This window comes from Clostridium lundense DSM 17049 (assembly GCF_000619945.1).
GTDB lineage: Bacteria > Bacillota > Clostridia > Clostridiales > Clostridiaceae > Clostridium_AO > Clostridium_AO lundense.
The window spans coordinates 1-57,671 of sequence record NZ_JHVC01000019.1 but is presented as its reverse complement, the minus strand read 5'-3'; the positions used below and the strand labels follow the sequence as shown (position 1 = coordinate 57,671).

General features: G+C 28.4%; 55 protein-coding genes, 1 rRNA gene and 1 other annotated feature (1 of these 57 running past the window's edge). Of the genes, 12 read left to right on the top strand and 44 right to left on the bottom strand.

The window, feature by feature from the left end:
- Positions 1-51: the beginning of a helix-turn-helix domain-containing protein gene (locus T514_RS0118000; protein WP_027626031.1), read on the bottom strand. The gene continues 2,031 nt to the left of window position 1, outside the view; the window shows 51 of its 2,082 coding nt (coding positions 1-51); the start codon lies at positions 49-51; its stop codon lies beyond the left edge, outside the window.
- 184 nt (positions 52-235) lie between these two features.
- Here T514_RS0118000 and T514_RS0117995 point away from each other — a divergent pair, with 184 nt between their 5' ends.
- The gene (locus T514_RS0117995) at positions 236-1,141 is read left to right on the top strand and encodes a chemotaxis protein (protein ID WP_027626030.1); all 906 of its coding nucleotides are present in this window, start codon (positions 236-238) and stop codon (positions 1,139-1,141) included.
- A gap of 185 nt (positions 1,142-1,326) precedes the next feature.
- Here T514_RS0117995 and T514_RS0117990 read toward each other — a convergent pair whose 3' ends face one another.
- Both T514_RS0117990 and T514_RS0117985 read right to left on the bottom strand, forming a co-directional pair.
- Positions 1,327-1,536: a (2Fe-2S)-binding protein gene (locus T514_RS0117990; RefSeq protein ID WP_027626029.1), complete on the bottom strand. Its 210-nt coding sequence runs from the start codon at positions 1,534-1,536 to the stop codon at positions 1,327-1,329.
- A gap of 17 nt (positions 1,537-1,553) precedes the next feature.
- A complete protein-coding gene (locus T514_RS0117985; RefSeq protein ID WP_027626028.1) occupies positions 1,554-2,699 on the bottom strand; it encodes an AI-2E family transporter in 1,146 nt (381 codons plus the stop codon).
- Positions 2,700-2,998: 299 nt separating this feature from the next.
- Here T514_RS0117985 and T514_RS0117980 point away from each other — a divergent pair, with 299 nt between their 5' ends.
- A complete protein-coding gene (locus T514_RS0117980; RefSeq protein ID WP_027626027.1) occupies positions 2,999-4,321 on the top strand; it encodes an NCS2 family permease in 1,323 nt (440 codons plus the stop codon).
- A gap of 26 nt (positions 4,322-4,347) precedes the next feature.
- Here T514_RS0117980 and T514_RS0117975 read toward each other — a convergent pair whose 3' ends face one another.
- The 9 genes from T514_RS0117975 to T514_RS0117935 form a co-directional block, all read right to left on the bottom strand.
- Positions 4,348-5,160: an energy-coupling factor ABC transporter ATP-binding protein gene (locus T514_RS0117975; RefSeq protein WP_027626026.1), complete on the bottom strand. Its 813-nt coding sequence runs from the start codon at positions 5,158-5,160 to the stop codon at positions 4,348-4,350.
- Positions 5,150-5,998 carry an energy-coupling factor ABC transporter ATP-binding protein gene (locus T514_RS0117970; protein ID WP_027626025.1) on the bottom strand — a complete coding sequence of 283 codons (849 nt, stop codon included), beginning with the start codon at positions 5,996-5,998 and terminating at the stop codon, positions 5,150-5,152. Before T514_RS0117970 ends, T514_RS0117975 begins: the two co-directional genes overlap by 11 nt.
- Entirely contained in the window at positions 5,995-6,762 is a 768-nt protein-coding gene (locus T514_RS0117965; protein ID WP_027626024.1) for an energy-coupling factor transporter transmembrane component T family protein, read from the bottom strand. The genes T514_RS0117970 and T514_RS0117965 overlap by 4 nt, the downstream gene beginning before the upstream one ends.
- A gap of 66 nt (positions 6,763-6,828) precedes the next feature.
- Entirely contained in the window at positions 6,829-7,431 is a 603-nt protein-coding gene (locus T514_RS0117960; RefSeq protein ID WP_027626023.1) for a membrane protein, read from the bottom strand.
- A gap of 22 nt (positions 7,432-7,453) precedes the next feature.
- Positions 7,454-8,203, bottom strand: a complete 750-nt coding sequence (locus tag T514_RS0117955) for a nucleoside phosphorylase (protein ID WP_027626022.1) — start codon at positions 8,201-8,203, stop codon at positions 7,454-7,456.
- 16 nt (positions 8,204-8,219) lie between these two features.
- Positions 8,220-8,915 carry a Crp/Fnr family transcriptional regulator gene (locus T514_RS0117950; protein ID WP_027626021.1) on the bottom strand — a complete coding sequence of 232 codons (696 nt, stop codon included), beginning with the start codon at positions 8,913-8,915 and terminating at the stop codon, positions 8,220-8,222.
- A gap of 222 nt (positions 8,916-9,137) precedes the next feature.
- Positions 9,138-10,568, bottom strand: a complete 1,431-nt coding sequence (locus T514_RS0117945) for an MFS transporter (protein WP_027626020.1) — start codon at positions 10,566-10,568, stop codon at positions 9,138-9,140.
- Between the two features lie 142 nt (positions 10,569-10,710).
- A complete protein-coding gene (locus tag T514_RS0117940) occupies positions 10,711-11,175 on the bottom strand; it encodes a chemotaxis protein CheX (RefSeq protein WP_027626019.1) in 465 nt (154 codons plus the stop codon).
- Positions 11,166-12,029, bottom strand: coding sequence for a response regulator (locus T514_RS0117935; protein WP_027626018.1), 864 nt, complete (start codon positions 12,027-12,029; stop codon positions 11,166-11,168). Before T514_RS0117935 ends, T514_RS0117940 begins: the two co-directional genes overlap by 10 nt.
- Before the next feature lie 236 nt (positions 12,030-12,265).
- Between T514_RS0117935 and T514_RS0117930 the strand changes: the two genes are divergently transcribed.
- On the top strand, positions 12,266-13,060 hold the full coding sequence (locus T514_RS0117930) for a potassium channel family protein (protein ID WP_242850629.1): 795 nt from the start codon (positions 12,266-12,268) through the stop codon (positions 13,058-13,060).
- Positions 13,061-13,378: 318 nt separating this feature from the next.
- Here T514_RS0117930 and T514_RS0117925 read toward each other — a convergent pair whose 3' ends face one another.
- The 22 genes from T514_RS0117925 to T514_RS0117810 form a co-directional block, all read right to left on the bottom strand.
- The gene (locus T514_RS0117925) at positions 13,379-14,368 is read right to left on the bottom strand and encodes a YeiH family protein (RefSeq protein WP_027626016.1); all 990 of its coding nucleotides are present in this window, start codon (positions 14,366-14,368) and stop codon (positions 13,379-13,381) included.
- Between the two features lie 205 nt (positions 14,369-14,573).
- Positions 14,574-15,887 carry a sodium-dependent transporter gene (locus T514_RS0117920; protein WP_027626015.1) on the bottom strand — a complete coding sequence of 438 codons (1,314 nt, stop codon included), beginning with the start codon at positions 15,885-15,887 and terminating at the stop codon, positions 14,574-14,576.
- A 51-nt stretch (positions 15,888-15,938) separates the two neighbouring features.
- Positions 15,939-16,143: a binding site (T-box leader), on the bottom strand.
- 118 nt (positions 16,144-16,261) lie between these two features.
- Entirely contained in the window at positions 16,262-17,899 is a 1,638-nt protein-coding gene (locus T514_RS0117910) for a M20/M25/M40 family metallo-hydrolase (RefSeq protein WP_027626014.1), read from the bottom strand.
- A 99-nt stretch (positions 17,900-17,998) separates the two neighbouring features.
- On the bottom strand, positions 17,999-19,309 hold the full coding sequence (locus T514_RS0117905) for a TolB family protein (RefSeq protein WP_027626013.1): 1,311 nt from the start codon (positions 19,307-19,309) through the stop codon (positions 17,999-18,001).
- Positions 19,310-19,425: 116 nt separating this feature from the next.
- Positions 19,426-20,910: a HAMP domain-containing sensor histidine kinase gene (locus T514_RS0117900; RefSeq protein WP_027626012.1), complete on the bottom strand. Its 1,485-nt coding sequence runs from the start codon at positions 20,908-20,910 to the stop codon at positions 19,426-19,428.
- A 13-nt stretch (positions 20,911-20,923) separates the two neighbouring features.
- The gene (locus T514_RS0117895) at positions 20,924-21,616 is read right to left on the bottom strand and encodes a response regulator transcription factor (RefSeq protein WP_027626011.1); all 693 of its coding nucleotides are present in this window, start codon (positions 21,614-21,616) and stop codon (positions 20,924-20,926) included.
- A 168-nt stretch (positions 21,617-21,784) separates the two neighbouring features.
- On the bottom strand, positions 21,785-22,438 hold the full coding sequence (locus T514_RS0117890) for a TIGR00266 family protein (protein WP_027626010.1): 654 nt from the start codon (positions 22,436-22,438) through the stop codon (positions 21,785-21,787).
- Between the two features lie 129 nt (positions 22,439-22,567).
- The gene (locus tag T514_RS0117885) at positions 22,568-23,272 is read right to left on the bottom strand and encodes an ABC transporter ATP-binding protein (protein ID WP_027626009.1); all 705 of its coding nucleotides are present in this window, start codon (positions 23,270-23,272) and stop codon (positions 22,568-22,570) included.
- Positions 23,266-24,036: an ABC transporter ATP-binding protein gene (locus T514_RS0117880; RefSeq protein ID WP_027626008.1), complete on the bottom strand. Its 771-nt coding sequence runs from the start codon at positions 24,034-24,036 to the stop codon at positions 23,266-23,268. The genes T514_RS0117885 and T514_RS0117880 overlap by 7 nt, the downstream gene beginning before the upstream one ends.
- Entirely contained in the window at positions 24,017-24,970 is a 954-nt protein-coding gene (locus tag T514_RS0117875; protein ID WP_034869596.1) for a branched-chain amino acid ABC transporter permease, read from the bottom strand. The genes T514_RS0117880 and T514_RS0117875 overlap by 20 nt, the downstream gene beginning before the upstream one ends.
- Positions 24,971-24,982: 12 nt before the next feature.
- Positions 24,983-25,867, bottom strand: a complete 885-nt coding sequence (locus tag T514_RS0117870; protein WP_027626006.1) for a branched-chain amino acid ABC transporter permease — start codon at positions 25,865-25,867, stop codon at positions 24,983-24,985.
- 64 nt (positions 25,868-25,931) lie between these two features.
- Positions 25,932-27,110 (bottom strand): ABC transporter substrate-binding protein, encoded by a 1,179-nt coding sequence (locus T514_RS0117865; protein WP_027626005.1) that lies wholly within the window; start codon positions 27,108-27,110, stop codon positions 25,932-25,934.
- Positions 27,111-28,304: 1,194 nt separating this feature from the next.
- Positions 28,305-28,586 (bottom strand): DUF4491 family protein, encoded by a 282-nt coding sequence (locus T514_RS0117860; RefSeq protein ID WP_027626004.1) that lies wholly within the window; start codon positions 28,584-28,586, stop codon positions 28,305-28,307.
- 10 nt (positions 28,587-28,596) lie between these two features.
- Positions 28,597-30,972, bottom strand: coding sequence for a homocysteine S-methyltransferase family protein (locus T514_RS0117855; RefSeq protein ID WP_027626003.1), 2,376 nt, complete (start codon positions 30,970-30,972; stop codon positions 28,597-28,599).
- Complete coding sequence (locus T514_RS0117850; RefSeq protein ID WP_027626002.1) at positions 30,962-31,642, bottom strand: vitamin B12 dependent-methionine synthase activation domain-containing protein; 681 nt, start codon at positions 31,640-31,642, stop codon at positions 30,962-30,964. Before T514_RS0117850 ends, T514_RS0117855 begins: the two co-directional genes overlap by 11 nt.
- Positions 31,642-32,100, bottom strand: a complete 459-nt coding sequence (locus T514_RS0117845; RefSeq protein WP_027626001.1) for an S-ribosylhomocysteine lyase — start codon at positions 32,098-32,100, stop codon at positions 31,642-31,644. Before T514_RS0117845 ends, T514_RS0117850 begins: the two co-directional genes overlap by 1 nt.
- A 213-nt stretch (positions 32,101-32,313) precedes the next feature.
- The gene (locus T514_RS0117840) at positions 32,314-32,778 is read right to left on the bottom strand and encodes a YbaK/EbsC family protein (RefSeq protein WP_027626000.1); all 465 of its coding nucleotides are present in this window, start codon (positions 32,776-32,778) and stop codon (positions 32,314-32,316) included.
- A 40-nt stretch (positions 32,779-32,818) separates the two neighbouring features.
- Complete coding sequence (locus tag T514_RS0117835) at positions 32,819-33,781, bottom strand: alpha/beta hydrolase (protein ID WP_027625999.1); 963 nt, start codon at positions 33,779-33,781, stop codon at positions 32,819-32,821.
- Between the two features lie 170 nt (positions 33,782-33,951).
- Entirely contained in the window at positions 33,952-35,151 is a 1,200-nt protein-coding gene (locus T514_RS0117830; protein ID WP_027625998.1) for an ABC transporter permease, read from the bottom strand.
- 70 nt (positions 35,152-35,221) lie between these two features.
- On the bottom strand, positions 35,222-36,100 hold the full coding sequence (locus T514_RS0117820; RefSeq protein WP_027625997.1) for an ABC transporter ATP-binding protein: 879 nt from the start codon (positions 36,098-36,100) through the stop codon (positions 35,222-35,224).
- A gap of 165 nt (positions 36,101-36,265) precedes the next feature.
- Complete coding sequence (locus T514_RS0117815) at positions 36,266-37,699, bottom strand: DUF4179 domain-containing protein (protein ID WP_034869593.1); 1,434 nt, start codon at positions 37,697-37,699, stop codon at positions 36,266-36,268.
- The gene (locus tag T514_RS0117810; RefSeq protein WP_027625995.1) at positions 37,699-38,262 is read right to left on the bottom strand and encodes a sigma-70 family RNA polymerase sigma factor; all 564 of its coding nucleotides are present in this window, start codon (positions 38,260-38,262) and stop codon (positions 37,699-37,701) included. The genes T514_RS0117815 and T514_RS0117810 overlap by 1 nt, the downstream gene beginning before the upstream one ends.
- 113 nt (positions 38,263-38,375) lie before the next feature.
- Between T514_RS0117810 and T514_RS0117805 the strand changes: the two genes are divergently transcribed.
- Positions 38,376-39,653, top strand: coding sequence for an alkaline phosphatase family protein (locus tag T514_RS0117805; RefSeq protein WP_027625994.1), 1,278 nt, complete (start codon positions 38,376-38,378; stop codon positions 39,651-39,653).
- Between the two features lie 145 nt (positions 39,654-39,798).
- On the opposite strand, the gene T514_RS0117800 is transcribed toward T514_RS0117805, so the two are convergent.
- Positions 39,799-40,308, bottom strand: coding sequence for an MORN repeat-containing protein (locus T514_RS0117800; RefSeq protein WP_051542137.1), 510 nt, complete (start codon positions 40,306-40,308; stop codon positions 39,799-39,801).
- A gap of 183 nt (positions 40,309-40,491) precedes the next feature.
- On the opposite strand from T514_RS0117800, the gene T514_RS24925 reads away from it, so the two are divergent.
- Entirely contained in the window at positions 40,492-41,373 is an 882-nt protein-coding gene (locus T514_RS24925; RefSeq protein WP_051542136.1) for a glycerophosphodiester phosphodiesterase, read from the top strand.
- A 28-nt stretch (positions 41,374-41,401) separates the two neighbouring features.
- Here T514_RS24925 and T514_RS0117790 read toward each other — a convergent pair whose 3' ends face one another.
- The 3 genes from T514_RS0117790 to T514_RS0117780 form a co-directional block, all read right to left on the bottom strand.
- Positions 41,402-41,965, bottom strand: a complete 564-nt coding sequence (locus T514_RS0117790) for a DUF2284 domain-containing protein (RefSeq protein WP_027625992.1) — start codon at positions 41,963-41,965, stop codon at positions 41,402-41,404.
- Positions 41,966-42,017: 52 nt separating this feature from the next.
- Positions 42,018-42,893 carry an SDR family NAD(P)-dependent oxidoreductase gene (locus T514_RS0117785; RefSeq protein WP_084284719.1) on the bottom strand — a complete coding sequence of 292 codons (876 nt, stop codon included), beginning with the start codon at positions 42,891-42,893 and terminating at the stop codon, positions 42,018-42,020.
- Positions 42,894-42,983: 90 nt separating this feature from the next.
- Complete coding sequence (locus T514_RS0117780; RefSeq protein WP_027625990.1) at positions 42,984-44,681, bottom strand: methyl-accepting chemotaxis protein; 1,698 nt, start codon at positions 44,679-44,681, stop codon at positions 42,984-42,986.
- Positions 44,682-44,909: 228 nt separating this feature from the next.
- Between T514_RS0117780 and T514_RS0117775 the strand changes: the two genes are divergently transcribed.
- Positions 44,910-46,052, top strand: a complete 1,143-nt coding sequence (locus T514_RS0117775) for a DEAD/DEAH box helicase (RefSeq protein WP_027625989.1) — start codon at positions 44,910-44,912, stop codon at positions 46,050-46,052.
- Between the two features lie 368 nt (positions 46,053-46,420).
- Here T514_RS0117775 and T514_RS0117770 read toward each other — a convergent pair whose 3' ends face one another.
- The gene (locus T514_RS0117770; RefSeq protein ID WP_027625988.1) at positions 46,421-47,083 is read right to left on the bottom strand and encodes a DedA family protein; all 663 of its coding nucleotides are present in this window, start codon (positions 47,081-47,083) and stop codon (positions 46,421-46,423) included.
- 154 nt (positions 47,084-47,237) lie between these two features.
- Between T514_RS0117770 and T514_RS0117765 the strand changes: the two genes are divergently transcribed.
- Positions 47,238-47,600 carry a phage holin family protein gene (locus tag T514_RS0117765; RefSeq protein ID WP_027625987.1) on the top strand — a complete coding sequence of 121 codons (363 nt, stop codon included), beginning with the start codon at positions 47,238-47,240 and terminating at the stop codon, positions 47,598-47,600.
- Positions 47,601-47,634: 34 nt separating this feature from the next.
- Here T514_RS0117765 and T514_RS0117760 read toward each other — a convergent pair whose 3' ends face one another.
- The 3 genes from T514_RS0117760 to T514_RS0117750 all read right to left on the bottom strand — a co-directional run bounded on the left by T514_RS0117760 (position 47,635) and on the right by T514_RS0117750 (position 49,730).
- Positions 47,635-48,699 (bottom strand): HD-GYP domain-containing protein, encoded by a 1,065-nt coding sequence (locus T514_RS0117760; protein WP_027625986.1) that lies wholly within the window; start codon positions 48,697-48,699, stop codon positions 47,635-47,637.
- Positions 48,700-48,835: 136 nt separating this feature from the next.
- Entirely contained in the window at positions 48,836-49,297 is a 462-nt protein-coding gene (locus tag T514_RS0117755) for a DMT family transporter (RefSeq protein WP_027625985.1), read from the bottom strand.
- Positions 49,298-49,307: 10 nt separating this feature from the next.
- Complete coding sequence (locus T514_RS0117750; protein WP_027625984.1) at positions 49,308-49,730, bottom strand: DMT family transporter; 423 nt, start codon at positions 49,728-49,730, stop codon at positions 49,308-49,310.
- A gap of 155 nt (positions 49,731-49,885) precedes the next feature.
- Here T514_RS0117750 and T514_RS0117745 point away from each other — a divergent pair, with 155 nt between their 5' ends.
- The 3 genes from T514_RS0117745 to T514_RS0117735 all read left to right on the top strand — a co-directional run bounded on the left by T514_RS0117745 (position 49,886) and on the right by T514_RS0117735 (position 53,699).
- Positions 49,886-50,581 carry a cyclic nucleotide-binding domain-containing protein gene (locus T514_RS0117745; RefSeq protein ID WP_027625983.1) on the top strand — a complete coding sequence of 232 codons (696 nt, stop codon included), beginning with the start codon at positions 49,886-49,888 and terminating at the stop codon, positions 50,579-50,581.
- A 90-nt stretch (positions 50,582-50,671) separates the two neighbouring features.
- Positions 50,672-51,226 carry a ferritin-like domain-containing protein gene (locus T514_RS0117740; protein WP_027625982.1) on the top strand — a complete coding sequence of 185 codons (555 nt, stop codon included), beginning with the start codon at positions 50,672-50,674 and terminating at the stop codon, positions 51,224-51,226.
- Positions 51,227-51,392: 166 nt separating this feature from the next.
- A complete protein-coding gene (locus T514_RS0117735) occupies positions 51,393-53,699 on the top strand; it encodes a type IA DNA topoisomerase (RefSeq protein ID WP_027625981.1) in 2,307 nt (768 codons plus the stop codon).
- Positions 53,700-53,723: 24 nt separating this feature from the next.
- On the opposite strand, the gene T514_RS0117730 is transcribed toward T514_RS0117735, so the two are convergent.
- Entirely contained in the window at positions 53,724-55,235 is a 1,512-nt protein-coding gene (locus tag T514_RS0117730; RefSeq protein ID WP_034869588.1) for an N-acetylmuramoyl-L-alanine amidase, read from the bottom strand.
- 265 nt (positions 55,236-55,500) lie between these two features.
- Between T514_RS0117730 and T514_RS0117725 the strand changes: the two genes are divergently transcribed.
- The gene (locus T514_RS0117725) at positions 55,501-56,508 is read left to right on the top strand and encodes a TRM11 family SAM-dependent methyltransferase (protein ID WP_242850628.1); all 1,008 of its coding nucleotides are present in this window, start codon (positions 55,501-55,503) and stop codon (positions 56,506-56,508) included.
- 372 nt (positions 56,509-56,880) lie between these two features.
- The gene (locus T514_RS27650) at positions 56,881-57,255 is read left to right on the top strand and encodes a hypothetical protein (RefSeq protein ID WP_341350171.1); all 375 of its coding nucleotides are present in this window, start codon (positions 56,881-56,883) and stop codon (positions 57,253-57,255) included.
- 326 nt (positions 57,256-57,581) lie between these two features.
- Here the strand turns inward: T514_RS27650 and rrf are convergent.
- A 5S ribosomal RNA gene (rrf, locus tag T514_RS25875) occupies positions 57,582-57,671 on the bottom strand; the annotation flags it as partial.

Below are 57,671 nucleotides of genomic sequence, written 5' to 3'. Positions count from 1 at the left end.
CCGAATTTTTATAGGTAAGTTATCCGTATAGTCTATAAATTCTCTCCTCATAATTTTATTTCTCCTAAACAATCTTATTTTATTAGACAATTATACATATTATATTATACCATATATATATAATAAAATTGTAATACCATTAAAGTCCAAATTTTTTCATTCGAAATATTCAATAATCAATACTTTCGTAAACTAATTAACTTACTATAATAAAAATTCAAAAGGAAGTGTAATTATGAATAATGGGATATTATTAGAAACTGGTACAGGAGAAGTTGAAATACTAGAATTTATAGTAAACAATAAACATTATGCTATAAATGTAATAAAAGTAAAAGAAGTTCTAGATGCTGATAATTTAACTAGACTACCTCAAACACATCCTGCTATAGCTGGATTAATTCTTTGTAGAAATGAAATAATAACTTTATTAGATCTACAATATGTTCTAGAAAACAAAAAACAAGATTTAAGTATTTGCAAGACAATTATATGCGAATTCAACAAAATTAAAGTAGCTTTTAAAATTGATAATATTGTAGGAGTACATCGTATTAAATGGGATCAAATAACTAAGCCTGATGATTTATCAACAAATTCATTAGTTATCGGAAATATAATTTTAAATAACAAAATTCTATTACTCTTAGACTTTGAAAAAATAGTAACAGATATTAACCCAAGCACTGGTATTAGTGAAGATAGAATCGTAGAAATAGAATATAAAGATAGATCTCATATTAAAATTGTTTTAGCAGATGACTCTGCATTAATAAGAAAATTACTTCTAGATACTCTTCATAAAGCTGGATTTAAAAATCTAACAATGTTTAATGATGGTAAACAAGCTCTAGATTATTTAAATAACTTATTTGAAAATAAGAAAGAAAACTTTATGGACGATGTTCAGCTACTTATAACCGACATTGAAATGCCTCAAATGGATGGACATACTCTTACAAGAAAAGTAAAAGAACATCCTGTTTTAAAAAGACTTCCTGTTATAATATTCTCTTCTCTTATAACGGATAATCTAAGACATAAAGGTGATTCTGTAGGAGCAGATGCTCAGTTAAGCAAACCTGAAGTGGGAGATTTAGTTAATTTAATAGACAAATATATAGCTGAAAATAACTACTAAAATATAGAATACAAATCATGGATAAATAATATATAAAAAACTATAATTTAACTTTAATGCTATAAAACATAGTGGGTAGATTGCAGTTTAAATTAAATTGCAATCTACCCACTAATTATTTATCTACTCATTACCTACTTTACATCTGTTATTTTTCTTTTATACTTTAAAACTTTTTTAATTTTTCATATGTTCTCTTCTAATAATTTTTCTATTCTACACTTGCATCTTTTTCCACCGCATCCACCAGAACCTGATCCTGTAATCTTATTTATCTCCTCTACGGTTTTTGCACCTGCTTTAATTGTATCCTTTATTTTAGCTCTTGATATTGCTTTACATATACATACTTTTGTTAACTTATCTAATACATCTTTATTCAAATTCTGTTCCATGATTCACCTCTAAATTATTAACTAGAACTACATTCATTATCTATTTCTTCAAGGTTCTTCTCTTCCTTACTATTATGGTATTTATCTAAAAATTTATCTATATAAATTTTTATTACTGCCATAGTAGGTACTCCTAAAAGCATACCTATAGGTCCATAAATTCCTCCACCTAAAGTTACTGCAAAAATTATTAAAAATGGACTTAATCCAACCTTGTCTCCTATTAGTTTAGGATCTAGATACCATCCATCAAACTGTTGTAGTAAAAATAAAAATAGTAACACTACAAAAGCTTTTATTGGACTGAAGAATAAATTTATAATAAATCCTACTACCATACCAATAAAGGGACCAAAGTAAGGTATCATATTAGTTACTCCAACTACTAAAGCTATAATAACTAAATACGGAGATTTTATTATACTTAAACCTACAACTGCAATGGCAGCTATAATTAAAGAATCTATAGCCTTTGTTCCAATATATAATCCTATCATATAATGAATATTTTTAAAGAATCCTATAAATCTGTTGCCATTCTTTTCTTTTAATACTATATATATAGTTTCTTTAATTACTTCAATGAATTTTTCCTTATCAGAAAGTACATATATGGATATTATGAACCCAAATATCCATTTTACAAAGGAATTAGTAAAGGATAAAGTTTTATCTAATAGACCATTTAAAATAGTAGCTACAATATTACTCAACTTACCAACTATAAAATCTGGTTTAACATTTAAACTTCCTGTAGAATTTAAAATGTTTTGTATTCCTTCGTTACTAAGTAAATTATTAAACCAATTTTGTAAGATAACTGCAAATTGTGGAATATTCTTCAACATGTCCATAATATTAGAAGTTATCTTTGGTAATAGATACACAGAAAAAATGGTTATTAATACTATAATTAAAACATAAGTAATTAAAATACTAATTCCCCTTTTGAGTTTAAATCTTTTTTCAAAGAATGTCATAATAGGATTTAAAATATATGCTATTATAAGCGCATATATAAATGGTGATATTATTGATAACAGCTTTCCTAACCCTATAAATATAATTTTATAATTATCTATAACCTTAATAGATAAATAAGCTATAAGAATGGCAATAATTAAATCAAAGTATCTAAATCTTTTGTTTTTATAAAACTGCAAACTGTTCACTCCTCTTTTATCTAAAATATACCATAATACTTATTATATCTTATATCCAAAGAAAAATCTTTTAATACAATGTAAATTTTTTGTCTATATTTAATTTTAAAGCATACGAACATTTATTAAAACCAAATATGTGTATTTATCTGTACTAATACAGAGGATACATATAAAAAATTCTAATAACATTCGCAAATCATATTGACTTTAACGTTCGTATTTGCTAATATGTACAAGTGCTAAATTCACTAAAATATTCAAAGCAAAATATATAACAAACTGCAAAGGAGTATACTATGAAATCATCAGTTAATTCACAACAAAGTTTTTTAGAATCATATTTTAAACTAAATGAAAACAAAACTACAGTAAAAACTGAAATTTTAGCAGGAATTACTACCTTTATGACTATGTCATACATATTAGTAGTTAATCCTAGCATTCTATCAGATGCTGGAATGAATTTTGGTTCTGTATTTACAGCTACTGCATTAGCTGCAATAGTTTCAACTCTTTTAATGGGATTATATGCAAAATTACCTTTTGCTCAAGCACCAGGTATGGGACTTAATGCTTTTTTCGCTTATACCATGGTTATTGGTATGGGACATACTTGGCAATTTGCATTAACCACAGCATTTTTAGAAGGAATATTGTTTATTATACTTACAGCATTTAATGTTCGTGAAGCTATAATTGGATCTATACCAGACAATGTAAAAAAAGCTATTTCTGTGGGAATTGGACTTTTCATAGCTTTTATTGGACTTGAAAATGCCAAAATAGTATTACATCCTAAATCTGGGACTATACTAGCTTTAGGAAATATACTTGATCCTGTTCCATTACTTGCAATTATAGGTATTGTAATAACTGGTATTCTACTTGCAAGAAATATAAAAGGAGCTTTACTTATAGGCATTATTGTTACAACTATTATAGGAATTCCTATGGGAATCACAAAGCTTCCATCAGCTCTTGTAAGTGCACCACCAAGCATAAGTCCTATATTTTTAAAGTTTGAATGGAATCATATATTAAGTAAAGATATGTTTATAGCATTATTTACTTTATTGTTTATGGATATGTTTGATACTGTTGGAGCTTTGGTAGGAGTATCTACTAAAGCTGGAATGATAGATGAATTTGGAAATGTACCAAGAGCAAAACAGGCTTTACTTTCCGATGCTATAGGAACTACATTAGGTTCATGTTTTGGTACAAGTACTGTATGTACATTTTTAGAAAGTGCTTCAGGAGTAGCCGCTGGTGGTAAAACTGGTCTTACTGCTGTATCTACTGCAGTAATGTTTATACTGGCATTATTCTTATCACCATTATTTTTAATGATCCCAGCTGCAGCTACTGCACCATCATTAGTATTAGTAGGATTATTTATGATGTCCCCAATAAAAGAAATAGATTTTACAGATTTTACAGAAGCTATTCCAGCTTTTCTTACTATAATAATGATGCCTTTAGCTTATAGTATTTCCGATGGATTAATATTTGGTATTATTTCATATGTATTATTAAAGGTATTTACAAATAAAGCTAAAGAGGTATCCGTAGCAACCTATATAATAGCAGCGTTATTTATCCTTAAATTTTTCATATAAATAAAACCATAAAGGCAGGTAATTTTTTACCTGCCTTTAGTATTTTGTTTATAATCTATAAACTCTTTTACTGTTAAAAAAACTTCTTTGTATCCAAGTTTTTTACATAACTGAGTTACATGAGGTAATTCTAAATACGCCTTTTTTAATTCCTCATCATGTGAAAAAACTTCCCTAGTATCTCCATCAAAAAGAACTTTTCCTTGATTAAACACAAGGGTTCTCTCAAAATTTTCTGCTACAAAATCCATATCATGTATTATAGTTATTACAAGTTTACCTTTTCCCTTTAAATTATTTATTATTTCTTTAACTTTTTCTTTTCCTGTATAATCCTGAGCTATAGTTGGTTCATCAAAAATTATAACATCCGTATCCATTGCTATTATTGAAGCAATGCTAATCAACTTTCTCTCAGATAATGTAAGGTCATATGGATTTGCATCTATTTTATCTTTAAGTCCAACCATTTCTAAAGACTCAATTGAAATCTTCTTAGCTTTCTCATTATCTTGTCCTATATTTAAAGGTCCAAACATTACTTCATCTATTACCTTGTTTTTAAATATTTGATCATTAGGATTTTGAAACACAAGTCCTATATAAGATGCCAAATTAGCTACAGTACTTTCTTTTGTATCTATACCATTTACAATAATATTTCCCTTAGTTGGTTTTAATAATCCCTTAAGTAGCTTTACAAAAGTAGTTTTACCAGCTCCATTTTGTCCAATTATTGCAGTACTTCTATTATCAAATTCTAAATTTATTCCTTTTAATATTTCTTCTTGTGGGGTATATGAAAAATGTAAATCTTTTATTGCTATTTTACTCTCCATTATTGTTCACCACCAAATCATAAGCTTCATTTAGAGTAATTGGATAATATCCTGTATTAGGATTTTTAATATTGAGATTTCTACATATTTCTGTAAAAGCAGGTTCTTTTACTCCATACTTTCTCAAATCATCTCTTGAAAATATCTTTACTGGCTTATCAAAATTTACAATCTCACCATTATATAAAAGCATAACCCTATCAGAATACTGAGCTATCTTTTCTATTTTATGCTCAACCATTATAACTGTCATTCCTTCTTTACTTAAATCATATACAGCTTTAAAAACTTCCTCTGAACCTTGAGGATCTAATTGAGAGGTTGGCTCATCTAAAACTATTATATCCGGCTTCATTGCTATTATGCTTGCTATAGCCATTCTCTGCATTTGCCCTCCAGATAAATCAAATGGATTTCTATCCTTAAACTTGTATATGTTTAGTAATTTTAAAGAATAATCTATTCTTTCAATCATTTCTTCTCTTGACAATCCCATATTCTCAAGTCCAAAAGCAATTTCTTCATAAACTGTAAGTTTAGAACCTGTAACTTGTGTAAAAGGATTTTGGAACACTATGCCTACCTTTACTGATAGCTCACTTATTGATGTTTTACTCACTTCTAATCCATCTACTAAAACCCTTCCTCCATAAGCACCCTTAAAAAAATTTGGTACCAAACCCGTTAAGGCTTGACATAGGGTAGATTTTCCTGAACCATTTTCTCCTATTATCCCTATAAATTCTCCTTGTTCTACTTCAAAAGATAATCCCTTTAATGCCAGCTCTTCTGTCAATGGATATTTATATTTTAAATTTTCTACAATTATCTTTTTCATAAAACAACCCTCCATATAATAGATAAAATTATTGCTGCAAATAATACTATTCTTATAACTGTATTGAAATTACCATACTTCTGATCATTTAAAAAACTTTTCTTATTACTTGCGTTAAATCCTCTAACCTCTAAAGCCATTGATCTTTCCCTTGTGGCAATAAGAGAATTCATTACAACAGGTCCTATGAGTGGAAAGAAAGCTTTAATTCTTGTACTTAATTTTCCTTCTGTCTCCATTCCCCTAGACCTTTGAGCATCCATTATTGTTTCCATAGTAGATGTCATTTGTGGTATTATTTGAAGTACTGAACTCAAAACATAGCCTATTTTTGCTGACAATCCCTTTCTTACTAAAGCTTCTATTAAATCTGAAGGTTTAGTAGTTAAAACAAGTATGGCAAAAGCACTTAATATATTTATAACTCTTAAGCATATTAATAGTGCGTACATTAATCCTTCTTTGTAAAAAGTAACATTTCCTAAATTAAATAATGGAGTCTTATTTGATGAATTGAACAATCCTTGTATTATAATTATTGATAAAAGTATTATTAAACTAAAGTTTATTATTGGTATAACCTTCTTGAATACTTTACCAATAATTAGACAAACTATACTTGCAAACATACATATAGCCGCTGAAGTCTTAGTTGGTATTATTAATGTAACTGCAATCATTGTAATTATATAAAAAATTTTACTTATAGGATCAACTTTATGAATAAATGATTCCTTATCTTCATACAAACTTAATGCTTTCACCCTTTTCACCCTTTCAAATTTTAAAAATACATTTGTAATATTACAAATGTATTTTTACTAAACTAATTATAGTTTTTGAATTTCATCTTTATTGCTATACAAAATTGTAAGCTTACTTGGAAGGCCTTTAAATATACCATAACTTATTACAAGAGTAGCTACTTTATCTGGTAAATCAACCACTAATTCATCTAAAAAAGAAGCTATCCACACTGGAGATCCTTTTGCAATTAAAACTGCATATAATGCATCTCCCCATACATTGCCTGTTTGTCCTCCCCAAAAAGCTATATTAATTGGTGTTGAAACAACAGCAGCTATACAAGCAACAATCAATCCTGTAATTATTGCTTTTCCTATATTACTTATGAATCCTTTATACGCAAAAATACCCACAACAATTCCAATAGCAACACTTGTTAATCCATAAATGAACGAAATAGGATCCATAGTTAATCCATAAATAATATTGTTTATAGCTCCACTAATTGCTCCAACAATTGGCCCAGCCATCATACTTGCTAACATAGTTCCAATTGCATCCAGCCATAACGGAAGTTTTAGCACACCTGCAAATAACTTTCCGATGTAGTTAATTCCAACGGCTGCTGGTATAAGCACCAATGAAGCTGTAGAAAGTTTAAATGACCACATACTTTTTTTACTCATTATTACTCCTCCTTATATCTAATTATAATGTTTTCCCACTATTTAATTTTACAATTCCCTCCAATGCTGTCAATATTTCTTTTTTCTCTCCATCCATAGAATCGTTATCTCCATCTACATATTCATTTATACCACTTTCTAAATTTCCGTCACTTTCTACTACTACATTTAGTATAGAAGCTGTTTTAATATTTCTTAATCTTCCTATTACAAATAAAGCTGCACTTTCCATATCTGCCCCAAGAACATTCTTTGTTTTCCAATAATTATCTATATTTTCTTCTTCATCAGTATAAAAACTATCATGACTTCTTATAACACCATGATGATATACAAATTTTTGTTCTTTTGCACTTTCTATCAAACTTTGAACAACTTTAAAATCCGCAACAGCAGGATATTCAGTTTCTACATATGTTTTAGAAGTTCCCTCATCTCTTACAGCTGCAGTACCTATTATTAAATCTCCTAATTTAATATTATCTTGAAGTGCTCCACAACTACCTATTCGTATAATAGTATCTACTCCTATATTTTTTAGTTCTTCAACTGCAATTCCAGTAGAGGGACCACCTATTCCCGTAGAAGTAACTATCACTTTTACTCCCTTATAATATCCAACTACAGATTTAAACTCTCTATTATTTGCTATTTCTTTAGGCTCTTCTAAAAACTCCTTAACTCTATCTACTCTTTTAGGATCTCCCGGTACTATTGCATACTTTACATTAGCATCTTTTGAACATCTAATATGTGGCTCATATTGTTCCATTTATCCTACCTCCAATTTAATAAATTCTACTAACTTCTTCTTCATTTTCTAGCTTGTCTAAATCCTTAATTATTATAGTGTTATTGTTTACATTTATTATGCTTTTTTCTTTTAAGCTATGTAAAACTCTGTTAATACTTCTTTCAGTTACAGCTAGTTGGCTGCTTAATTTATCTTTTTTAATATTTATTGCTATATCATATTTTTTGTTTATATTTTTATCTATGGAATCCAATAAATACTTACACAATCTTTGTTTTAGTGGATATAGTGTATCTTGAGCTGCTTTTTTAGATAACCTGTAAAATTCACTACATAAAGTTTTAGTTATGTATTCACTAATATTTCTATCCACTTCTATCCATCTTAAAAAATATTCCCTTTTAAGCTGCAAAACAGTAAGATCAGTTATAGCTTCTATAGAACAGCTAAAAGGCACTCTATTAAATATTTCAAGTTCCCCTATGAAATTCCCCTTATTATATATTGACTGAGAGTATCTTTTCCCATTTTCAGACATGACAAAAACGTCTGCAATTCCATCAACGATTATATAAAAATAATCATAAATTTCCCCTTGATTCAGTATAACGCAGTCTTTGTCATACTTTTTAATTTCCCATCTTTTAAGTATGTCATAAGGACAATACTTTAACATATTATATATTTCAGGGGTACTCTCTATAATCTGTACTACTTTATATATATTCATTTTCTCTCTCCTCTTTAATAATAGAATTTTTAAACCTTTTCATAAAGGACAAATGTCCTAATCACTATTATAATTATATACTAAATAATTCCTTTTCATCACAAAATAAAACACAATACTTAAATATTCTTAAGTATTGTGCAAAATCGCTATACAAATATTAAATTTATATAGCACTTTATTTAAATTCTATATACTATCTATAATCTTCCATTAATAAAATCACTCTCTATTTACATTAGGCTTTAACTTATCAATTAAGGATAAAATAAAAGCTATAACACAAATTGTACATGCACAAATGTAAACTATTCTCATAGCATAAATGAACACATCTCCTCTGCCTTGAACATAACTCAACACTTTATATCCTATTTTATAACTCATTCTATTATATAAAATAGTAGTAGCTGCACATACTCCAAATACAAAACCTAAATTTCTTACTAATGCATTTACACTACCAGCAATACCTAGTTTATGCTTTGGAACAGTAGACATAACAAGAGAGTTATTAGGAGACTGAAAAAGTCCATTTCCTATACCTAATAATCCAACTGATATAACTATAGTATAAACACTAGAAATTTCTTTTAGATTAGACATAAATATAAATCCTATAGTTACAACTAAAAGTCCACTTAAAGTTAATATTTTACTTCCAATTTTATCTGACAAATGTCCGCTAATTGGAGCTACTAAAGTAAGTGTTACCGGGTATACTGTCATAATCATTCCTGTCTTAGCAGGAGAAAACTTTAACACATCTTGTAAATAAAAAGGATGTATTATATTTACACAACTTAAAGCAGTAAAAGATATAAATGCACATAGTACATTTATAGAAAACACTCTGTTTTTAAATATAGTAAAATCTAATAAAGGTTGATTAACTTTGTTCTCAATTAAAACAAATACTATAAAAGATATAATTGAAATTATAAAACTTATAATTATATATGTATTTTCATATCCAATATGCTGTCCAATAATCATACTTGAAAATAAAGTTACAACAAAAATAAAAAACAATACTGCTCCTTTAATATCTAACCCTTCCTCTTTCTTCTTACTGGTTTTAGGAAGAACTTTTATAGCAAATATAAACGTAATAATACCTACAGGTATATTAATTAAAAATATATATTGCCAACTAAGTATTGATATTATAAATCCTCCTAAAGGTGGACCTACAAGTGTTCCTAATGCTACAAATGTTCCTGAAATGCCTAATGCCCTTCCTCTTTCATTTCCCGGGAAAACCTGAGTTATTATACCCTGATTAGTTGCCATAGTCATAGCAGCGCCTATTGCCTGCACCACCCTAGAAAAGACTAAAAATCTTAAATCAGAAGATATTCCACATAACAATGAACCAAATGCAAATATTATTAATCCATATTTAAAAACTGTTGTCTTTCCTTTTATATCTCCTAATCTTCCAAAGATTAAAATAGTAGCAGATATAATTATAAGATAACTAGTAACTACCCATTCTATTGAAGCCATAGAAACAGACAATTTTTTAGACATAATAGGCAATGCTACATTTACTATACTACTATCTAGACAGGCCATAAAAGGCTGCATTACTACAATAGCTAATATGAGCCATCTATTTTTATACTCATCGCTTTGTATATTCTCTGCCATAATAATATTATCTCCTTTCCTCTTTAGTATGGTAAAAACATACTTAATTATATACTAACCCAAATAAAAAAGTGAACTACACTTTTATCTACAATAAAAAACATACTAGATAATTACCTAGTATGTCAAATAATATAATACATTAAACATTATCAAAAGCTACATTAATTTCAATTGGAATGCTATCTACCAGCAACTCTACACATAAAGCTTTGTCTGTATTAACTTTAACTTCAATTTTCTCTCCATAAATTAAGGTAGGTGTAGATATATTTATGCTTGTACCTATATTTGAAAAATTTATGCTTGCATTAGCAGTGAGCATGTTTGAAAGTTCCGATAAAGCACTTTGTGCCATATCATCTAAATCATTTACAGGCATACCCATCATCATTTTTGATGCAATTTTTTTAGCACTTTCTATATCCATCCCATAAATAACGTTACCCTTAATATCTCCTACAATACCTAAATTTATAAGAACACCTGCACTCTGAATCTTTTTTTCTTTTACATCCACTTTACGTTTTTCAACATTACTAAAGCCAAGTTGTGGCATTACTGAATAAACTGATTCAATAAATGGATTAACTAAATTTACATCCATTGCTCTTCACCTCTTTTGAAACCAACATTTAAATATATATCTCCAAAAACAGTTTTACCAATAACAGAAGTGGTTGGCAAGAAAGCATTTGATATCTTCAAGGAATCACCATGAAATACTGTAGGAGGAGCTACACGTAATCCATATGCCTTATTTTTGCGGTTAAGCATTGAACATGCATTTCCTGCCACAATATTAGCTAATTCTCCTACCATTGCTAAACATTCATCCATATCCTTAGCTTCTCTTTTTAAAATAGCTTTTGCCATATTATTAGCAGTTTCATAAGATAAATCCATTATCATTCTTCCAGCATATTTTCCTATAATTCCAACTACTACTGATATACCATTTGAAATTTCTATTTTACCTGAACTACTTTCATCGCAGAATGAAGGTATAGTTTTAGTGAGCCTATTAAGATTGTTTGAAAAAGCCTCTTTAAATACCATAAAATTCATTTCTTTTAAAATATTAAACAATTGTTCTTCAAACATTATACCATCTATTACAGAAATAAGTTCTTCAGCATCTACAGGCTTTTGCACATATCCTGCCACTTTATTTTCCTTGGCCTCTTTTACAATCTCATCATCCATCATAGAGCTTACAATTATAACTTTTATATTTTTATCAATATTATGAATAGCTCTAGTACACTCTAAGCCATCTGTTCCTGGAAGTGTCATATCCATAGTTACTAAATCCGGCTTTTTTTCTGTCATTAATTCAATAGTTTCCTGCAATGATGTAGCACAACCAACCACTTCATGTCCACTTTCTTCTAATATATCTTTTAGAATACTTATTGAAAATTGGGAGTCATCAACAATTGCAATTCTTAATTTTTTCATTTAACTCACCTTCCACATTATAAAATATTTGTTAATTCAAGTTGCATATTTACCCTATTTTTCTACATATTATGTTTTAATTATACTTTATTTGTGCTTTGTTAGTCTATATTTTTTATAATATATTAAATAATATTTTTAATTCTATTATTTATATTTTTTAAAAATATATTTGACTCCAACATCAATTACAATATAATATATTTTTATATAGTATATTTGGAGGGAATTTGACAATGGAATCTTTACAAAAACTAATTTACACAATGAAAAATGACAAAAAATATTTAATAATATATGAAATTATAATGGCTATATTATCTTTAATTTGTCTTTTAATAACAATTGTATTCTTTGTATCTCACGGACTAACCCTATGGGAAAAACATACATTAGATATTGTAAATGATGTAATAATATTTATTTTTACTATAGATTACTTTACAAGATTTATTTTTTCGCAGAATAAAAAGAAGTTCTTTATAAAAAATATAGTTGATCTAATAGCTATTGTACCTATTGACCCTCTTTTTCAGTCACTAAAGATGGCCCGTTTAGTTAGATTTCTTAAAATAATAAAAATTATCAAAATGATAGCGTTCTACTATAAATTTAGAAGAAATATAGATAATTTCCTAAAAACAAATAATTTCAACTATATATTATGGATTACTTTAAGTATATTACTACTTGGTGCCTTAGGTATACATCTTTCTGAAAATATGTCTTTTGGTAACGCTCTTTGGTGGTCCTTTGTAACAGCTACAACAGTAGGATATGGGGATCTTTCGCCTAAGACAACCCTAGGAAGACTTATAGCAGTATTTTTAATGCTCACTGGAATAAGCTTTTTAAGTATGCTTACTGGAACTATAGCTACATTTTTTATAAATAAGGGAAAAAATAAAGGCATAACTTATAAATCAGAAACTATAAAGAATATAAAAAACAAGTTAGATCACTTTGATTCATTATCTAATGAAGACGTGGATAATATATGTAAGGTGTTGAGAGGGCTTAAAAATGAGTAATACTCATTTTTAAAAAATTGTGACCATTTTTTTAGAGTACAGATAACAAAGCACAAAGTACAGAGATAGTGATTATTAAATCAAATTCCTAAATTAGCTAATCTTGCAGTCTATCGACTAAGTTTTTATGGCATTAAATTATGATATTTACTCTTAATTCAATAATAAACTACACACTATTCATTAATCCCTTCATGCCACGAATAGTGTGTAGTTTAGAAACTCTATTTAATAAATGAAAACTTATTTTCACATGGAGAAAATTTCTCCTCATCTGTACTCTTTGCTCTGTACTCTAAAAAATTACTTCGTAATTTTCTAAAGTTGTCCCATAAAATGCTGCACTAATAAACTAGAAATAGCAACATTAAACCAAACTATAAGTCCTAATAATACAGGCTTTAAACCTGATTTTATCATATCCTTAAAATTAGCACTAAGTCCTACTGCTGATAAAGCCATAACTATCATAAACTTTCCTAGCCTTGTTATATGTGGAATTAAACTCTTTGGAAATACTCCTAAAGTATTTAAAATTGAAGCTACTAAAAACCATAATATAAACCAAGGAAATATTTTTCTTAAATTAAAGTTAGATTCCTTTTTCTTTTTATAAGCAGTAATCATAGCAAATATTAAAGATATAGGAATTATAAGTGTTGCTCTTGTAAGTTTTACAATAGTTGCAAACTCTCCTGCTGCATTACTAAATATATATCCTGCCGCTACCACGGAAGATGTATCATTTATAGCAGTACCTGCCCATAATCCAAAACCCTTATCCGTAAGATTTAACATATGTCCAAGTGGTGGAAATATTAACACTGCCATTATATTAAATAAAAATATAGTAGATATAGAATATGCAATTTCCATATCATCTGCTTCAATTATTGGAGATACTGCAGCAATAGCTGAACCACCACATATAGCTGTCCCTACTCCTATAAGTGATTTTAAGTTGTTTGGAATTTTTAGAAGTTTTCCAATTAGAAATGCAGATACAAAAGCTACTGTTATAGTTACTACAGTTACAGATAATGATTCTAGTCCTGTACTCTTTACTTGAGTAAAGCTAAGACCAGCCCCTAATAAAATTATTGACCATTGAAGAACTTTTTTTGATACAAAGGTTACTCCTTTTTTACTCTTCTCTGGTTTACCTATAGTATTATTAATAATAATTCCAATTAAAATACCAAAAACTGCTCCTCCAATAATAGGCCACTTTTCACCAAGTATAGTAGCAATTACTGCAATTATAAAACTTAAAATAACTCCTGGGCATATTTCTTTTAAATTTCTCATATGATACCTCCTAAATGCTGTTTACTTAATTAAGTATAATTTAAAATCATACAAAATTAAAATATTATTATTTTATATTTACCATAAGCATTTACTTATGATAGGTATAAAAACAAAAAGGTTATCTCTTAAAAAGTTATATTTAAACTTTTTCAAAAGATAACCTCTTTTACAATTCTCCACTCTCAATTCTTAACTAAATTCACTACCCTATTCCATTATATATAACTCCAAATATTAAAACTAAAATACCTGAAAATACAAATACATACTTAGCTAAAGGTATAAACCATCTTCCTAACGGCCTTTCCACTCCTAAATTTATTTCTTCCATAGCCTTATCCATACCATAAACCCAGAAAAAACATATAGATGCAATTATTGAACCTAATGGCGCTAAATAAATTGTTATAAAATCCGCCCATGCTCCAAATCTAGCCATGCTTAAATTTAATGGTATCGCAATGATAAAAGCTACAATAGTAACTATACAACTAGATTTAAATCTTTCAGTTTTAAAGAAACTCATATATGCTTCCGTACTTGCCTCTAACATATTGATTATAGAAGATATTGCAGCAAATATTATACTAAGGAAAAATAATATTCCAAACAAATATCCAAAAGGCATAGACTTAAAAATATGAGGCATAGTTATAAAAAGTAGTGATGGTCCTGATCCTGGATCTAATCCAAAAGCAAATGCTCCTGGTATAATTATAAAAGCTGCTAATATTGCAGAAACAGCATCAAATATTGCCACTTGGAGCGCTGCATTAGGTATATCTACATCTTTCTTTAAATAACTTCCATATACAACCATACCCGCTCCATTAAGTGAAGCAGAAAAAAATGCTTGTCCTAATGCCATTACCCAGGTTATAGGTTTAAATAAATATTCCCATCTAGGTATAAGCAAATATTTAACTCCCTCAATTGCATTTGGCAAAGTAAGTGTCCTAATTAAAAGCACTGTAAAAATTATAAAAAGTGCTGGCATCATAATTTTATTCATTAATTCAATACCTTTGATAACTCCAAGTAATACTATACCTACAGTAACTATCATAGCTATAAAATGCCACTTAATAGTTTGGCTACTTCCTGCAAATGAAGTAAAGTAATTTGATATATCCACATTAAAAAAGTCACCTTTTATTGAGGCATAAAAATATCTAAATACCCATCCTACCACTACTCCATAAAATACAAAGGTTCCAAATACAGATAGAGTTGGAATTACACTTACTACTCTACCAAACCTTTTTCCATTTTCATTAAAAACTTCACTAATACCCTGCATTGAACCACTTTTTCTTGATCTTCCAAAAGCAAATTCCCCTATAAGTCCTGTGGTACAAAGAACAAAAAGGCATATAAAATAAGGAATTAAAAATGCTGCTCCTCCAAACTGACCAAGTTTCCAAGGAAACATCCATATATTTCCTAATCCTATTGCTGATCCTAAACAAGATAAAATAAAGCCTAATTTGCTTGAAAAGCTTTCTCTTTCTGCCATGCTACCTTCCTCCTAAGTATTAAAAATATAAAAAGGGTCTTCTCAAATCCTTGTAAGGACGAGAAAACCCGTGGTACCACCTTAATTTACACAATTTTTTGTGCCTTTAAGTCATTATATCGTATGACATCCGTAATGCTTTCACATTAAAACTCCAGATTGTAATTCGCCTGCTTTGCAACACATGATTTTCACTATCCATCATGCTCTCTTTATAATACACAAAAGCCGCTACTAATTCCTTCATAGTTTTTCTTCCATTCTACATTATATAAAGTACTCTGTACATTTTTAAACTTTATAATTTTATATAAATCACAAAATACATTTGCCATTATATCATAAATAATACAACTTGTATACCATTTAATGTTTTATTTTTCAAACAAATCATATATTGCTTTTTCATATAAATTAGGCACAATTTCAAAAGAATAAGGTATATTTAATCTTTCAGAAAGCTTATGAAAATCTTTTCCGAAACCTCCAAATGCCACAGAAGGTATATCTAACTGCCCTAATTCCTGTACAGGTAGTTTATAGCTCTTATTTATTCCTAGTATATTTGAAGCTATAATATTAAGTCCTTCTTTATTTTCCACTCCTGTATAACTCAAATCGCAAAGAGCCATATAATAATGATCTTTTTCTATATTTGTATCAAAATTATCTTTTGCATACTTTAAAACATTATCAACTACCTGTAAAAGCACCTTATCTCCACTTTTTTCTTCTTTAAGATGCTTGTCCGGATAATATGGTGGAGCAAAACCTATTATTATTGAAGGAGATTTATCTGGATAATTTAAATAAGTTTCTTTCATTATATTTATAGCTATGGTTTGAAGATCCTTATTTTCCTTTCTCCATCCCTCTATCTTCTCTTCAATATATTTATCAAATTCTTCTCCCTTTATCTCCTTAACCTTTTTATAAATTTCTTCATAAGTTAAAACTTTAGGCTCAATTTTCTCTCTTAATGAATTTCTACTAGAAATTGAAGCATATCTGTTTACCTTTTCCTCAATTATATCTAATGTATTGTTAAATGCCTCTAAAGATATTTTTTTTAATTTATCCATAAGCTCCTCTATATTTAAGTTAACAGTTAACACATTATAATAGGAAGCTGCCATAAGAGGAGTCTGTACAGAATATAATTCTTTTAAATCCATATGTTTTAAACAAGTTGGTGGAGGTGTAATATTTCCTCTATCACTATCACAAAAATCTGGATTTAACTCTAATAGTCTGTTTAACTCTCCTGCTAATAAATTTGGATTTAGTCCACTATAGGATTCATACACATGTGTTTCCTTCCCTACAAATAAAAACATAGGCATAACCTTACCTGAAGTTCCTAAATATATGCGTTTTTTATTATCTCCTATTTCCTTAGGAATACAACATTCTGACACAAGTAATCCAATGTATTCATATCCAAACTTTTTATTTAAATCTAAAAGATGAGGTACAGCTGCTAGCATACCTTCTGAATTACTTTCCTCTCCAGGCACTGCTAAAAATAATATATTACCCTCAAAATCATCTCTTAAAGATAACTCTCTTAAAAGTTCCATATGAAGAGCTAGTCCAAATTTCATATCTGCAGTTCCTCTTCCAAATATATAGTCTCCAGATTCTAAATCTTCTATTGCCTCTTTATTTAATGGTAATTCTTTAATCCTTTTTTCAAGCTCAATAGGATTAAAAGCCAATTCTTTTAGATGACCAAAATCCTCAACATCAACTACATCTAAATGTCCAGTTAATATTATAGTTTTTTTAGAAGGCTTGGAACTACAAAATAATGCACTAACAAAACTTCTATTTAAAGGATCTCCCTGTATTTTTATCATATTTAAATTTTCTGGATGTTCATTAAAATAATGTATGGTTTGTAATATATTTAAAATTTTTTCCGCTGTTAATCCTTCTGATTCAGTTCCAGCTATTCCAGGTACTGAAACTAATTCCAATAGTGTATTCATTATTTTATCCTTAATTTTCATTAACTTTCCTCCTAAATAACTAGTACAATATATTTAACCCCCATACATTTTAAAATTTAATTTAGAAAATGTCCATACTTAATTTTAAAAAATTGCTCTCTATTTAATAGTAATTACATTTATAATATTTTTATCTGAATAGGCCACCCTATCTTCGAATTTAGTATCTGCTTTATAAAACATTATTTTTTTGCCATCATGACTCCACTGAACCCAATTAGGTACACGTCCACCTAAATCTATATCTTTAGCTAAGCAGATTCTATTAGTAAAATTATTTTCATTAATTCGTGCAGCATATAAATTCCAGCATTCCTTACCATTCTCTTTACCTCTGTTTACATATACAACCTTTGTTCTATCTGGAGATAAGTAACATGGTGAAGAAAATCCTCCTTCTTTGCTTTTCATATGAGATATTACTCTATTGAATTTTTTATTTTCTACATCATACATATAAGTACCATCTTCCCCATTAATGATAGCCTGCAATAGTATGCTTTTACCATTATTTAATATTTCATACTGTGCTGATGGTATACAGTTTTCAATAAAATCTTTTTTTGTTCTATCTACATAAGGAAGTAACATAATTGGATCAATTTTTTTACTAGCTACATTTAGCTTATATATGCCTTGTCTTCTTTCATCACCTTTATGTCCCTTTTCTTCTCCTATAAAATAAATATCCTTTCCATCTTCACTAAAAAATCCTGGTATTACGCTTATATAAAATCCTTCTTTATTTATATTTACAACTTCTCCCTTATTTTCATTAACATTATATATTTCAAGCCCATTTCCTGCAAAGTTAATTATAAAATTTCCATCCTTAGACCATACTCCGTCTGTCCAATTATCATTATGACTTATTCCACAACTTTTTATCTCACCAGTTTTCAAATTATAAATTTTACTTTTGCCATTTAATAAATAAGTAATATTCTTCCCTCCAGGTGAGATTTCAGCCTTAACAGTATTATTATTTATATATTCATTATTATCTTTTAGAATAGTTTTTTCCATAGTGTTTAAATTCAGCTTACATAAATTTCCATATTGGTCTTTATAAAAATTATCACGTTTCTCATTAGACATCTTATCTAATTTAAAATCTTTATATTTTTTCTTAAGTTCATCTTTAGTCATTCCAATTGATAATATAACTTCATCATTTTCTGAAAATCCATAGACCTCATATAATCCTGGTATATTTTTATATTCTTGTTTATTAATAACTTGAAGTGGTTTGCTATTTGTTGAATTTACTGATTCCTCAACAATAATTACTGGTTTTTCTGAAATTCCTACTGCTTTTGTGTTAATAAAATGTTCTACTCCAATACATGTTCCTACCACTAAAACAGGTATTGAAATTTTAATTAGCAATAATTTTTTGTTACTTTTCATGATCTTTCCTCCCATAATTTAATATTTATTATGGTTTTATTATAATTTGCTGTTATCTCTAACTTATAAACAGTTGTTGCCAAATTGTAAACACTTTTCATATATGATTTAAAAACTTACACAAGTGGAATACTTATGTAAACCTTAGTTCCTATTCCTTCTCTACTTTCTATTTTTATTTTTCCTTCATGATTTTCAATAATGGATTTAACTATAGTAAGCCCTAATCCATTACTCCCCTTTTCTCTTTCTCCCCTTTTATCTACCCTATAAAATGGCTCATATATCTTGTGCATTTTACCTTCAGGAATACCTTTTCCTTCATCCTCCACTGTTAAAAAGCAAAAATTTTCTTCACTATATAAACCTATATTTATAGTAGACATTATGTTTCCATACTTTATGGAGTTATCCATAATATTTATTATCATTCTTCTTATTTCTTCTTTGTTGCCATATATAAATATTTCTTTTCCTATACACTTTTTTATTTTTATATTATACTTATTAGCCTTTATCATCATATCTTCACAGATAGCATTTACTACTTCTTCCATATCTATTTTTTCTTTTCTATTTATCTCTACATAAGATTCTAATTTTGACATAGTTAACAGATCCAAAACCATTTTATGCATTCTATTACTCTCTATTTTTATTTTTGTAGCTCCTTTGTTTAATATTTTTTTATCTTCATATCCATCATCTAATATCATTTGAGCATAACCAGATATTATAGTTAAAGGTGTTTTCATTTCATGGGTAACATTATCAAAAAAAGTTTTTCTATGACTTTCAATTATTTTCAAGTTATCTCTATCCTTATTTATAATTTCTATCTGTTCTTTTATCTTTTCTTTCATTAAATTAAAGTTTTCTCCCAACTCACCTATTTCATCTGAAGAATTAATATTAACATCTAAATTAAAATTCCCCTTAGATATTTCCTTGGTAATTTTGCTTAATTTAACTATTGGAATTGTAATTTTAGTACTAAGCAATATAGTAAAAATGCAAGTTAACATAAAAATTATAAGTATCATTTTTTTTGTTATTCCTAAAAGATTTCTATTAAGTTGAAATAAATACGAATAATCTTTTGAATATCTTATAATACATAAATTTTTTCCATCCATATTTATAGGAAACGCAAAAGCTACTATATAATTATTTTCATAATTTATTATTGAGAAAGCACTTTTCCCTGTGAAAGCAGCTTTTAAATCCTCTTTATTATCTATAATATTTTTATCTACAGTATAAAATGTTAAAACATCCCCATCAGCATAGGCAGTATCTAAAAGTAGTTGTCCATTATTTTTATAAAATGTTACCCTGTCATCTAACTTTAAAGATAATGCTTCAGAAATTTCATTTATATGTTCTTCAAAATCTTTCTCATTATTTTTAATATTATTCATCATCATAAACTGTCTTAGATACAAATCTAAGTCTTTTTTATTAGTAGCAAATTCCTTACTTATTATCCTTTTACTATTATCTACAATTATCTTATTCATAAAAAAGCTGATTACATTAAAACCTATACAGAATATAATAATGAGTCCAACCATAAATTTATATCTTATAGAAAACTTCATAAAATCTATCTCCTTACAACATTTTATATCCCACTCCAAAAACTGTTTCTATTATAGAAAGTCCATTTTCTTCATCTAATTTTTTTCTTAATCTTTGTATATGTACATCTACAGTTCTGCTATCCCCTTCAAAATCATACCCCCAAACTTTTTGGAGCAACTTTTCTCTAGAAAATACTATTTTTTTATTTTTGGCCAATATTAAAAGGAGGTCAAACTCCTTTGGCTTTAACTTTACCATAGTTTCTTCTTTGAAAACCTCTCTACTTTCCACATATATTTTTATATTGTTTTTTAAATTTATAATATCCTGTGAAGTTTCATATTCCATTTCATTTAAACTTTCAATTCTTCTTAAGCATACCTTTATCCTAGCTATAACTTCTCTTATATCAAAAGGCTTAGTAATATAATCATCTGCTCCAAGTTCTAATCCTAAAACTTTATCTACAATGTCATTTCTTGCTGTAAGCATTATTATAGGAATTTTATATATACTGCTTATTTCCCTACATACATCATATCCACTCATATTAGGAAGCATTAAATCTAAAAGAATTAAATCTACAAATTCTTTTTTTACAATTTCTATTCCCTTTTCTCCATCCTCAGCTTCCAAAATATTAAATCCTTCCTTTTTAAGATAATGGGATAAAATATCCCTTATATCCTCTTCATCTTCTATAATAAGTATGGTTTTATTCATAAAATCACCTTTCTTCACTATTAACTCTTGGTACTGAAATCCTAAATTTTATTTCATAACCAGCATTACTTCATTTACATGTCTTCATAGAAATATTATACAGAAAATTATTGCCAAATTGTAAACAAAAAGTGGTTTGTAAGATTATGCTCTTACAAACCACTTAAATTACTTACTATTTTGCATCATATTTTGAGGATTTCTTGTTTGAATTAAAATTCTACCTGGTCCAGTAAATTTACATACAAGACCTTCTCCTCCTGTAATAGAACCTACAAAACCATTTGCTAATTCTACTGTATATTCCATGTTACTATCCCAAAGCACTAAATGGTTTGAATCCACTATATACTGCTCACCTTCATTTAGGTTTATTTCATGTATTGCACCATAAGCACTTATAAACAATGTACCAACACCATAAGCTTCTTTTTGTATAAGTCCTTCTCCTGATAAAAATCCTTTAGAACCACCAGATTTTATATCCATTTTCACTTGTCCTATAGCTGCTAAAAAGCTGGATTTTCCTAATCTATATCTTTCACTTCCATTCATTTCAATAGCCTTTATATCTCCTAAAAAAGCTGGAGCTATTAATAATTCTCCATTGCCTTCTGCTTTATACTTTTGCATAAAGAATGAATCTCCTGAAAAAAGTCTTCCTAATGCCTTTTTCATTCCATTAGTTTGAGAACTAATTTTAAAATTAGGAGTCATTGAAACCATTGCGCCAGATTCAACTATACATTCATCTCCTGATTCTGTATTTATTTTTAATATCCTGTTTGTATTATCATATAATAGTTCATATTTCTCTGTCATTTTTATTACACCTCTAAGTTAATTTAATTATAAAGTAATTTTACTACATGTTTAAATCATATTGAATTAAGCTCCCCTTAAATATTACTTAAATACATCTTAAATTTGAACTTAGATATATACTTTTTATTATCCTCCAAGATATGTGTTTTTTACCGATTCATCTTTTAATAAGTCACACGCTTTACCTTCAAGTGCTATATTACCAGTTTGAATTACATAAGCTCTATGAGCTATGGATAGTGCCATATTGGCATTTTGTTCTACCAATAACACTGTAGTTCCACTTTCATTTATTTCTTTTATTATAGAAAATATCTCGTCTACCATTATAGGAGCAAGTCCCATAGAAGGTTCATCAAGTAAAATCAGCTTAGGTCTTAGCATTAATGCTCTTCCCATAGCAAGCATTTGCTGCTCTCCTCCACTTAGAGTTCCTGCCATTTGATTTCTTCTTTCTTTTAGTCTTTCAAACCTTTCAAATATCTTTTCATAATCTTCTTTAATTCCTGATTTATCTTTTCTTATAAAAGCTCCCATTTCAAGGTTTTCCATTACAGACATATTTCCAAACACTCTTCTTCCTTCTGGAACATGAGCTATTCCCATTTTTACTATTTCAGATGCTGAACAATTTGTAATGTCTTTTCCTAAATAATTCATAGTTCCAGACTTTGGTTTTACTATACCTGAAATTGTTTTAAGCATAGAGGTTTTACCAGCCCCATTGGAACCTACTAGCGTAACAATTTCACCTTCATTTACTTTAATTGATAAATCTTTAAGTGCATGAATCCCCCCATAAAATACATTGATTTTGTTTAATTCTAGCATGCTGCACTCCTCCCAAGATAAGCTTCGATAACTCTTTCGTTATTTTTTACTTCTTCCGGCTCTCCATCTGCAATTAGTGTTCCATAATCCAAAACAAATAATTTATCGCATATATTCATAACTAGGGACATATCATGCTCAATCAAAATAATAGTAATATCAAAATTATCCTTAATCCACCTTATAAGCTCTGTAAGTTCCTTTGTTTCATTTGGATTCATTCCCGCTGCAGGTTCATCCAAAAGAAGAAGTCTTGGTTTTGAAGCTAATGCTCTTACTATTTCAAGGCGTCTTTGTTCACCATAAGGCAAATTTTTAGCAAGTTCATCTTTCTTATGATCTAGCTGAAACTTTTTAAGTAATTCCAAAGCCTCATCGTATATTCTTTTTTCTTCTCTATAAAAAGAAGGTAATTTTAAGAATCCAGAAAGTAATCCATATTTAATGTCTTTATGAAATCCTAGAATAACATTTTCTATAACCGTCATATTTTTAAACAATCTTATATTCTGAAAAGTTCTTGCAATGCCATAATCAGTAATCTTATAAGGTGTAAGATTGTTTAAATGTAAATCCTCAAAAGAAATTTTCCCAGTTGTAGGTGTATATATACCAGTTAATAGATTAAAAAACGTGGTTTTCCCCGCTCCATTAGGTCCTATAAGTCCTACGATATCCCCCTTTTCAATCATCATATTGATATTAGATACAGCTTTTATACCTCCAAAACTCTTTGACAAATTATTAATTGTTAACACTGCCATTTAATTTTCCTCCTTTCTTAAATAAATTTTTCTTGCCCTCAACCTTTCCTAAAATTCCTTCTGGTCTGTACACCATAATTAAGAAAAGTATAACTGCATATATTACCATTCTTAGTTCAGGTATATTTTGAAGGAATAAAGATATTATTGAAAGAGCTATAGCCCCCACTACAGATCCGGCAATACTTCCCATACCTCCAAAAACAACTATTACTAAAATATCTATAGATCTCATAAACCCAAAGTTACTAGGCTTTATAAAATAGAAGTAATTAGCATATAGTGCTCCTGCAACCCCTGCAAAGAATGCTCCTATAACAAAAGAAAGCACCTTATATAATGTAGTATTTATTCCCATAGCCTCTGCTGCTATTTCATCTTCCCTTATAGCAATACATGCTCTTCCTGCATAAGAATTTATAAAATTTTTAATTAAAATTATAGTACCAATTACTCCAAAATATATCCATGTCCAAGTAGTATATTGAGGAATATCATTAAATCCGCTAGCTCCACCAACATAGTCAATATTTAAAAGAAGTATTCTAATTATTTCACTAAAACCTAAAGTAGCAATAGCAAGATAATCTCCTTTTAGTCTTAATGTAGGTATGCCAATTATTAATCCAACAAAAGCTGCTGCTACAGCTGCTAATATTACTGCTATTGTAAAGGGATAATTAAATTTTACAGTCACAATAGCTGATACATAAGCTCCAACTGCCATAAAAGCAGCATGCCCTAATGAAAATTGTCCCGTAAATCCTGTTATTAAGTTTAAACTTACAGCCAAAATAATGTTTATTCCGATTAACACTATATTAAGTAATATATATGAGTCAATATAGCCCCCGCTTATTAACCATTGAGATAGTACATAAACTGCAATTATAGCTATAAAACACGCAATATTTTTTTTATTTAACCATTTCAAACTATCTCCCCCTTATACCTTTTCCTTTACATTTTTACCTAATAGCCCATTAGGCTTGATTATAAGTATTACAATTAGTATTGCAAAAGCAACTGCATCTTTGTATAGTGAGTTTCCATAAGAACTAACCATAGTTTCTGTGAGTCCTAAAAATACTCCACCAAACATAGCACCTGGTATTATTCCAATTCCTCCTATAACTGCTGCCACAAAGGCTTTCAATCCAGGTAAAACCCCCATAAGAGGATCAATTGAATTGTAGTATACTCCAACTAAAACTCCTGCTGCCCCTGCAAGAGCTGAACCTATGGCAAAGGTATAGGATATAGTACTATCCACATTAATGCCCATAAGCTGCGCTGCTTCTCTATCTATAGATACTGCTCTCATTGCTTTTCCAACTTTAGTTTTGTAAATTATATATTGAAGTAAAAGCATCAATAACACAGTTATTACAATAATATAAACATCCTTTGTATTTATAAGTACTTTTCCTGAAAATAAACTAATTTGTTTACCCTTTAACACCTCCGGAAAAGTTCTTGTTTGTGGTGAAACAAAATACATAGTCCCATATTCCAAAAACAACGAAACACTTATAGCTGTTATAAGAGCTGCTATTCTAGTAGAATTTCTTATAGGTTTATAAGCTACTTTTTCTATAATTACGCCTATCAAAGAACAACCCACCATAGAAATAATAAGTGCAGGTATAAAACTTATATGAAATAGTGCAGTCATGGCAAAACCTATAAATGCACCCAACATGTATATATCACCATGAGCAAAATTTATTAAATTAATTATTCCATAAACCATAGTATATCCAAGTGCTATAAGAGCATAAATACTTCCTAATGAAACACCATTAAACAATTGCTGTAAAAATTTATCCATTTAATCACTTCCTATCATACTTAATATTATAGGAGGGGGAAAATCCCCTCCATTTTTACATTAACTAAGGCTGCTGTTTCTTTAGGAATGTTGGCTCTCCATTTTTAACTTCTAATATTGTTATTGATTTTACCGGATTATGATTTTTATCTATTGATAATTCACCAGTTATTCCTTTAAACCCTTTTGTACTAGCAAGAGCTTCTTTTACTTTTTCACGATTTGGCTCCCCAGCTCTTTTTAATGCATCAGCAACAAAATATGCAAGATCATATCCTAAAGCATTAAATGCATCTGGTTCTTTATTGAATTGCTTTTTAAATGTATCTCTAAATTTTACAACTTCAGCGCTAGTATCCTTTGAAGAATAGTGATTTGTATAGTAAACTTTATTTAATGCTTCTTTTCCAGCAAGTTCAGTTAACTTAGGTGAATCATAACCATCCCCACCTAAAATAGGTACATTAAGTCCTAATTCTCTTGCTTGTTTAACTATTAACCCAACCTCTTCATAGTATCCTGGTAAGTAAAGTAGATCAGGTTTAGCATTTTTAATATTAGTTAAAACTGCCTTAAAATCTTTATCTTTAGCTTGATAAGCCTGCTCTGTTACTACTTTCCCTCCTAACTTACTATAGGTTTCCTTGAAGCTTTTTGAAAGACCTTTACTATAATCACTTGTTGTATCTATCAACACTGCAGCATTTTTTGATTTCAAATCCTGTACTGCAAAATTTGCGAGTATTACTCCTTGGAAAGAATCACTAAAACAAGTTTTAAAAATGTAATCCCTTACTTTACCATGACTGTCTACTGTAACATCATCTGCTGTAGATGATGCTGAAATTAATGGGACTTTGTTTTGTGTGGCCTGTGGAATTGCCGCCTTTACATTACCTGATGTTGCAGGCCCAAGTATTGCTACAACTTTATCTCTAGTTGCAAGTTTAGAAGCTACATTTGCCGCTTCCGCTGTATCTGATTTATTATCTGTCTTTACAAGTTCAACTTTTTTCCCTAAAACTCCACCTGCATCATTTATTTCTTTAAATGCAAGTTCTATTCCTGTAACTAAGCTTTGTCCATAAGTTGCAACATCATTTGAAAGCTCATAATCTAATCCTATTTTTATAGTATCACCTTTACTTCCAGCGTCTTTATTGTTCGCCCCACCTTTACCACATCCTGCAAATAAGGATGCTGTCATTAACAAAGCCATAAATACTGATAATTTTTTATTCATAATTTTTCCCCCTTCTTTTACACGAAATATCTTCTTTAATTTTGAAATAATAATCACACCATCCTCATCTGAGCTAGTAATTAGCCCCAACAAAACCACCCCCTTTTAATATAGTTTCTAACCATAAAGTTCAAAGCACTTCCTTTAGTTTATAGTGAATAATTACAGATTAAGAAAATTTTTATTCCCTGCTCTATAGAAAGCCTAAAATAAATAACTGTAGTTAGTTTTTCTTTATTTTTATTTCAGAAGATTCCGAATTAAAAAAATGTTCTGACTAACATATTTTAAATTATCTTAAGGTTTAAGCTTTAATCCAAGCTTTTCTATAAAAAATACGGAAGAAAGAAAACATCCTCTACTCTTTTTCTTCACTATTAGCTATAAAAAAAGCCTCTATATGCATATTTTGCATATAGAGGCGTCCTTTCGCTGTACCACTCTAATTCGCTGTAATTTCACAATTACAACCTTAATCTAGGTTACTATATAATAACCTTGCATTATAACGTATGCAAAACGGTAATAACCTACTGCTATTTCAGCTATACAATTCAGGAGTGAGCATTATATATCAATTAGTGCTGGGCTCTCACCGTCCCCAACTCTCTTTGACTAATTTACTGATATTTTTATCTCCATCATTATCGTTAAATAAATTAATTTAGTTATATTTATTCAAATTATTGATAATTTATTCATGTTTTTTATTTGCCGGCAAAATTATTATTTATACTTTATCACACTAAATATCAAAGGTCAACAGGTTTTTTTAAGTTTTATAATTTAAATTATTGACTTAATAATTGCAGTATTATTTTTGCATAAATAGTCATTTGATTATTTTATCAATTATTATGCAAGTTTTGCACCTTAAAATCTATACCTGATTTTTGCATAAGAAACTATATTTCATTAAGGAATTATTTAAAAAAGCAATAATACTACTATTTTTTTGTACAGAAAACAATTACATTCTAGACAAAGGCTAATTTAATTTCATAAACCACTTATTATGAAATATTTAATCCATATTTAAATGAAAGTTAGATTGTAATTAGCCATATGTATACCTATAGAATACATGTGTTTTTCTTGCATAATTTCTTGCAAATTAAAATAACCATGTAAAAAGGCATATGGTTTTAGATATATAAACTTCTAAACCCTTATGCCTTTATCCATAATTTACAGCTATTTTTTAGGATTTTTAGGAAACCATCCCTTCTTCACTCTTTCTTCTTGTTCAATTATTTCATGTATGCTCCAAAGGCAAGAGAATCCTGTAACTCCTAAAATAGCACTTAGCATTCTGTCATAAGAAAACAATGAAAATGAAATAAATATTATACCTAAAACCAAAAATATAGGCCAAACTTTTTTACTGAAATAATATTCAGATTTAATTACTATAGGATGAAAAACTCCAATTATAAAAAATGACACCATTCCAATAATAATTCCCTCAAAATTCATATATAACCTCCTACTTAATAAAAAAAACTTTCCTTGCAATCTCTACAGACTCTTTAGCATCCTTAGCAAAAAAATCAGCTTTTATCATAGCTGCATATTCTTCATTTAAAACTGCTCCTCCTACCATAACATTACAAGCTAGATTATTCTCTCTTAAAGCTTTTATTGTTTCTTCCATGCTTTTAACAGTAGTAGTCATCAATGCACTAAGTCCTACTAATTTTATATCATTTCTTTTTACTTCTTCAACTATTTTTTCTTTTGGAACATCTTTACCTAAATCAATTACATTAAATCCATAGTTTTGAAGTAAAGTTTTAACTATATTTTTCCCTATATCATGGATATCACCTTTAACCGTAGCAATAAGTATTTTACCTTTATCTATTGTTTTTTTATTTTGCAGGATTACACTTTCTTTTATAATTTCAAAAGCTACTTTCACTGTTTCTGCTGACTGCATAAGTTGAGGTAAAAATATTATCCCTTTTTCATATTTCTCTCCAACTATATCTAAGGCTGGAATCAAATCTTCATCCATTATTTCCATTTCATTTTTCTCTTCTAAAAGTTTTCTTGTTATATTAGCAACTTCTTTCTTTAATCCTTTTATAACCGCTTCCTTCAAATTTATATGTTTATTTTCCTTAAATTTTGTATTCTCTTCTTTTTTATCACCATAAATTTTTATATATTCTTTTGCATCCCTATCCTCATTATTTAGCACTTTAAATCCATTTATAGCATCCATAATAGCTTTATCTAAAGGGTTTATTATAGGTAAATCTAAACCACTTCCTAATGCCATAGTTAAAAAAGTTCTATTTAATAATTCTCTATTTGGTAATCCAAAAGATACATTAGATACTCCCAGAGTAGTTTTCACCTTTAACTTTTCCTTCACCATAGCCAAAGCCTTTAAAGTTTCCATCAAATCTTCTTGCTGAGCTGAAGCTGTTAAAGTTAAGCAATCAATTATTATATTTTCTTTTGGTATACCATATTTCAAAGCTTTATTTACTATTTTTAAAGCTACCTTGTATCTATCTTCAGCTTTAGAAGGTATTCCATTTTCATCTAACGTAAGTCCCATAACTAAAGCTCCATACTTTTTCACTAAGGGAAGTATGGTATCCAAAGATTTATTTTCTCCAGTAACAGAATTTACTATAGCCCTTCCATTATATATTCTTAATGCTTTTTCTATAGCCTTAGCATTATTAGAATCTATTTGAAGAGGAATATCTATAATGCCTTGAAGATTTTTCACAACTTCACCTAATACTTTCTCTTCATTTATTTCTGGAAGTCCTACATTTATATCTAAAATATCTGCTCCTGCTTCTACCTGATCTATGGCTTCCTTAAAAATATAATCCATATCATTATTTCTTAATGCATCTTTAAATAATTTTTTTCCCGTAGGATTTATTCTTTCCCCTATAACCCTAACCCCATCTATAATAACTGCCTTCGATGGAGTACATGCTCCACATATAGGTTTATTATTTAGCTTATTTAATTCAATATTTTCTAAAGCTTTAACAACCTCTCTAATAAAATTATCATCAGTACCACAACATCCACCAAATATACTTACTCCGCTTTCTACCATTTTCTTTGCTACTTTAGCAAATTCTTCAGGAGTTATTTTATACTCGGTTTCCCCACTTACTACCTGTGGCAAACCTGCATTAGGTTGAACCATAACAGGTATAGTAGCATACTCTAATATTTCATTTACTATTGACTCTAGTTCTATTGGACCTAAAGAACAATTTGCTCCTAATGCATCTACTCCCAAGCCTTGCAATGTCATTACCATAGATAAGGCTGTACATCCAGTGAAAGTTCTTCTATCCTGCTGAAAGCTCATAGTACAGCACACTGGTAGATTTGAATTTTCCTTAGCAGCCAATACAGCCGCTTTTGCTTCATATAAATCTGTCATAGTTTCTATTAAAATTAAATCTACTCCACATTTTACTCCCTGAATTACCTGCCTTTTAAAAATTTCGTAGGCTTCCTCAAAAGCTAGTGATCCCATAGGCTCTAATAATTCACCTATGGGTCCAATATCTAATGCAATAAAAACATTTCTCCCCTGTACAGCTATTTTAGCATTTTCTACAGCAGCTTTTATTATTTCTTCAGGAGCATATACAGTATCCTTTAATTTAAGCTCATTTGCTCCAAAGGTATTAGTTGTTATTATATTAGCTCCTGCCTCTATGTATTTTTTATGTATATCTATTATTTTATTTCTAGCTTTAATATTTAATAACTCAGGTGCCTCTCCAGCTTTAAGTCCCACCTTTTGAAGCATTGTACCCATGGCCCCATCAAAAACAAGCATTTTATTTCCTATTAATTCCTTAATATTCACAAATTCCACCTATCTTTCTAAATCCGCAGCTATCATATTTATTACAATTTATGCAACTCTTTTTTTCTATTTTTTTATCTTTAGGCATAAATCCTATAATAGCTGTTACAGATTTCCTTGGTATTAAAATGCTGTGTGAAGATACTGTAAGCCCCAATTTTTTATATGCATCTAATAATTGTAAAAACTCCTTTTGTATATCTAACCTTAAATCTCCATAGCCTGGACTAAATCTCCAAGTTATTTCTTTATCATCTTTTAAGGCAGTCTTTCTAATTTCTTCTTCTACAAAATCACAGGCTTCTTCTATAGCAGCAGTGGCACAAGCATCAAATATTAAAGCTTTTGTCATATTAGATTTTTCATAATAATTTATTTTTCTATCCACTTCACTACCTAAAGTTGCTGCAAATAATACACATTTATCACAGTACTTTAAATGGTTATTTATGCTTTTACCACAAAGTTCTAATTTACAATTTTGTAATATTATTTTGTTTTCTCTTACCTGTAGTAAAAAAACTTTCCATGTAAAATTAAGCCTAATTATTTTTTTTATTTCTTCTATAGTTTCATCTATTAAATTATTAACATTTTCTTCCAAACTACTCTTAACTCCTAAATATCTTAATACTTCTTCCCTAGATATTTTAAGATTGCATTGATGCATTAATTATTACCATATATATTTAAGCTAAAACCATTTTCTAGTACAATTTTTGCATACTCCTTAGCTCCGAATAAAGATAAATCTCTATAGTTACCACATTGAATATCGTTTGCTGCTGGTACCTCTGTAGCTTCTAATACTTTTTTTAATGAATTTTCTAATCCTGCCTTAATCTCACTTGTATCCTTATCTCCCCAAACTGTTAAATAAAAACCAGTTCTACACCCCATAGGTGATAGGTCTATTATTCCATCTATATATTCTCTTAAAAATCCTGCAAGTAAATGCTCTAAAGCATGTAATGCTCCTGTAGGTATAGATTCTTTATTAGGTTGAGTAAATCTTAAATCATACTTGGAAACTTTATCTCCTCTTTCTCCAACTTGAGTACAACACTTTCTAATATATGGTGCTACTATTTTTCTATGATCTAATTCAAAACTTTCTACTTTTTTCATAATTTACTTTAGTGAGAAATCCTATTACAAATATCCATCCCCACTAAATATTCACTTCCTTTCTTTGTATGTATAAAATATTAATATAATTGGCCATAAATTACAAGTTCAGTGATCTTTTCTAGAGTATAGCTTAATAGATGAAAATTTATTTTCAATATATTTAAAAATAAATAACTTAAAATTTATTGTAACATAATATTTTTACTTTATTCAACATTCTTTACACACATCTACCCATACCCCATTAGTGATTTCCTGTAAATCTTCTATAGTAACTTTCACTGCTGAATTAGGAGTTCCTGCCGCTGGATACACTGTTTCAAATTCCCTTAATGAGTTATCAAGATATACATTAATGGAATTCTTTAATCCAAAAGGACACACTCCTCCAACTGGGTGACCTGTAATTTCTAATACTTCTTCTCCGCTCATCATCTTTGCCTTAGCCTTGAAATAATCTTTAAATTTTCTATTATCAATTTTAGAATCTCCTTTTACAACTATAAGTATATCATCTTCTTTTACCTTAAATGCTAAAGTCTTTGCAATTTGTCCTGGCTCTACACCAACAGCTTTGGCTGCTTCGTCTACTGTAGCAGTGCTTTCTTCAAACTCCAATATCTTTAAATTTAAATTTTCCTCCTGAATTTGTTTTTTTACACTTTGAATTCCCATAAATTAAACCTCCTAAATTTTAATCTCTTTCACTATATTCTTAAATAGATTTTAGAAAACTTTTTATATTTTCTTCATATTTATCACTATACATATAATAAGATCCAACATGTACTGAATTATCAAATAAAACAAGTTTACTTTTCTTATTTTTAAATCTATCCTTAATTTTAACACTTTCAGTATAAGGAATGGTTATATCTTTTTTCCCATGTATTATTAAAATAGGAATATCCACTTTACTTACACTATTTAATGGGCTTACTTCACTATAATTTACACCATATATAAGTTTGAAATTTGCAATTGCCATGGGTGCAAAAGGAAACTTTGGTAGTCCCGTCCAAACCTTTATATTATTACTTAAGTAATCTTTTAAGTCACTAAAAGGAGAGTCTGCAATAGCAAAACTAATATCCTTAGTTTTGTCCAACACACTTAATGAAGTAGCACCTCCCATAGAAGATCCTAAAACACCTATTTTTTCACCTATACCCCTACCTTTTATAAAATCAATAGCGCCTAAAAGATCTTTTTGTTCATTAAATCCTATGGTAACTCCTGCATTATGCCCATTTTCCCCATGACCTCTAAAATCAAATATTAAAGTATTATATCCTTCATTTGAAAATATTTTAGCTAATTTTAAATGATCCACTTTTTCAGGAGTTTTCTTTCCTCCTACCATAAATTTGTTGTCCCCATATCCATGACATATTATAATTGTTTTTTTACTGTTATCATTTTTTATAAGATATCCATTAAGTTTTATATCTCTTTTTTCACTATGAAAAGTTACTTTTTCATAATTTTTTATTCCATAGCTTGAAAATTTATTTTTTAACTCTCGTATTTTAGGATGGCTAAATTCTTTTACAATGTGTATGGAAAAAATTTCTATAATCAAAAAGATTATTAAAAGGATTATACATACAATTTTCAACAATCCTTTTAAATTTAATGCAGTTTTGACTCCTTCTTTAAGTATTGTTATATTATCCATTTAGTCACTTCCCTTTTGTTTAAATATAGTAGAAATTCTTATTTAATTGTATATCATTCCCTTTTATTTTTCTACTATAAAACATTTTACCAAAAATAATATAAGGGAAATAGTTTCTTAAATATAAACTCCCCACTACTAATAAAATAACTAGTAATGAGGAGTTTGATTTAATTTACTTGCATATGCTTCATACTTGTATATAAACAATATGAAAATAATATGGTCAATATAATAGCGTAAAATATACTAAAGTAAGGATAAATCACTGGTCTTCCAAGCACATTGGTTGTACTAAAAACACTATATATTTTACTACCATTCATAAATTGAGGAATGCTTAGATTTACTATTATTTTTTTCCACCAAAATTGTCCTACAAGAAATGAATCAATAAGAATCGGCATTATAAATATACAGCCGCCTATAAAAAAAGTCATTAATGAGGATTTTGTAATATTAGATATAAACAATATAATTATAGCAAATATTATAGCTCCCATAATTGATGTTAAAAATGATATAATCCAAAATTGCCCTATAGTAAAATTATATGGTGAACAAATATAATCAAATAAACATTGCATAGGTGCATTAAATCCATTTGTACCATATACTTTTATACTAAAAATAATACTTGCTAATTCACATATACACACTACAACCATTGCATATATAATAGAGGCTAGAATCTTAGCTATAACACATTCATTTCTTCCTTTTTTGCTTGATAACATTATTGTATGCACTTTACTTTTATATTCATTAGCATAACTTGTTGATACTCCTAATAAAATTACTATGCCCATTATATATACTAAAGCATTTGAAGAATTAAACTTTGAATCCCATCCATCTATATAAGAAAATTTAGGTGTTGAAAGATTACTATACATCTTACTTGCAAGTTCTTTATTTTTATAATTATAGGTATTTTCTTTACCCATTTGACTTTCTTCTTTTAAAGTTTGTTTTAGTTTTTCTAATTCATATCCTTCAAATTGAAATGTTTTATTTAAAAGTTTTTCATCATAAAATGATTCATTATTATTCTTTAATGTATCAGAAATAGCTACAACTCTTTTCCTATCTTGAGCAGTATAGTTACTATATACTGTATCATATATTTTTCCTATATTTTCGTCTTTATCTTTATAAACTTGTGTTAATGTAAATAGCTTTTCTTTGTTATTTTTAGTTATTTCTCCTTCATAAGGCTTACTATATTTAGCTACCTGCCTATTTATTTTTATGTCTTTTGATGCAAATAAATAATTTGGTATATAAAATAATGAAAGTAATACTATTAATATTACAAACAAGTACTTTTTCGAAAATATTTTATATAATTCATGTTTTAAAAGATCCATTTTTCTATCCCCTCCATTCTCCTATCTATAGCTAAACTAATAATTTCCTTAAACTGAAATTTAGTTAAACTTAACATACATCTTGTACTTTCTCATTAAAGTAATATAAAAATACATCTTGTAAATTAGGCTTTTCATCCTTAGCATATTCGTTTGGTTTTTTGTCTCCAACTATCCTAACTGTAATAGAATTATTTTCTCTACAAATATTTGCTACTTTATATTTTGAATTTATATCATGCAATTCACTTTCTGTAACCTCTAATGCCCAAACCTTTCCTGATAATTTGCAAGTAAGTTCCAAAGGTTTAGCTCTTTGTAATAACCTACCTTCTTTTATAATCAAAATCTCATTTGCTATAAATTCTATATCTGAGACTATATGTGTAGATAAAATAACAACCCTATCCTTTGATATATCTGATATAACATTTTTAAATCTTATTCTTTCATTTGGGTCTAACCCTGCTGTTGGCTCATCTAATATAAGTATTTTAGGATTATTTAATAATGATTGGGCTATACCAAGCCTTTGCTTCATTCCTCCTGAAAACCTTCCTATCTTTTTATCTTTATATTCTGTAAGTCTTACAATCTCTAAAAGTTCACAGATCTTTTTTTTAGCTTTTCTTCTATCAATTCCTTTTAAAGCAGACACATACTCTAAAAATCTCTGGGCTGTAAAATTATCATAATATCCAATGTCTTGAGGTAAATATCCAAGTAAATCTCTATAATCAGCAGCCAATTTATTCTTATTAATACCCTCCACAAGTATCTCCCCTTCGGTTGGTTTAAGCACATCTGCAATCATTCTCATTAATGTTGTTTTACCTGCACCATTGGGCCCTAAAAGACCATAAACCCCTTCTTTCAATTCCAAATTAATTTGATTTATAACTACCTTATTGCCATATTTTTTCGTTAAATTTTTTATTTCAAGCTTCATATATGTATTCCCCCACTTCACATATAAATCTATACTTCAAATTTATATGTGCTCCACTGTAAAAATTTTATTTTCTTATAGTGAAGCACATACAAAATCATTATTTATTCTTTATCCTACCTCTATAACTACCGATACTTACACTTTTAAAGTGTAGAATAGATATTATTTCAAAGGTATCTTGAACATATAGTCTTCTTTAAACTCATAGTTATCTAATGTGTTAGTACACAAGAAATACTTTTTACCATTCTCCAATCTAGGTACTTCTAAGATAAATTCCTTCGAATTGTTTTCATCCTTTTTTCTATTAAATTCATTATAAGGTTTTATCCTTTCTCCTTTTTCATCTTCTATATAAAGATATGTTGATTGAAAATTAGGTGCTTTTCCATTGGCAGTATATTTTATTAAAGTCTTATCTTTTTCATTCTTTATTTCTTTAACAATAAGACTACCTATTTTCCCTTGACTAAGTTCTATTGGATATTTACCATCTATAGCTTTTTTAATTTCTTTAACTTCTTTATTAGTCTTTTCAAAAGCTTTCCCGTCTTCTGTAATTCCTCCCTCTATTGTTGGAGTAATCTTACAAGGCACTACAGTTAAATATTTAGGAATATCTTTCAAACTTTGGAAATCATATTTATAATGAAAATCATCTTTACTAAATAATCCTTCTGTTCCTCCTCCACTACCTTTTTGAGAAAGTTCATTTCCCTTATCATCAAATACAAACCAATAATCATAATCAAACATATTATCCCTATATTTATCTTTATTTTTATCTTTATAATCTCCCTTAATAAATATAGATGTATTTATGGGACTCAACATAACTTTTTCTACAACTATTTTGCTACTTGGAAACTCTACTTTTGTATTTGGTTTAAATACTGTAGTTTTAGACATTAATTCATCTCTTGATACTGTAAATGCAGTGTCCCATTTGCCTTTCACACCAAATATTTGTGAAATATTTAAATCTATATTGAATTTTTTAGGCATATTTTTTCTTCCTATATCTATTTCACAAACTCCAATTAAAGTATTATCATCTAAATAGTCCCACTGCATTCCTCCACCAAAATTCTCTGTTTTACCATTAATTTTGATGTTATTTCCCAAAAATAACTGCCTTATCTCTAACCCCTTAATCTTTTTATCACTTTTTACAGTATAACTAATAATCAACTCAGAATCGTCACAAAGCACTTCATTTATAGTAAAGCCCATACCATTATTGTATACAGTTTTATTTATTATTTGAGAATACTTCTGGTATTCTCCTTGTATATCATATTTATCACTAATAGTTTGCACTATAGATCTTAATACAGGTATTTCCTTTGCAAACCCTGGTGCTGCCATACTTATACCTATAAAGCAGCATAATGTAACTGCCGCTGCTGTAGTAGCAATCTTTAACTTTTTGCCCTTTTCCCCTTTTATTTGTTTATTTAAATTATTTTTTAATCTTCTTTTCTGCATTTCACTCATCTCTACAGGAATATTTTTAAATTCACTTTCATCAAAATCCATGTTATTAAAAGCTTGATATATATCTTTTTCATTTAAATTCTTATTTGTATCCATCATTAAACTATTTCCTCCCTTGAGAAACTTAATTTTTCCCTCAAAACTTTTCTTCCCCTGGATAGCCTATTATCCACTGTTGACCTATTTACACCTAACTCTCTTGCTATATTCTCTATGTCTTCATCTAGAAAATATCGCTTTATAAATATTTTCTTATCCACATCTTTTAACTCATTTATTGCTTGCAAAAGTTCTTCTCTATTTTCCTCTAATATAATTAACTTTTCTATTTCCTGCTCTCCTCTTACTATAATGTCATCAATACATTCCAAACTTTTTTCCTTATATAATTTTCTCTTATAATCTATAGCTTTATATTTTGATATAGCTATAATCCAAGATTTAAAGTTGCCCTTCTCACTATGAAAGCTATCTATGTTATTCCAACTGGATAAAAACACATCATTTATACACTCATCAATGCTATGAACTTCAAATCCCGAACCTAAAACACTGTAAACTACTTTATAAACTAAATCTCCATACAAATCTACTGCAAATTCTAGTGCTTTAGGGTTTCTCTTTTTTAGTTCTCCTAAAAAATTTCTCTCATCTATCTTCAATTTCTAACCCTCCCTGAGAAGCTTCTCACTAATTAATACGAAGGTACTTATGATTTTCTATCATAAAAACATAAATTCATAGTAAAATATAACTAACGGAGGTGCAACATTTCATGGAAAAATACACTATAATAATTTCTCTTGATGCTGTAGACGAAAAAGATTTCCAAATACTTAAGGATATGCCAAACTTTAAATACTTAATTCAAAATGGATCTTACTCATCAAATGTAGAATCTGTTTATCCGTCATTAACTTATCCTGCTCATACAACCATTGTTACAGGAAATTATCCTAAGAATCATGGAATTATAAATAATACTTTATTGCAACCTAAAAGGAAAAGTCCTGATTGGTATTGGTATAGAAAGGATATAAAGGGAATCACCCTCTATGATTTAGCAAAAAAAAATGGCCTTAAAACTGCTTCACTATTATGGCCCGTTACTGCTAAAGCAAATATAGACTATAATATGCCTGAGATTTTTCCTAATAGGCTCTGGCAAAATCAAATATTCACTTCACTTTGCAGTGGTAGTAAATTATTTCAACTTTTGGTTAATAAGAAATTCGGTAACCTGAGGAAAGGATTAGCTCAACCTTTCTTAGATAATTTTGTAATGGCATCAGCTCTATATTTAATAGAAAAGAAAAGACCTAATTTATTTTTAATTCATTTAACTGATGTAGATCACTTTAAACATAATTATGGTTGTAATAGTAATAAAGTTTTAGATGCTTTAAAAAGACATGATTTAAGATTAGGTAAAATAATAAATCTATTAAAGAAAATAAATATACTTCATAAAACTACACTAATAGCCTTAGGAGATCATGGTCATTTAAACACACAATATGTGATTAAATTAAACAAACTATTCTTAGAAAAAGGTTTCATTTCTCTAAATAATAATGGTGAGATAAAAGATTGGGATGTATTTTTAAATTCTTGTGATGGTTCTGCTTATATATATTTAAAAAATGATAATGACAATGCTTTAAAAGAAAAAGTTATAGAAGACTTGAAAATTTTTTCTAAAGAAAATAATAATTGTATAAATAGAATATTAAGTGCAGAGGAAGCCTCTTCTTTTGGAGCAGATGAAAAATGCTTTCTGATGCTAGAAGCTAAAAAAGGCTATTATTTTATAAATTCTACAAAAGGAAATTTAGTAGAAAAAACAGATAAAGATTTTTATAAAGCTAACCATGGCTATTGTCCAAAAATTAAGGGCTATAAAACCATATTTATAGTCAGTGGCCCAAAAACAAAGAAAAATTATGAACTAAAAGAAATGAGATTAATAGATGAAGCTCCAACTATAGCAAAAATTTTAGAATTAAATTTAGGACAAGTTGATGGATTGCCCTTAAATGAAATATTCATATAAAGTTTGAAATGAACAATTATAACACTACTATTCTAGTATCTTTTAATTATTAACTTGCCTTATTCCTGTTATTGCTAATACTCCCACTTTTCAAGTGGGAGTATTAGCAATGCTTCCAGCCTGTAATTATTAATTAAGAAAGTTTCTATTGATTCTTTGGTACAGGTTCATCATTTTCCCATTTACTTGTATATATTTCTCCATCAGCATAAATAAGGGTTCCATCTCCATGTCTTTGATCATCTTTCCATTGACCCATATATTTGTCGCCCTCTTCCCATACATATATGCCCCATCCACTTTTTACACCATTTTCCCACTGACCAGTATATCTTTCCCCATCTGGCCAAATATATATTCCATATCCATGTTTTTCATCATTTTCCCACTGACCTATGTATTTTTCTCCCATGGCCCAAGTAAATATTCCTTCTCCATGCATCTTATCATCTTTCCACTGACCTACATATTTACTGCCATCATTGTAGAAAAATGTTCCTTGTCCATGAGCTTTTCCATCTTTCTTTTCTCCAACATATTCTCCCCCATGTACATGTGGGATATGTTCATCATGATCGTGATCATGGTCATGGTCATGGTCATGATGATCATGTTCTTTATGTAATTGGTCTTTTGCAATTTTGTTATTTTCCATACAACTACTCCTTATGTCAATTTTTCTTATATAGTATCATAACAAATATTTTAAATCAAACATTATTTAACAATAAATTATATAGACATATTTTTCAAAATAAATTATAATAAATCTATATTATATCTGAAAATTCTAAATATACTAACATTAGTCCTAACATCTGGAAGTTGGTGATATGCTATGGTTTTAAGTAAAAAAAATTGTTTCATTTATTCATTTAAAAAATCTTTAATTAACTTTGTTCCATTTATAATTTTTATAGCATTGATTTTTATGCCATCTACTGTTTTATTCAGCTTTCCTATGGATAATGATAAAATTTTTATAACTGCACATAGGGGCAATTCTTCCAAAGCTCCTGAAAATACTTTAAGTGCTATAAAATATGCAATAAATTCAGAAGTAGATTATGCAGAAATTGATGTACAAGAAACAAAAGATGGAAAAATAATTTTATTTCACGATAACAATTTTAAAAGAGTTTGTGGACATAATAAAAAAATATGGGAAGTAACCTATCATGATCTTGAGAACTATGATGCTGGAAGTTATTTTAATAGTAAATTTAGGGGAGAAAAAATTCCTACCTTAGATGAGATTTTAAGAGCCTCAAATGGCAAGATAAAACTTAATATTGAAATAAAAACTAATGGTCATGATAAAAATTTAGTCCTAAATTCCCTAAATATGATTAAAAATGAAAAGTTTAAAAATAATTGCATAATAACCTCTTCAAACTATAATGTTTTAAAACAGATTAGGAAATTAGATCCTTCCATAAAGATTGGATATATAACTCATAATTCATTAAAAGATCTTGAATCTATGGATGTAGATATTTATAGTCTAGATGGTCGTATTGTTAATAGAAGTTTTATTGAAAAAGCTCATAAAAAAGGTAGACAAGTTCACGTTTGGACAATAAATAAAGAAAAGGATATGGTAAAATATATTAACCTTGGAGTAGATAATATAATAACAGATTATCCAGATAAACTTAAATCAATTATAGCTAAAAGAAAGAATCAAACTTTGTTATCTGCAATGAGAGACGAAATTTAACAATAAGAAAAAGGATGGCTTTTAAAAGCTATCCTTTATTATTAAATAATATTAATGAAACATAAGCAACAGAATTCTCTGAATAGCTAAATTTTAATCCGCAAGACTTTAATAGCTCTCCTAAGTCAATACCATATGCCTCTGCTGAAGGTAATGCCATCTCTGGATGCCTGCATTTTTCTTTATCTAAATATGCACATCTTTCACATATTTCACAATGCCCTGCTCCCATTGGAAAAATATCCACATCCTTGTACTTTTCACTAAGAAATTTAGATATTTTTCTTAAAAAATCATTATGTGAATCCCTTGCTCTATCTAATCCTTCTTTATCCTTCATATCTCTTACTTCTGTTACATTTTGAAATACAACACCATTTTCAAATCTTACTACTTTTTCTTTTAATTCGTCTATAGGACCTACTGCAGGAGGACACATCCAATTGGTTCCATAATGTCCGCATAAATTTTCTTCACAATAGTTTCTAAATTTATTTGAAAACACTAAATTGTTTGGACTGAAACATTTTGCATAGGTTGCACCTGCATTCAAAATATGGGTTACAATACTTTCACAATTCACATAGCTCATTTTACCTTCATCCTCCCTTAAACATCTATATATTTCTAATTTAATAACTAAACTAACTCTTCTTCATTTCCTTTATAGCCTTGTATTGAATTTTTCTTACTATAATTGCTAATAGACTTCTTGGTATTAATTTAGACATACATACTAAGAATTTATTTAAAGCCCCAGGTATAACAATTCTTTTGTCTTTCATAAGACCTTTATAAGCCATTTCTGCAACTTTTCTAGCGCTCATAGCATTTTTCAAATCACCTTTACCTGCATTTTTCGAAAACTCTGTACTTGTAGTTCCTGGACAAAGTGCTGTTACAGTCACATTATATGGTTTAAGTTCATTATAAATAGCTTCGGAAAAAGAAAGTACATAAGCTTTTGTTGCATAATATACGGAAATTAAAGGTCCTGGCTGATAAGCTCCTGTAGAAGCTACATTTAATATTTTACCACTTTTTCTTTTAAGCATTTCATCTACTGCAAATTTTGTACACTTAGTTAAGGCAGTTATATTTAATTGTATAGTATCTTCAATTTTTTTTAAGTTTGTTTCACTAAAAAGACCACAACTTCCAATTCCAGCATTATTAACAAGTATATCTATACTCAATTTACAATTTTTAATTTGTTCAAATACATACTCTACTGAATTGGGCTTTATCAAATCTATTCCTATTACTTTTACCATTATATCATACTCTTTTGATAAGCTTTCTTTTAATTCTTCTAATATATCTACTCTTCTAGCTACAAGTATAAGATTATAACCATTTTTAGCAAACACTTTAGCCAATTCATATCCTATTCCTGAAGATGCTCCTGTTATCAATACATTTTCATTTTTATTATCTACCAAGTTCTCACATCCATATTTTTTATATTCTGATACTAATAACCCTATTATAATATAATAATTAAAATTTTTCTTACACATATTACAATTAGAAGTTTATACTTTGGGTAAAAATAAATATTAGCCGTAATATTTTGCTAATTAACTCAAAATAATTACGGCTAATAATATTTATAGTTTAAACTTATTTATACTTTCAATCATAGTATCCGTTATGTTTTTAAGTTCCTTTGAAGAATCGGCAACCTTATTAGCCTGTATAGTCATCTCTTCAATAGAAGCTGATATCTCCTCCGCTGATGCAGATACTTCTTCTGCTATAGAAGAAGAATTTTCTATCTTACATAAAATATTTTCTTTTTCCTCATTCAAATGTGAAGACCCATTATTTAAATTTTGAATCTTAGGTATTATATCATCAATTGAGTTTAATATATTTTCAAAAGATTTCATTGAATTATTTATAATATTTACTTGATCTGCTAGCTCCTTATTTATTTCTTCAGAGGATCTAACAATTGAAGTAGTTTCATTATAAACATTACTAATTAAGTTTGTAATACCCTCAGCAGATTCTCTACTTTGTCCAGCTAACTTTCTAATTTCTTCTGCTACTACTGCAAATCCCTTTCCGCTTTCACCTACTCTTGCCGCTTCAATTGCTGCATTTAAAGCTAAAAGATTAGTTTGTTCTGAGATACTATTAATTATATTTGTTATTTCATTTACTTTTTCAATATTACTTCCCAGTAAATTTATTTTTTCAGCAAAGTTTTTAAAATTATTATCTACTTTCTTTACAGATTCTATTAAAGATGCCATATTATCTGAACTTTCATTTGCAGTACTTTCAATTATTACTGAACTTCTATTTATGTTTCCTATTGAATCTATCATTTCATTAAGCTCTTTTGCAAAATCATTTAGCGCTGAGGTTATATTTACTAAATCCTGTGCTTGATCTCCTGTACCACTAGCTACATCACTTATGGCTATTGATACATTTTTAGAAGAAATGGACATTTCTTCTGAAATAGAATTTAAACTTGAAGAATTTTGTTCTATATTTAAAGAATTGCTTTTAACAACTAAAAGCATTTTTCTAAGGGTTTCTAAGAAATCATTTATAATGTGGGAAAGCTCCCCTATTTCATCCTTAGAATTTACATTTATTTTTTGGGTTAAATCTCCACCACGCTGTGCTAAATTATTTAATTCCTCTTTAATTTTATTGATAGGCTTTGATATTTTCTTATTAAGTACTATAAGTGCTAAAATTATAATTATTCCTATAAGGACTATTAGCATATTAGTTATAACTAATAATACTTTCACTCTATTTCCTATATCCTCTGTTTGCTTTGCAGCTCTATTGTTCATCTTTTCTTGAAATTCTGATATAGGCTTTTTTATTTCATCTTTATAGTTGTCATATTCCTTTCCAAACATGAGTTTTCTTGCCTTATCAAAATCTTTGTTCTTTGTTGCTTTAAAAGATTCTTCCTCCACAGCAATTAAACCATCAGAATTTTGTTTAGCTTTTTCTATTAATTCCAACTCATTTTGTGGTGTGTTTAATTCCTTCAACCTACTCACTACTTTATCACGAGTTTTTGTTTCATTAACTTCTTTCCAATAGTTATTATAATATTTTTCTTCTCCAAACTGTACATATCTTCTAGCTTGGTCAGTTAAATAATCGGAAGCCGTACCTAAATCTATTCCTAATTGCTTCAATTCCATCTGAGTATTTACTGTTTTTCTTTCCTCATTGTAACTAATGTTTAAATAATATACTATTCCTATAAGAGCAAGTATTATTAATATGAATGTACTTTGAATAATTTTTAATAATTTAGATATATGCATTTTATCACGCCCCCCAACTTTTTCTATGCTATGTAACTTATTTCTTATTTTATATATTGTCGTATGTTTTTTGAACTTATTTATATATTTTTCTTTATTTTTATACATTAATCGACATTATAATTTATTGACAAAAACATAAGCTAAGTATAGAATTATAGAAGTTTTTAATACTAATAATATACCAATATTATTTAAATAGTGTATTTAATTTTAAAGGAGATAGATATGGTAAATTCATTTGATAAATTAAATTTAGATTCAAAATTAGTAGAAGGTTTAAAGAAAGAAGGTATATCTGAACCTACAGATATACAGATAAAAGCAATTCCATTAGCATTAGAAAATATAGATATAATAGGGCAATCTGAAACAGGAAGTGGGAAAACTTTAGCTTATTTACTTCCTATATTTCAAAAAGTAGATGCAACTAAAAGAGAAATGCAGGCAATTATATTAGCTCCAACTCATGAATTAGTTATGCAAATAGATAATGAAATAAAACTTTTATCTAAAAACTCTGAAATGCCTATAACTTCTACCCCTATTATAGGAGAAGTAAATATAAAAAGACAAATTGAAAAATTAAAAGAAAAACCTCATATAATTGTAGGTTCTACTGGAAGAATATTTGAACTTATAAAAAAGAAAAAAATAACAGCTCATACTATTAAAACTATTGTTATAGATGAAGGCGATAGATTACTTGATGAAAGAAATCTATCTGGAGTAAAAGATGTTATAAAGACTACCATGAGAGACAGACAACTAATGGTATTTTCAGCTACTATAAATGAAAGAACACTCAATATAGCAAAAGATTTAATGAAGGAAGCAAAATTTATAAAAGCTGAAGAAAAAATAGTAGTTAACCCTAGCATTAACCACATGTATTTTGTCGCAGAACAAAGAGATAAAATTGAAACTTTAAGAAAATTAGTAGCCTCAATAAAACCTGAAAAAGCTATTGTGTTTATTAATAAAGGTGAAGAAATAGAATTGACTACATTAAAACTTCAATACCATCATATTAACGCCTATGCAATATATGGAAGTGCTTCAAAAGAAGAACGTAAGAAAGCCTTAGAAGGTTTTAGACAAGGTAAAATTCAGCTTTTAATAGCTTCAGATTTAGCTGCTAGAGGCTTAGACGTAAAAGGTGTATCTCATATATTTAATTTAGATTTATCTGAGGATCCAAAAGAATATTTACATAGAGTAGGCAGAACTGGCAGAGCTGGAAACTTAGGTACTGCTATTTCTGTAGTCACAGAAAAAGAAACTTCACTTATTAGAAAATATGAGAAAGAATTAAATATAAAAATTGAAGGCAAAGAAATATATAGAGGAACTATTCATAGCCTGCAATAAAAAAATTGTGACCAATTTTTTTCAGAGTGCAGATTACAGAGCACAGAGTACAGAGAATTTTTAGAAGTGAATAACCAGGATTGAATTGTAATAGAGACTTTTTCCCTTTCGCTATTGTAAATTTAAAATTGAGAGTTGAAAATGGCTGAAGATTAGAAGAACTTATCCTATGACTGCAATTAATATATGAAATTAAAAACTGATTCCTGTTTAATACAGAAATCAGTTTTTTAATCTCATAGGCGTTTTTAAAATAACCTCGGTATAAGCTCTATTTTAAATTTTTCGTAATGTCAATGGCGAAAAATTCTTCTTATCTGTACTCTGTCATCTATGCTCTGTGCTCTAAAAAAGTGCTTCGCTCTTTTTTATGCGGCCTCTCCTTCATTAACTCCAGCATTTCTCTTTTCTTTTATAAAACCAATAACTGCTGGTAAAACAGAAACTATTATAATTCCTATTAAAACATGAGAAAAGTTCTGTTTAATAAACGGCAAGTTTCCAAAGAAGTATCCTCCACCTAAAAATAATGATACCCATACTAGTCCACCTAAAAAGTTGTAGGTAATAAACTTTGGATAAGACATTTCTCCAACCCCTGCAACAAATGGTGCAAAAGTTCTTATTATAGGTATAAATCTAGCTAAAACTATGGTAATAGCTCCATGCTTTTGGTAGAATTTATGTGCCTTTTTTAAATATTCCTTATTAATAAACTTAACCTCTTCTTTTTCTAAAATTTTATATCCAACCTTTTTTCCAATATAATAATTAACTGTATCACCTAATATAGCTGATACATAAAATATGACAAAAAGCGTTAATATATTCATTGATCCTGAAGCTGCTAACGCACCTGTTGCAAAAAGAACAGAGTCCCCTGGTAAAAATGGCATTACTACTAATCCAGTTTCACAAAAAATAATTGTAAAAAGTAGTGCATAGGTCCAAATGCCATAGTTTTGTATTATTACATTTAAATACTTATCAATATGTAATATTACATCAATAAAATTTGATAAAATTTCCATTAGTATTTTTCCCTCCATATTTCAACATTTGTTATTAATTTTATTATAACTTTAAAACATTAAAATTACATTAAAAATTTTTTAAATATTTTTAGTTTTTATGCACATAATATATGTATATCAATTATCTACTTTATAAAGGAGGATAAAAATTATGGGTGATAAAAACACTGAAAGAGAAAGGCCAGGTATAATGCACTATATAATAAGGCTTATATTAACAGCAATTGTTTTAGGCGTAACATCCTTTTTTACTCCTGGCTTTAGTATTACAGGAATGTGGTCAATGTTACTAGCAGCAGTTGTAATAACATTGATAGATGCTTTAGTAGAAAGTCTTATGGGTGTTGATGCTTCGCCTTTTGGAAAAGGCTTCAAGGGATTTGTTATTGCGGCTATAATAATATACATAACGCAATTTATAGTTCCTAACATGAGGGTATCTATAATAGGCGCTATATTAGCTGCAATAGTTATTGGAATAATAGATGCTATATTACCAGGCAGAGTTATGTAATATATAAAAAGACGACAATTGTCGTCTTTTTTAATTAGTCTATAACTAGAGATGTAACTCTTAAATTTCTATGTTCCTTTAAATCTATAAAGTTATCGTTACTAAGAAGCAACGGGCATGACAAGTTATTTATATCGATATGTATTATTTTACATATACAATCATTATTAAGCAAAACTCTCTCTCCTATATAATAATTTATTATATGTTCTATAAATATTTTGCTGTAATTATAATCTAATTTTCCTAAACTATTTCTTTGAATAATCTCTAATGCACTAAAAGGATCTGCTTTTTTTCTATAAATTCTATCAGAATTCAATGCATCAAAAGTATCCGCTATAGCTATAATTTTTGCAAATTCATTTATTCTGTCCCCCTTTAACCCTAAAGGATATCCCGAACCATCAAGTCTTTCATGATGCATTAATATTCCATATCCAACAGATGAATTTAAAAGAGTCATATTTTTGACTAAATTATAAGCTATTACTGGATGTTTTCTTATTTCTTCCCTCTCTCTTTCTGTAAGTCTTGTTGGTTTATTTAATATACTATTATCTATTTTGCTCTTACCAAAATCGTGCAATATAGCTGAATAAACTAGTAAGTTTAATTTTATTTTATCATAGCATATCCATTTACCCAAAAGTAAACTTAAAGCCGCTACATTTACGGAATGCTTAAATATACAATCTTCCCCACTACCTTCCAAAACTATATTTTTAACTATAGTGCTTGGAGAATCTAGTTCATTCATAATTTTTTTAGAAAAATTTCTTATTTCATTCATATTAGCTCTGCCATCACATTTAATATGTTGAAACATATTCTCAATATTCTGAGAAAACCTTTTCACACTTGATTGAACTTCTTCTATTGTTTTTTTATCACTTTTTCTAGTATCTTCTTTATTATCATTTAAATCATATATTGGTAAAGTACTTTGAAAATAGACCCTTTTTAACTTTCTTATTATACCATCAGTAATTTCTACTCCCTTAGATACCAAGATAGAATTATTAGTCACTATATTCTCAGCAACAATCATTCCCGGTACTAAATCGTTTACATTAGTACAAACTATTCTATTGGTCATTCCCATCAACCCCTTAACGCAAAACTAAAATCGCTTTAATATTTTGTAACTTTTGTATTAATAATAACATTTTATGAATTATTTTACAATAACACGATTATGTTTAAAGTCGTTAATTAGCTAATTTAGCAAGAATTTAGGCTTGTTCAATTTCTTCCTTAGATAATTCTTGTTTATCTATATAAAAGTTATACCAAAGTCCTCCCAATATAAGAATACTTCCTATAATTTTTCCTTTAGAAACTACATTAACAGTTATGAAATCTATAACTATTCCTGTTACAATTTGTCCAATAAATATTAATAGGGTTGAATATATAGTTGGAATTTTAGGTATTACAACATTAGATATAGCCACTACCATAACACCTATTACCCCTCCTAAATATGCCCATACAGGAATATTATATAATTTATATGTAAATATAACTATTCCTCGTTCTTTTACAAGTAGTACTATAAAAATCCCCACTAAACCTACTACATAATTTATAAATGTTCCTTGCAATACTCCCATTTTCTTTCCTAATCGAGAGTTTATTACCATTGATAAAATAACCATAGCTCCAGTTATAAATGCAAGTACTATATACACCATATCTCTCCTCCTAATATACTACCATCACGATTATTCCTATAAGCACCATAAAAAAACCTATTGTCTTTTTAGGTTTGAATTTACTAACTTCCATACCAAATAATCCAAAATGATCTATTATTCCAGACATAATAAGTTGACCAAACAATCCTAATGACAAAGTAAGGGATGCTCCTAATTTGTTAAAAGTGATATTGTTAAAAAGCACTACGAAAACTCCAATAGCTCCTGCACTAAAAAGGTATATTGGTAATTTTTCTTTAATCTTTAGCTTTTCCTTTCTTAAAAGTAATACAAAGCTTACAGCTATAAGGCCTACTATATGGATTATTAATACTGATTTATAGTCTCCTATTCCTTTAGATAAAGTGCCATTAATAGTTACCATTATGGCAATTAAAAATCCTATAACTACTGCACTTAGCTTATACATTCAATTCCCCCATTCCTTAAGGCATATTCAAAAATAATAGACCGATGTCTAATTATTCTTTCTTACTCAAGGTTATCATACAAATAATTATATATAATAGGACATATGTCATAATTTCAACTAATAATTTATAATATTATATGAGGTGATTAACATTGGAAAAAGTTAATGATAATATGAAATTGAAACATTATATAGATAAATACAATATTAACAGCTTCTTTCTTAAAGACTTAACTCCATATATGGAACTTCTTAGCTTTAATAAAAATGAATATATTTGCAAATGCAACGATACACTAAAATATTTTTATTTTTTAGTTCATGGCAAAATTAAAGTATATCTTTTACTAAAGAATGGCAAGTCGCTTTTGCTAAGATTTTACAAGCCCTTAAGTGTAATTGGTGACATTGAATTTATTAATAACAATTATGCTATCTCTAATATTCAAGCTCTAGAAGAAACATTATTTATTGGAATTCCAATGAATATTCTAAGAAAACTAGCACTAGATGATACCGTATTTTTAAAATATATAATAAATAGTTTAGGATGTAAATTAGATAAAAACTCAAAAGCTAGTTCTATAAATCTTTTATATCCTTTAGAAAATAGATTAGCTAGTTACATTTTAGCTATTTCTTCTACAAATGATGAATATTATGATGTAAGCGAAATTTCTACATATAAACTTACTGAAATGGCAGATTTACTTGGAACCAGCTATAGGCATTTACTTAGAACTATAAATAAATTATGTAATGAAAATATAATAAAAAAATATAAAAACTCAATAGTTATATTAAATAAAAAGGAATTAGAAAGACTAGCCGGAGATATATATGAATAAAAACATTCTTTTCTATATAAATATAAACATATACCTTTTATTACAGGAATATATAATATTAATATTAGTTTTATTTTGGAGGAATCTGTTTTGAGTAAAAATGACCATGACCTTCATAAAAGAGATAAATGTGCTGATCCATCTCCTTATCCTGAAATAAAGGTAGTTAGAGAAAATCCTTTCTATGCAGCATTATTAATGGATGATTATGCTGGTTTAATCAGCGAATTTACCGCTATTAACCAATACCTTTATCATCATTTGTTTTTTGAAGATATTGATGAAGAGCTTGGAAAACTTTTAGAAAATGTAGCTATAACTGAAATGCATCATATGGAAATTCTAGCAAGTGTGATTAAAAAACTAGGTGGCAATCCTATAATTAGAGGCACTTATAGCACTTGTTGTAACTTTTGGAACGGAACCTTCATACACTATGGATCAGGGCTCTGTGAAAGATTAAAAGCTGACATTGATTCAGAATATAAAGCTATAAATGAATATAATAAACATATATGTATGATGGATGATCATTATATAAAAGCTATACTTCAAAGAATTATCTTGGACGAAAAACTCCACATTAAACTCTTCAATAAAGCTTTATTAAAATTCTGTGGATGTACTTATAGAGCTATTTCATAAAAACATTGCAAAAAAAGTGCGTGGCACTTTTTTTGTGTTTTGTGGTATTATTATATGTATGAAACTTTTAAAATAAGGCACATTAAAAAAATAAATAAGTCAGTATGCTAGGTTATTTATTTTAATGTGCCTAATGCAAATTATTGAAGTACTGTGAGGTTTTTTAATGAATAAAGCTTTGTTTATTACAGAGAAGCCATCGGTGGCTATGGAGTACGTAAAACTTTTAAATATAAAAGGAATAAAGAAGGATGGATATATAGAATCAGATAAAGCCGTGTTTTCCTGGTGTGTAGGTCATATGGTAACAATGTGTTATCCAGAAAAATATGATAAAAATCTTAAAAGATGGTCTTTGGATAATTTACCATTTTTACCAAAGGAATATAAATATGAAGTTATTCCAGCAGTAGAAAAACAATTTAATATAGTTAAAAACTTATTAAAAAGAGAAGATATAAATAAAATATATGTCTGTACGGACTCTGGAAGAGAAGGAGAATATATTTATAGACTTGTTGATCAAATGGTTGGAGTAGAAAATAAGGAAAAAAAGAGAGTGTGGATTGACTCTCAAACAGAAGAAGAAATAAAAAGAGGAATACAGTCTGCTAAAAATCTTTCTGAGTATGATTCTTTAGCAGACTCAGCATATTTAAGAGCCAAGGAAGATTATCTTTTAGGTATAAACTTTTCAAGGCTTTTAACACTTAAATATGGTAGATCTGTAGCTAATGCTATCGAAGATGATCATGTAGTAATTGCGGTAGGTAGAGTTATGAGCTGCGTTTTAGGCATGATTGTTGATAGAGAAAGAGAATTTAGGAGCTTTATAAAGACTCCTTTCTATAAAATATTAGGGAGTTTTGATGGCAATAAAGATGCTATTGATGAAGAAAAAATGGTTTATGATGGAGAATGGAAATCTGCAGAAGGCTCAAAATACATAGACTCTCCTCTTCTATACAATGAAGGTGGATTCAAAAAAAGAGAAGATGCTGAAAAATTAATAAGTGAAATAAATGAAAAAACTTTTAAAGAGTTTCCTATTATAGAGGATATAAAAAAATCCGTAGAAAATAAAAATGCTCCTTTGCTATTTAATTTAGCTGAACTTCAAAATGAATGTTCAAAGAAATTTAAAATAAGTCCTGAAGAAACTTTAAATAAAGTACAATCATTATATGAAAAAAAATTACTTACCTATCCAAGAACAGATGCTAGGGTGTTATCAAAAGCTGTAGCAAAAGAAATAGATAAAAATATAAGAAAGCTTATAAAATATGATGATGATGAAATAAAAGATATATCTCAAAATATACTAAATAACAAATGGTATTTAAATTTGGATAAAACTAAGTATGTAAATGATAGCAAGATAACAGATCACTATGCCATTATACCTACAGGAGAGGGGCTGCAAAATTATAATGGTCTTTCAGATTTAGAAAAAAAAGTGTACAACTTAGTACTTAGAAGATTTTTAGCTATATTTTATCCTCCAGCTAAATATAATAAAATAGCTATTACCACAAAGATAGATGGAGAAAGATTTTTCACCACAGATAAGGTATGTGTAGAGGAAGGATATCTTACTATATTAAAAGATAATAAAAAAAACGCAGAAGAAAAAAACCTTAAATTTTTAAGTAAACTGAAAAAATCGCAAAAAGTTAATTTAGTTAAGCTGGAAGTAAAGGAAGGTGAAACTTCACCTCCTAAAAGATATACTTCAGGATCTATAATTATTGCTATGGAAAATGCAGGTAAACTTATAGAAGACGAAGAACTTAGGGAACAAATAAAAGGAGCAGGTATAGGAACTTCTGCTACTAGAGCAGAAATATTAAAAAAGTTAGAAAAAATAGGTTATATTAGTTCCGATAAAAAAACTCAAATTATTACTCCAACACAAAAAGGAGAAATGATATATGAAGTTATAAAAAATTCTATTCCTACCTTGCTTAATCCTATTCTAACAGCTAGTTGGGAAAAAGGATTGAATATGGTTTATCAAAAAGAAATAGATCCTGATGTATTTATGAAAAAGCTAGAAGATTATACTAAAATTAATGTAAGCAAAGTTATAAATAATACAAATGTCCATATTATGCAAAGTTCTTTTAAAGAAATTAAGAATAATAACAATAATAACAATAAGAGTGGAAGTAAAAAGAAAAGGCCTTCTAATAATAAAAATAAGGACTCTATCGGTATATGCCCTATATGCAAAGCAGGCAATATAGTGAAAAACAGCAAAGGTTATGGCTGTGATAATTGGCAAAGTGGCTGTAAATTTTTCTTAGGGGAAATGTGTGGGCAAAAGATACCTCTTGAGCAAATTAGCAAATTAATAACTGATGGCAAGACAGACATATTAACCGGTTTTAAATCAAAAAAAGGTAATGAATTTAACGCAAGACTTATTATAAAAGATGGAAAAATACAATTTTTCTTTGTTAATGGGCAATAAAAAAAGACGAATTATCGTCTTTTTTTATTGTGTACTAACAAAATTTATTACACCTCTTGCAATTGCTTGTGCCATTGTATTTTGAAATGAATCACTATTTAATAACTTTTCCTCATTTGGATTACTTATAAATGCAGTTTCTACAAGTACTGCTGGTGCATCTGTATGATTTAGCACATAAAAGTTCTCTGTTTTTACTCCTCTATTAAATAATCCAGTAGCATTAATAATTTCCTTTTGTATTGATTCCGCTAATTTTTGCCCTTTTACGCTACCAGAAGAATAATATGTTTCTGATCCATTAGCAGAAGTCCCTGCACTATTAGCATGTATACATACAAAGTAATCAACATTTGCATTATTAGCTATATCACAACGCATTTGAAGGTCTTGTAATACATTTGCAGGCCAAGGTACATTGTCATTTGTTCTAGTATATACAATTTCTATACCATTTGCTTTAAGTATTTTTCCAGTTTTCAATGCTATAGCTAAATTTACATTTTTTTCAAGGACACCATTAGGACCTACTGCTCCAGAATCATATCCTCCATGTCCTGGATCTATGCAAACCTTTATTACTCCTCCATTTATAATCCTATGTACTAATATGTCTGATATTACACCAGTTCCCCCTAATACACATATTGTAGATATGTTATCTATATTATATTTAATTATAGAATTTTTTATATTAAATGAATCACTTACTAAAGCAATAGGAGCTTTTGTTTTCGCTGCTGCTGCAGATCCTGATAATGCATCTGCAAAACCATATCCATTGGCTAAATATGTATTGCTGAAATCTAAATCATTTTTAAATTCATTTATAACTGCTGCATTAGTTTCATATCTGTCACTACCACCTATTCTTTTGTAATCACCAATTTCATTAACAGCATTTGGGCTAACAGAGCCTTCTCCTCCTATAACATAATACTTACTATTTGCTTCCATAACTTTTTTTACTTCATCAGGTAATTTATCCCTTTTAGTAAGCAGTATAGGCATTTCCTTTGCAGCAGCTATTGCAGCTACTGATACTGCATCTGGAAAATTTTCTCCAGAAGTAATGAACGCTCCATTGCTTGTCCCAATTTTTTGTGCTACTTTAGCACTAGTTTCATATCTGTCTTCACCAGCTATTCTAGTACATACTATATCCTTTTGAGTTAATTGTCTTTCAACATTTTCAGATATTGCCCCAGTTCCTCCTATTATAAATGCATATTTAGGGCTTAATCTTTTTATTTCCTCCATCACATTAGTACCTATTTCCTCACTTCCTGTTAATAAAATAGGTGCATTATATTTTTTTGATAATGGAGTTGCACTTAAAGCATCTGGAAAGTTTTTGCCTGAAACCAATATTATATAATCAGAATCTTGCCAGTTACCTTGTGAAATTTTTATTGACGTTTCATATCTATCTTCCCCTCCAAATCTTTGGATGTCAGAGGCGGCACATACTTTGAATGTATATAGAAAAATCACAGATAGAACGCAACAAAAAAATGACATTAAATTTTTCTTCATTCGTTTAGTCACTCCTTATAATTTTTTTACAACTTATTATAGCACAAAATTTATTAATATCTATCTATAATATTAGACGAATTATGTTTATAATTCGCTCTACATATTTTAAGTTACATTATTTTTCATAATATTTCACCCTGTAATATTTTCCATAAGCAACAAAAATAATGCTTTCATTGACTTTATACTATATATATATTAAAGTTGTTGTAGTGTATATTGTTGTTTATTTCATCTTTCAACTTGAGAAAGGGGTGTATTTATGCTGCAGTTGATACCTAATAATGTAAAATATAGTGCTAGATTAAATAAAATAATAAATTTGAAAATATATAATAAAAATAAATTAAAATTATATTTTTATACTATTAATTTTCCAGCATATGAAGAAAACCTGTGTAAAATGGAAATGAAGTATCTTTTTAATATGATTCCAAAGAATAAACACTTTTTTTCTTACCATTATGTTGATCCTTCCAGAAGTCCTTTCATAAAACAATGTATATCTGTAATATATACTGGTAATACGCTAGAAGATATAGTTCATCAAATTATAGTTAACAATTTATCCTATGAAAAATTCAAAGTTCGTTATATTAATATTGATGATGAAAAAATTGGCTTTGGTGAAAGACGTAGAATAGAATATTTAATTGGATTTAATATAACTGGAGAAGCTGAAATGCGTTATCCAAATGTAATTTTAGGTATAACAAAAATACATGATAAATGGATATTAGGTGAATATAAAAAAAATGAGTCGGATTTAAAATTTCATGATAAAAAACCTTACTGCTATTCTAATGCACTAGGAGTAAGAGTCTCTAGAGCAATTGTAAATATAGCTGTATCTAATAATTTGAAATGTAAAGTAATAGATCCATGCTGTGGTATTGGAACAGTGGTTATTGAAGGGCTAGCCATGGAAATTGATATTAGAGGGTATGAAATAAATCCTTGTATAGCTACAAACGCCAAAAAAAATCTGCAATTTTTTGGTTATGATGATGTTATTATCGAAGGAAATATGCATAATATAACTGATAAATTCGATGCAGCAATTGTAGATATTCCCTATGGATTATTTTCTCCAACTACCCTTAAAGAACAAATAGATATTATAACTACTACTCGTAGAATAGCAAAAAAAGCAATTATTGTTACCTTAGAAAACATGGATCATCACATTCTATCCTGTGGTTTTAATATAGTTGATAAGTGCCACGTTTCTAAAGGGAAATTTACAAGGTATATAACTATATGTAAGTGATTATGCTATAATAAAGGATGCTTTAAGTATCCTAACTTATTCTAAAATAAAAGAAAGAGGTGACTTGCTATAAACAGCAAACTTGAAACAAAAGCTAACGAATATGAGATAAAAGGAAATGTTGCATATTTAAAATTAAGAAAAAAAAACGGTTCATTTATTGATACTAAAATAGACGCTGAGGATTTAACAAAAGTATTAGAAAAAGGTATTTGGTGCGCAGAATGGCATAAAGATTTTAATAATTATTTAGTTCAAAATATAATTTATACTTCTATAAATGGAAAAAAACATATTGAAAAACAAACATTACATTCATTTATTATGGGTACACACCCTAAAGTGCCTATTAGACATTGTAATGGAGATACTTTGGATAATAGAAAAAGTAATTTAGAAATATATAATCAAAATGATAAAATTAATGATTATGAGGAATTAGATAAAAATACTATTGCCATAATATTGAGGGATAAATATGGTATAAAAAAAGCAAAGTCTCTAATTGATAAAAAAGACCTAGATAGAGTTATTAACAAAGGCTATACTTGGGTTTATTATAAAAGTAACGGAAAACCTTATGCTGTGGCAAATTCTCCTGAAGGAAGAATCTATTTGAATAGATATATCATGGATACCCCTGAAAACGCCATTACACATCATATAAATCTAAATACTTTAGACAACAGAAAGTGCAATTTAGAAAATGTAGTAAAAGATGAAGATTCACAAAATGAAAATTTATAAAGATTCTGCTAATAGTTATTCTATTAGTAGGTTCCAAGGAAGAAGTAGTTCACAAAAAAGACTAGCATACTGACTAGTTATTTATTTGAATGTGCCTAGTACAACTATACCATGCTAAGGGTTCTTAGTATGGTATTTTTTATTAATATATTGATATTTTACTAATTGTTCACTATTATTTTTTAAAACAACTATTTTAAAACTTTTTGTAATGTTACTGAAGAAAAATTATCTTTATCTGTGCTCTATTATCTATAATCTATGCTCTAAAAACTTTGTACAAAAATAAAAAAAACACCAAGATTTTACTCGATGTTTTTTTAATTACCTGGCGACGACTTACTCTCCCACAAAGCCTCCCTTGCAGTACCATCAGCGCTTCAAAGCTTAACCTTCGTGTTCGGTATGGGAACGGG

Excerpts from the sequence above, each read along its gene's own strand:
- T514_RS0117995 (WP_027626030.1), top strand. The coding sequence starts at position 236 with ATGAATAATGGGATATTATTAGAAACTGGTACAGGAGAAGTTGAAATA.
- T514_RS0117990 (WP_027626029.1), bottom strand. The coding sequence starts at position 1,536 with ATGGAACAGAATTTGAATAAAGATGTATTAGATAAGTTAACAAAAGTA.
- T514_RS0117980 (WP_027626027.1), top strand. The coding sequence starts at position 2,999 with ATGAAATCATCAGTTAATTCACAACAAAGTTTTTTAGAATCATATTTT.
- T514_RS0117975 (WP_027626026.1), bottom strand. The coding sequence starts at position 5,160 with ATGGAGAGTAAAATAGCAATAAAAGATTTACATTTTTCATATACCCCA.
- T514_RS0117970 (WP_027626025.1), bottom strand. The coding sequence starts at position 5,998 with ATGAAAAAGATAATTGTAGAAAATTTAAAATATAAATATCCATTGACA.
- T514_RS0117960 (WP_027626023.1), bottom strand. The coding sequence starts at position 7,431 with ATGAGTAAAAAAAGTATGTGGTCATTTAAACTTTCTACAGCTTCATTG.
- T514_RS0117955 (WP_027626022.1), bottom strand. The coding sequence starts at position 8,203 with ATGGAACAATATGAGCCACATATTAGATGTTCAAAAGATGCTAATGTA.
- T514_RS0117950 (WP_027626021.1), bottom strand. The coding sequence starts at position 8,915 with ATGAATATATATAAAGTAGTACAGATTATAGAGAGTACCCCTGAAATA.
- T514_RS0117945 (WP_027626020.1), bottom strand. The coding sequence starts at position 10,568 with ATGGCAGAGAATATACAAAGCGATGAGTATAAAAATAGATGGCTCATA.
- T514_RS0117940 (WP_027626019.1), bottom strand. The coding sequence starts at position 11,175 with ATGGATGTAAATTTAGTTAATCCATTTATTGAATCAGTTTATTCAGTA.
- T514_RS0117935 (WP_027626018.1), bottom strand. The coding sequence starts at position 12,029 with ATGAAAAAATTAAGAATTGCAATTGTTGATGACTCCCAATTTTCAATA.
- T514_RS0117930 (WP_242850629.1), top strand. The coding sequence starts at position 12,266 with ATGGAATCTTTACAAAAACTAATTTACACAATGAAAAATGACAAAAAA.
- T514_RS0117925 (WP_027626016.1), bottom strand. The coding sequence starts at position 14,368 with ATGAGAAATTTAAAAGAAATATGCCCAGGAGTTATTTTAAGTTTTATA.
- T514_RS0117920 (WP_027626015.1), bottom strand. The coding sequence starts at position 15,887 with ATGGCAGAAAGAGAAAGCTTTTCAAGCAAATTAGGCTTTATTTTATCT.
- T514_RS0117910 (WP_027626014.1), bottom strand. The coding sequence starts at position 17,899 with ATGAAAATTAAGGATAAAATAATGAATACACTATTGGAATTAGTTTCA.
- T514_RS0117905 (WP_027626013.1), bottom strand. The coding sequence starts at position 19,309 with ATGAAAAGTAACAAAAAATTATTGCTAATTAAAATTTCAATACCTGTT.
- T514_RS0117900 (WP_027626012.1), bottom strand. The coding sequence starts at position 20,910 with ATGAAGTTTTCTATAAGATATAAATTTATGGTTGGACTCATTATTATA.
- T514_RS0117895 (WP_027626011.1), bottom strand. The coding sequence starts at position 21,616 with ATGAATAAAACCATACTTATTATAGAAGATGAAGAGGATATAAGGGAT.
- T514_RS0117890 (WP_027626010.1), bottom strand. The coding sequence starts at position 22,438 with ATGACAGAGAAATATGAACTATTATATGATAATACAAACAGGATATTA.
- T514_RS0117885 (WP_027626009.1), bottom strand. The coding sequence starts at position 23,272 with ATGCTAGAATTAAACAAAATCAATGTATTTTATGGGGGGATTCATGCA.
- T514_RS0117880 (WP_027626008.1), bottom strand. The coding sequence starts at position 24,036 with ATGGCAGTGTTAACAATTAATAATTTGTCAAAGAGTTTTGGAGGTATA.
- T514_RS0117870 (WP_027626006.1), bottom strand. The coding sequence starts at position 25,867 with ATGGATAAATTTTTACAGCAATTGTTTAATGGTGTTTCATTAGGAAGT.
- T514_RS0117865 (WP_027626005.1), bottom strand. The coding sequence starts at position 27,110 with ATGAATAAAAAATTATCAGTATTTATGGCTTTGTTAATGACAGCATCC.
- T514_RS0117860 (WP_027626004.1), bottom strand. The coding sequence starts at position 28,586 with ATGAATTTTGAGGGAATTATTATTGGAATGGTGTCATTTTTTATAATT.
- T514_RS0117850 (WP_027626002.1), bottom strand. The coding sequence starts at position 31,642 with ATGCATCAATGCAATCTTAAAATATCTAGGGAAGAAGTATTAAGATAT.
- T514_RS0117845 (WP_027626001.1), bottom strand. The coding sequence starts at position 32,100 with ATGAAAAAAGTAGAAAGTTTTGAATTAGATCATAGAAAAATAGTAGCA.
- T514_RS0117840 (WP_027626000.1), bottom strand. The coding sequence starts at position 32,778 with ATGGGAATTCAAAGTGTAAAAAAACAAATTCAGGAGGAAAATTTAAAT.
- T514_RS0117835 (WP_027625999.1), bottom strand. The coding sequence starts at position 33,781 with ATGGATAATATAACAATACTTAAAGAAGGAGTCAAAACTGCATTAAAT.
- T514_RS0117830 (WP_027625998.1), bottom strand. The coding sequence starts at position 35,151 with ATGGATCTTTTAAAACATGAATTATATAAAATATTTTCGAAAAAGTAC.
- T514_RS0117820 (WP_027625997.1), bottom strand. The coding sequence starts at position 36,100 with ATGAAGCTTGAAATAAAAAATTTAACGAAAAAATATGGCAATAAGGTA.
- T514_RS0117815 (WP_034869593.1), bottom strand. The coding sequence starts at position 37,699 with ATGATGGATACAAATAAGAATTTAAATGAAAAAGATATATATCAAGCT.
- T514_RS0117805 (WP_027625994.1), top strand. The coding sequence starts at position 38,376 with ATGGAAAAATACACTATAATAATTTCTCTTGATGCTGTAGACGAAAAA.
- T514_RS0117800 (WP_051542137.1), bottom strand. The coding sequence starts at position 40,308 with ATGGAAAATAACAAAATTGCAAAAGACCAATTACATAAAGAACATGAT.
- T514_RS24925 (WP_051542136.1), top strand. The coding sequence starts at position 40,492 with ATGGTTTTAAGTAAAAAAAATTGTTTCATTTATTCATTTAAAAAATCT.
- T514_RS0117790 (WP_027625992.1), bottom strand. The coding sequence starts at position 41,965 with ATGAGCTATGTGAATTGTGAAAGTATTGTAACCCATATTTTGAATGCA.
- T514_RS0117785 (WP_084284719.1), bottom strand. The coding sequence starts at position 42,893 with ATGTGTAAGAAAAATTTTAATTATTATATTATAATAGGGTTATTAGTA.
- T514_RS0117780 (WP_027625990.1), bottom strand. The coding sequence starts at position 44,681 with ATGCATATATCTAAATTATTAAAAATTATTCAAAGTACATTCATATTA.
- T514_RS0117775 (WP_027625989.1), top strand. The coding sequence starts at position 44,910 with ATGGTAAATTCATTTGATAAATTAAATTTAGATTCAAAATTAGTAGAA.
- T514_RS0117770 (WP_027625988.1), bottom strand. The coding sequence starts at position 47,083 with ATGGAAATTTTATCAAATTTTATTGATGTAATATTACATATTGATAAG.
- T514_RS0117765 (WP_027625987.1), top strand. The coding sequence starts at position 47,238 with ATGGGTGATAAAAACACTGAAAGAGAAAGGCCAGGTATAATGCACTAT.
- T514_RS0117760 (WP_027625986.1), bottom strand. The coding sequence starts at position 48,699 with ATGACCAATAGAATAGTTTGTACTAATGTAAACGATTTAGTACCGGGA.
- T514_RS0117755 (WP_027625985.1), bottom strand. The coding sequence starts at position 49,297 with ATGGTGTATATAGTACTTGCATTTATAACTGGAGCTATGGTTATTTTA.
- T514_RS0117750 (WP_027625984.1), bottom strand. The coding sequence starts at position 49,730 with ATGTATAAGCTAAGTGCAGTAGTTATAGGATTTTTAATTGCCATAATG.
- T514_RS0117735 (WP_027625981.1), top strand. The coding sequence starts at position 51,393 with ATGAATAAAGCTTTGTTTATTACAGAGAAGCCATCGGTGGCTATGGAG.
- T514_RS0117730 (WP_034869588.1), bottom strand. The coding sequence starts at position 55,235 with ATGAAGAAAAATTTAATGTCATTTTTTTGTTGCGTTCTATCTGTGATT.
- T514_RS0117725 (WP_242850628.1), top strand. The coding sequence starts at position 55,501 with ATGCTGCAGTTGATACCTAATAATGTAAAATATAGTGCTAGATTAAAT.